Here is a 57671-nt window from a genome sequence, read left to right as displayed (position 1 = left end):
ATGACGAGCAGGCCGACGAGCTGGACGACGGGGACGCCGATGTTGCCGCCGCCGGCGTTGAGGCCGAGGGCCCAGCCCTTCTTCCGCAGCGGGAAGAAGGCGTTGATGTTGGTCATGGAGGAGGCGAAGTTGCCACCGCCGACGCCGGTGAGCGCGGCCACCAGCAGGAAGGTGCTGTACGAGGTGCCCGGCTCCATCACCGCGTAGGCCAGCCCGGTCGGCAGGAGGAGCAGCAGCGCGCTGACGATCGTCCAGTTCCGGCCGCCGAACCGGGCGACGACGAAGGTGTACGGGATCCGGATGAGCGCGCCGACGAAGGTGGCGGTCGCGATCAGGAAGAACTTCCCCGCCGGGTCGATGCCGTACTGCGGTCCCATGAACAGGACCATGACCGACCACAGGCTCCAGATGGAGAAGCCGATGTGCTCGGAGAACACGGAGAAGAGAAGATTCCGCCGGGCGATCCGCTCTCCTTGTTCACGCCAGAAGGTCTCGTCCTCCGGCTCCCACCGTTCGATCCACCGGCCGCCCATCACGTACCTCCACGGTGTCGGGTCCCGAGCGTCCAGATGCTCTGGACCTCTTGCCGGAGACGCTAGAGCGGCAGCGTTTCAGGCCGGTGGCGGGAAGTGACACGTACGGAACCTTGCTCTCACCCGGCGCACCCGCCCGGTGTGAGCGCCGGGGGCGCGGGAGGCACTCGGGCCGCCGGGCCGGACGGATTCATGTCCGCCGGGCGGGGCGGATTCAGGGCCGCCGACGGGGCGGACGGAGGGCCGCCGGGCCGGGCGGGCCCGGGGCCGCCGGCTCAGGCGGGCGGCAGGCCCGGCTCTCCCTCGGGCAGCCAGGCTCCCTCGGGGCGCCGCAGCCAGCCCTCCCGTGCGCCGATCTCCGTCGCCGCCGCGCGCAGCGCGTCCAGGCCGGGGTGACGCAGGCCCTTGCGCCACACCATGCTGACCGGGGAGAGCGGCACGGGGTCGACGAGGGGCCGCAGCACGCTGCCTGGCATCGGCGGGAAGTCGACGGCCGCGAGGACCGGGGTGCCGAGTTTGGCCATGATCCGGTGGAACTCCTCCTTCCCCACCGCCATGGGCGCCGGCGGTGCGACCGCGATGCCCCGCCCGGCGAAGAGCCGGGTGGCCAGGTCGGTCCACTCCCCCGTGCGCTCGTTGCCCGCGCCCGCGTAGACGGTCTCGCCCGCGAGCGCGGCCAGCGGGACGGAGGGCAGCCCCGCCAGCGGATGGCCCTCGGGCAGCAGCACCGCCATCGGCTCGTACCGTACGAACTGCGTGTCCAGCCGTGCCCGCGTGCCCGGCGGGAGCCCGCCGTACCGGCCGAAGGAGACGTCCAGCGTGCCGGCGAGGATCTGCGCGGCGGCCCCGGTCAGCCCGCTCTCGAAGCGGGCCATCAGCTCCGGTTCGGGAACGAGTTCGCGCGCCCGCTCCAGGACGCGGCAGTGGAAGAGACCCACGCTGTTGAGGTCGACGAGCAGCGGCCGGTGGTTCGTCCGGAACGCGTCGGTGAGCTCGTCGCAGGCGGCCAGGACCCGGCGCGCGTAAGGGAGGAGGCGTTCGCCGTCCGGGGTGAGCGTCACCTGCCGGGTGGTCCGCACGAACAGGTCCGCGCCGAGCTCGCGCTCCAGGCGGCGGACGTCGCGGCTGAGCGCCTGCTGCGCCACGTAGAGCCGGGCGGCGGCGCGGGTGAAGTGCAGTTCCTCGGCGACGGCGGTGAAGGCGCGCAGGAGCCGTGGGTCGATGTCGTACGAAGTGGCCACCCCGCATTCAACAACGCAGACGCGTGAATGGCCATGGAGTAGGTGTTGGACCACTCGGGGCCGCTCCCCCGAGGCTTTCCCCATGCCGCACCACGATCTGACGCTCACCCCCGCGGGCCCGGCGCTCGCCCCGCGCTACCGCGACCCCCGCACCCCGGTCTCCGCTCCCGCCAACCCCTACCTGCGGCTCTTCGCCATACCGGGCACCCGGGCCTTCACCCTCGGCAACCTGCTGGCCCGGCTGCCCATGGGCATGTTCAGCGTCAGCGCGGTGATCATGATCGCCGGGGCGTACGGCTCGTACGCCCTCGCCGGCGCCGTCACCGCCACGGGCCTGGCGGCCATGGCGGTCGTCGGGCCGTGGACGGCGCGGCTCGTCGACCGGTACGGGCAGGCGCGGGTCGCCGTCCCCGCCACCGCGGTCGCCGCGCTCGGGTCGCTGGCGGTCCTGCTGTGCGTCCACCACCGGGCACCGGCCTGGACGCTCTTCGTCGCCTACGCCGCGACGTCCACCTGCCCCAACACCGGAGGCATGTCCCGCGCCCGCTGGGCCCACCTCTTCCGCGACGACCCGGAGTCCCTGCACACCGCCAACGCTTTCGAGCAGGCCGCCGACGAGCTCTGCTTCATGCTCGGCCCGGTCCTCGCCGCGTTCCTCTGCTCGGCGCTGTTCCCCGAGGCCGGCACCCTCGTCGGGGCGATCCTGCTGCTCACCGGCGTTCTCCTCTTCGCGGCCCAGCGCTCCACCGAACCGCCGGTCGCGCCCCGCTCCACCGCCTCGGCGGGCTCGCTGCTGCGCCTCACCGGCCTGGCTCCTCTGCTCGGGGTGTTCCTGGCCACGGGCGCGGTCTTCGGCGCGATGGAGGTCGTCACGCTGGCGCACGTGGACGGCCCGGTGGCGGGCCCGGTCCTCGCCCTCCAGGCCGCGGGCTCCTGCGCGGCGGGCCTGCTCTACGGCCGCGCCCGGCGCACGGCCCGGCTGCGCACCTGTCTGGCGGCCATGACCGTCCTGATGTGCCTGCCTCTGATCGGCGCCTCGACCGGCTCGCTCCTCGCCCTCGCGGGCGGGCTGCTGGCGGCGGGCGTGGCGACCGCCCCGACGATGGTCACGGGCATGGCGCTGATCCAGGGCGTGACCCCGGCGGGCCGGCTCAACGAGGGCATGACGCTGGCGGTGACCGCGCTCCTCGGCGGTGTCGCGGCCGGCTCGGCCGCGGGCGGCTGGACGGTCGAGCACGCCCCGACGACGACGTACGGCTTTCTGATACCGGTCATGGCGGCGGGTCTGGCCTTCGCCCTGTGCGCGGCGGCCCGGCCGGACCGCCGGACCGCCAGCCGGGTCCTGCGCAGCGGCTCGCAGGCGCCCTCCCGGCGTGCGGCATGACGAAGGCCCGGCAGTCGTGACGACTACCGGGCCTTCGCCCACATGGGATGAGGTGTCCGGGCGGGGCATGCCCCCTCGGACGCTCGGTGGAGATGGCGGGAATCGAACCCGCGTCCAACGGTGCAGAATCAGGGCTTCTCCGTGTGCAGTCCGCTACGAGTTTCTCAGCCCCGGAGATCACGCGGACAAGTCTCCGACGGGCTCAGTCACTGTTTGATTTCCCTCAGGCCCCCGTGACCGGGGCTAGAGGTTTAGATCCCTTGATGACGCCAGGATCCGGGTCGGGACCATCCCCGGGCTGACGCTCCTCACAGAGGCTTCTGCTCGTTACCTAAAATTAGGCAGCGAGGGCGAAGCGGGAGTTATCGCTCTTGGAGTTGGCGATTATTGGTTGCGACATATGGTTTACGAGATCATTGCCGCTTCCTCGACACGCTTCCCCTGCTTCGACATCCGCTGTCGAAACCGATCATCCCCATGTTGATTTTTCAAAGACGCACCCGCTGTCGAGGTGCGGGGCCCATCGTACGTGAACAACGGGTGCCGTTGCCAGCGTATTCCCGCGGGCCCGGCCGGCCCGGGAGGCCGGTCAGACCTGAGCGGCCCGCTGGCGCCGCTTCGCCGCCGCGATCGCGCGGTTCGTCTCCCGCGTGTCCTGCTTCTCGCGCAGCGTCTGCCGCTTGTCGTACTCCTTCTTGCCCTTGGCGAGCGCGATCTCGACCTTGACGCGGCCGTTCAGGAAGTACAGGGCGAGAGGCACGATCGTGTGCCCCGTCTCCTGCGACTTGGCCTCCAGCTTGTCGATCTCCTCGCGGTGCAGCAGCAGCTTCCGCTTCCGCTTCGCCGCGTGGTTGGTCCAGCTGCCCTGGAAGTACTCCGGGACGTGGATGTTGTGCAGCCACGCCTCGTGCCCGTCGATCTGGACGAAGCCGTCGACGAGCGACGCCCGGCCCATCCGGAGCGACTTCACCTCGGTGCCCATGAGCACCACACCGCACTCGTAGGTGTCGACGATGTGGTAGTCGTGGCGCGCCTTCTTGTTCTGCGCGATGATCTTGCGCTCAGGACCCTTCTCGGCGTCCTTCTTCTTGGCAGGCTTGCCCTGCACGTTCACGAGTCCCTTTGCCATAGTGCGGCCATTTTCGCACTACGAGCCCCCTCCGAGGCCACTCAATACCGTTCTCGCCCGCTCCTCGGCCCGCTCGCCCCTGTCACCGACGACCAGGTCCGGGGTGATGCCCCGGCCGTCGACGCCGTGCCCGGAGGGCGTGCGGTAGTGGCCGACGGTGAGCTCGGCGACGGAGCCGTCGGGCAGGGTGCTCGGCATCTGCACCGCGCCCTTGCCGAAGGTGCGGGACCCGACGGTGATCGCCCGGCCGCGGTCCTGCAGGGCGCCGGTGAGCAGCTCGGCGGCGCTCATGGTGCCGCCGTCGACCAGCGCGACGACGGGCCGGTCGGTGTCCCCGCCGCTCTGGGCGTACAGGGCGCGCTGCTCGCCGTCGACGTCGTACGTGGCGACCAGACCGCCGTCGAGGAAGGCGGAGGCGGCGACGGCGGCCTCGGAGACCAGGCCCCCGGCGTTGCCCCGCAGGTCCAGCAGGACGCCGGCACCGGCCGGGGCGTCCCGTACCGCCCCGCGGACCCGCTCGCCCACGCCCTTGGTGAAGGCGCTCACCTTGATCAGTACCGTCCGGTCGTCGAGGCGGCGCACCGTGACGTCCTCGGTGGCGAGCCGGGCCCGGCACAGGGTCTCGGTCCAGGCGGTCCCTCCGCGCTCCACGCGGAGGGCGACGGTGGAGCCCGCCCGGGCGTGGCCGTCGCCGCGCAGCAGGGCGACGACGCGCGACACGGAGAGCCCGTCGACGGAACGCCCGTCGACGCCGAGCAGGCGGTCGCCGGCCCGCAGCCCGGCCTTCGCGGCGGGTCCGCCGGCCTGGACGCGGGAGATCTCGATGCGCCCCCGCGCCGCCTTCCGGGCGGAGAGCCCGACGCCGGTGTACGAGCCGTCCAGCGCCTGCTCGAACTCCGCGTACTCGGCCGGGCCGTAGACGGCGCCCCAGCGGTCGCCGCTGCGGCTGACGAACTCCTCGGCGGCCTGCTTGCCGGACTTGCCGTCGGCCATGGCGTCGGCGGCGGCGCGGGCGAGGGCGCCCCGGTCGACCGTGTCGCGCCGCGGGCTCGGCTGTTCGCGCTTCACGGCGGCGCTCTCCTGCCGGGGCAGGGCCCCGGTGGCGGCGGCGGTGGCGAGCACTCCGGCGAAGACCAACGTCAAAGCGGCCCCACGGAGGACTCCGCGGGGCCGGAGACAGAGGTCGGGTCGGGACCCGGGGCCCACCGGCATGGCGCCCACTCTAGGACAAGCGAAAGGCGCCGTACGGTGGTTGACCGCACGGCGCCTGGAGCACTCGAAGGGCTCTTCTCACACCTTGAGGTACTTGCGCAGCGCCACGAAGGCGGCAAGCGCCGGCATCAGCAGGCCGATGACCAGGACGAGCGGCAGCACGGAGAAGACCGCGTCCCAGCCGATGAAGTTGACGAGTTCCATCTTGTCGGCGAGGGCGATGCCGTGGTCGATCAGGAAGTACCGGCCGACCAGGAGCATCACGCAGGCGACGGCGCCGCCGAGGAGACCGGCGAAGGCGGCCTCCATGATGAACGGCATCTGGATGTAGAAGCTGGAGGCGCCGACCAGCCGCATGATGCCCGTCTCACGCCGTCGGCTGAAGGCCGAGACGCGCACCGTGTTGACGATCAGCATCAGCGCGATGATCAGCATCAGCCCCATGATGCCGAGGGCGGCGATGTTCATGCCGTTCATCAGGTCGAAGAGGTTCTGCAGGATGCCGCGCTGGTCCTGGACGGACTCCACCCCGTCCCGTCCGGCGAAGGCGGTGGCGACGACCTTGTACTTCTCCGGGTCGTCGAGCTTGACCCGGAACGACTCCTGCATCTGGTCGGGCGTGATGACCGACGCGATGGCGGTGTCGCTGTACTGCTCCTTGTAGTGCTTGTAGGCCTCGTCGGTCGACTCGTGGTGCACGGTCTCGACGATGTCCATCTTCTTCAGATCGGCCTCGATCTGCTCCTTCTGCTGCGCGGTGACCGCGCCCTTGGCGCACTTGGGAGACGTGGCCGCGTCGTTCTTGTTGCAGAGGAAGATGGAGACGTTGACCTTGTCGTACCAGTAGTCCTTCATCGTGCTGACCTGCTCGCGCATGAGCAGCGCGCCGCCGAAGAGGGCGAGCGAGAGGGCCACGGAGACGATGACGGCGAAGGTCATCGTGAGATTGCGCCGGAGTCCGACGCCGATCTCGGAGAGCACGAACTGAGCGCGCATGGTGTTCTATCCCCTACCTGCTCAGTGCTGGTATCCGTAGACGCCGCGCGCCTGGTCGCGGACGAGGCGGCCCTTTTCGAGCTCGATGACGCGCTTGCGCATCTGGTCGACGATGTTCTGGTCGTGGGTCGCCATGACGACGGTGGTCCCTGTCCTGTTGATGCGGTCGAGCAGCTTCATGATGCCGACGGAGGTCTGCGGGTCGAGGTTGCCGGTGGGCTCGTCGGCGATCAGCAGCATGGGCCGGTTGACGAAGGCCCGGGCGATGGCGACGCGCTGCTGCTCACCGCCGGAGAGCTCGCCCGGCATGCGGTCCTCCTTGCCGCCGAGGCCGACGAGGTCGAGGACCTGGGGCACGGCCTTGCGGATCTCTCCGCGCGGCTTGCCGATGACCTCCTGCGCGAAGGCCACGTTCTCGGCGACGGTCTTGTTCGGCAGCAGCCGGAAGTCCTGGAAGACGGTCCCGAGCTGGCGCCGCATCTGCGGCACCTTCCAGTTGGAGAGCCGGGCGAGGTCCTTGCCGAGGACGTGCACCTGGCCCTGGCTGCAGCGCTCCTCGCGCAGGATCAGCCGCAGGAAGGTCGACTTGCCGGAGCCGGAGGATCCGACGAGGAAGACGAACTCCCCCTTCTCGATCTCCAGGGAGACATCCCGAAGCGCGGGGCGGTTCTGCTTCGGATAGGACTTGGACACATTGTCGAATCGGATCACGGATGCACCACGGTCGGCCGGGAGTAGGTGTGCGCGACCTTACGCGACCGGGGATGCGCCGCGCAGTCGCGGTCCCGGCTTGCGTCCTTTATCCTTTTCGCCCCTCCGGGCGGAACGGATGCGATCCGGGTGTAATCCGACGGGGCGCGCCGAAACGCCCGAGAGCTGGCACAGTGGTAGGGGGAACGCTCGGGTACGGCCGGGCGTTGTCCTCGGTATGGACCCGTGTGGACCCCCCGCGGGAGAGGAGAGCGCATGACCTACGACCGATTGGTGTGCGCCAACTGCGCGGCCCCCGTCGCAGAGGGCCGCTGCCCTGTCTGCCGCGCTAACCGGGAACGTCTCGACCCCTCGACGGGCCTGACGCCGGCGATGCTGCTGACACTGGTGATCGCCCTGGTGGCGATGGTGGCGCTGCTCGCGGCGCTGCAGACCGCGTAGACCTTCCGCGAACGGGCTGGACACGAGAGAGGGCCGGGGGTCGCCCCCCGGCCCTCTCCGCGTGCTTCAGCTGCCTCAGACGGCCGTGCGGCCACCCGCGACGAGACGCGGGAGCATCCGGAAGCCGATGCCTCCGGCGATCATCGTGGCGGCACCGATGATCAGGAACGAGGTCTCGGCGGCGCCGGTCTCGGCCAGCTCCTCCTTGGCCTTGCCCTGCTCGACGGGCTGCGAACCGGCGTTGTTCGGGCCCGGGTTGTTGTCGACGCACTCGGCGCCGTCGAGGTCGACGGTGCAGGTGTTGGCGTCGTCGCCACCGGTGGAGCCACCGTCGGTGGACGAGCCACCGTTGTTGCCACCACCGTTGTCGCCACCGCCGTTGTTACCGCCGGCGTTGTTGCCGCCACCGTTGTTGCCGCCACCGTTGTTGCCGCCACCGTTGTTACCGGTGCCGGTCGAGGTGCCGGTGGAGGTACCCGCGGAGGTACCCGTCGACGTGCCGGTGGACGTACCCGTGGAGGTGCCGGTCGACGTACCCGTCGACGTGCCGGTGGAGGTACCCGTGGAGGTACCGGTGGACGTGCCGGTGGACGTGCCCGTGGAGGTACCGGTCGAGGTACCCGTGGACGTGCCGGTCGACGTACCCGTGGAGGTACCGGTCGAGGTACCCGTGGACGTGCCGGTCGACGTACCCGTGGAGGTACCGGTCGAGGTACCCGTCGACGTACCGGTCGAGGTGCCCGTCGACGTACCCGTGGAGGTACCGGTCGACGTGCCCTCCGTGGTGCCGGTGGACGTGCCGGTCGAGGTACCCGTGGAGGTACCGGTCGACGTGCCGGTGGACGTGCCCGTCGACGTACCCGTGGAGGTACCCGTCGACGTGCCCTCCGTGGTTCCGATGGTCGTGTTGCCGGTGTCCCCTTCGCCGGCCGTGATTCCGGCCTCGACCTCGACGGTGCCGTCGTTCACCTCGGCGCCGAAGGTCACCCCCACGGCCTGCGCGGCACCCGCCGCCGTCAGGGACGCGCCGGCGGCGATCACCGCGCCGGCCGCTATGCGCGCAACGCGGACCCGCGTCTTCTTCGTCATGTGCGTGCTACCCCCAGTAGCTCATCTCGTCATGGAGCTGCGTTCGGGGCCACGGGCATCGGGAGCGGCGTGATCACTCAACCGGCCCCCGTTCACACACGCCCCAGAGATACGCATGCCATGCGCCACCCTCCCCAGTTTCCGCATACGCGTCAAGGTCGTTGCGCGTGCGATGCCGGAAAGATCACGAGTTGCCCGCCATGCGGGGATGCAACTGTGACGTAAACGCGGAAGTTCCGGCCCGGCCACGCCAGTTCCCTTGTCGACAAAGCGCCCCGACAAGCCCGATTCCGCTTGCGCCCGCGAATCACTCCCCGCCGTACAACCGCGCCAGATCGAGCGCCGCCCACAGGTTCACAACACAGCGTCAGCCGGCAGCCGTGGGTGACAGCCGCCCACGGTCAGCTCCATGTGATCCGAGTTCGCCACGGCGCCTGCCCGCAGCTGCACCGGCGGTGCGGTCCGACAGGTGGTGCCTCCAGGCACCCGACGTGAAGCCCGTGCCGATCACCAAGTCGCTCGTGCCGACCTGGGCGGTGTACGCCGTCGCGCCGAGCACTTCGACCGCCGTGACCTGACCGACCTGCGGCGCGTGCAGGTTGGGACGGCCGAGGCCGCCGCTCTCCTCGCCATGAGAAGTGATCTTCCCCCGACTCGGACTCTGCCCAAGGACATGTCTGCCCTTTTCCCCCCCCCGCGGAGTTGATATGAGTAAGGGGTGGGCCGCGGTCATGACCGCGGCCCACCCCTGTTTCGACTCAGTCCCCGATGTGTGTGCTGATCTGCTCCGGTCCGGCGGCGGCGCCTGCGAACAGGCGCACCTCGCCGACCCTGGCCGGCAGGTAGTGGTCCCACGACCAGTCCGCATACCTCTTGCCGACGGTGAATTCGTAGTCGGCGAGCACGGTCGTGAACGCCTTGGCGTCACCGTTCTGGTTGTGACCCAGGTAGAGGCTGATGGTCCCGGAGACGGCGTCGTGCACCCCGGTCAGCCGCACCGGGCTGTCCAGAGTGGCGACTTCGTCGGAGACCACGGAGCTGAATGTGCCGTCCGCGCTACGGGTGCCGAAGTGCCAGATGCCCACGGGGACCGTGCGCTCTTCGAGGGTTTCCTCGTCGAGCACCGTGTTCTTGCCCGTCACCTCGTACCAGAACCCCCAGGACATGCCGTCGGAGGCGTTCTGGCTGAGCACCGCGCCGGTGTAGCCGATGGGCTTCGACACCAGCTTCGCCGACCCCAGCGCCACGGTCGTGGTCACCGTGAACGCGCCCGTGTCGTCCACCAGCGGACCGTCCGCACTCGCCGCGTCGTCGACACCGTCCAGGACGATCTCGTCGCCGTTCAGCGAGGCCCCTCCTTCCAGCGTCAGGCTCTTGCCGTAGCCGGACGTGGTGTCCGCGACGGTGGTGCCGCTGCCCTGCGAAGCCTGCCAGTCCGCGATCAGCTCCAGGCCCGCGTAGCCCTCGGACGTCAGCAGCTTCGCCTCGTCACGGATCTCCTTGTCCGTCAGGGCGCGTTGCCAGACGGCCACTTCGTCAATGGAGCCGTTGAAGTTGTCCACGTAGTTGTCGGCGAGGATCGTCCGGCCGATTTCCATGTTGCCGTCGGCGGACCAGGTCGTACCGGCGCCCACCGACGCCTGCAGGACGCCGTTCACGTACAGGTGGACCTTCTTGGCGGTCACGTCGTGCACGCCCGCCACATGAGTCCACGTGCCCTTGGGGTAGTAGTTGGGCGTTTCGGCCTCCCGGGACCAGGTGCCCTCCGTGGAGAAGACACGCAGGCTCCACTTGCCGCCTTCATAGGAAAGGATGAACGGGCTGTACTTGGTGGTGTACGGGCTGGTCGTGTTCGCGGTCTGGGACAGGATGGTTTCCGTCTTGTTCGAGGACGGGTCCACCCACGCCCACGCCGAGACCGTGTACGACGACCGTGTCTCCAGGACCGGACCGGCGGTGGAGGCGTAGCCGGTGGTTCCGTTCAGCCTCATGCCCTTGTCGGTGATCGGAGTGGCCAGCGGCACCCCTGCGGCGTCATGCGTGATCAGTCCGCGCCGACCCCGGTCGTTGCGCACCGCGCTCGTCGCGAGGGTCGCATTGTGCCGCGTCGTTCCGGCCGTGGCCGAGTCGACCGCCACGCCGCTTGCCTCGTTGAAGTGGTACCGGGCCACCGGGCCCGAGCCCGCGGAGACCAGGAAGTCCACCGCGTTCCACGCGCCGTAACGGCCCACGCTGTCCTTGGCACGCGCCCAGAGCGTGTACGTCCCCGAACGGTCGGGGATGAGCGAGACGGTCGCGCTCGAGCCGGTCACCGTCGGCCAGGTGGTCATGCCGGTCAGCGTGTACTGGTACGACACGATGTTGGTGTCGCCGGTGGCGGGCTTGAAGGAGAACGTGCCCTTCAGTCCCGGCCCGCCCTTGGCCTCGCACAGGTTCGGCGTGCAGTTGGTGTAGGGAGTGCCGAACGTGATCACCGGTGCCTTGGGCGCGGTGGAGTCGACCTTGAAGTAGCACCAGCCGGTCGTCGAGGCGTTCGACGGCCCCGACAGGTGGCTGGCGCCGCCGTTGTAGAACGACTGCGTCCAGGCCCGGTACCGGTACAGCTTGCCGTCGGTCAGGGTCGACCAGGACAGGGTCTGCTTGACGCCGTCTCCCGCGTATCCGGTGGACGGGCGGACGTCGCCGTTCCCGGCGGTGGTGTCCGACCAGGTGGCGTCGGCGTTCTTGTGGTCGACGTCGAAACCGATGCGCAACTGGGCACCGCTCTCGCCGCCCGGCTTGGTCTGCGGCGTCGCCGTCAGCGCGGGAGTGGGGTCGGAGACGACCGACGGGTTGGACTCGGTCGTCGAGCACACCGTGCCCGAGCCGGTCACCAGGCCGATCCCCGTCGGCTTGTCGGGCAGGCCGACGAAGTCCACGGCCAGCACCGCGTCGTTCTTGAAGCGCTTCCAGGCCGAGGTGTCGGACTCGTCTTGCGCCCGGATCTCCAGCGTGAGCCGGGAGAACTTGCCCGCCGCGAAGTCCCGCACCGTCGGGGTGAGGTTCTCGTTGGTCTCCTCCGGGTTGTCGTTGAACTCGATCGGCGCGTCCGGGGAGTCCGGGTCACAGAGCGAGCCCCGCCCGGCCGAGACGTGCCGGTCGACCATCCAGTCCAGCTCCGCGGGCCGCGAGGTCCAGGTGGTGGAGGAGGAGATGTTGTTCGTACGAACCAGGTCGACCCAGCGCGGGTCGCACTGGAACGCCCACGGCTCGGTCACCCGGAACGTGGCGTCCAGGACCTGCTTGCCCTTCAGGCTCTCGGGCGAAAACTCGAAGTACAGCCGCTGCACATAACCCGGGCCGCAGTAGTAGCCGTTCCAGGTACCGCACTTACCCATACCCTTGCCGAGGCCGTCGGAGCCGTTGTCCCAGCCGTACGACTCGTAGCCGTCGGAGCGCAGCAGCGTCCGCTCCGACTCGCCCCACGTCACCGTCGGATCGATGAACAGCGGGAACGCGGAGGCGGGGGTGGAGGTCAGCATCGTGGCGTCCGGCACGACCGACAGAGCGTTCTTGGAGACGCGTACGTCCATCAGGGCGACCTTGTCGCCCTGCCCCGGCTCACGGCCCGAGCCGGACGGCGCGGCTTCGGAGATCTCCCCCGGCACCGTCGACGCCTGCGACGGGGCCAGTGGTACGGCACCGGTCTGCGGCGACTTCACCAGTACGGGCGGCTCCGCCGTCGCCTTGTTCTGCCTTTCCTGCCGCTCGGCGGCAACCTTCTTCCCGGCCGAGTCCCACATCTGTGCTGGCGGCGCGCGGAAGACGGTCTGTCCGGTGGCGTCGACCGCCGCGAGGGCGCCTGCCTCGTTCTTACGGACCGACAGCCCATTCGTCTTCATCCCGAACGTCAGCCGCTTCAGCTTCGCGTTCGCGGCCGCTTTCGGGGTCTTCACCACCAGGACGTGCTGGAAGCCCTCGACCGTCGCCGTGACCTTCAGGTCGACGCCGGCCAGGACCTCTCGGTACAGCGCGCTCGTACCTTCAAGCTCGGGCGCGGGCAGCTTGCCCGACCAGGCCAGTTCGAGGGAGCGTCCCTTGTCGGCTATCGACACCAGCGGATCGGCTTCCCCACCACGCGAGAACGACATCTGCGCCGCGGCCGCCCTCGGCCCGACGGATCCGTCCGACCGCCGGACCAGCGTCGCGTCCGGCGCCTGCCAGCCACCACCCGGCTTCGCCACCCGAACCGGAACCGACGACTCCTCCAACGTGAAGGAGAACCCGTCCGGGTTGGCGAAGACCGTCGTCCGTTCCGAACGCTCCCCGGTCACCTCGACTCGCTGGCCGGATTCTTTCGCGACTGCCAGGGCCTTCTGCCCCTGTGTAGGCTCCGCGGAATCCGCTGCCGCCGTAGCGGCCTCAACGCTCTGGACAGGGCCTACCAACGTGGCTATCAGCGCCATCAGCGCGATCCCTGTCGCGCCTGTACCGCCGCGTCCACGTCTCGCGCGTACGCGGGCAGCAGAGCTCCCCAACCTTATCAAAAACCCCACCCCAAGAGATCGACTTCCGCATAAACGGTGGTGAGTTAACGCGTCATCCAGCCGTTGCGTCAACCGGTAACAGCGCCCGGCGCGGTGCGGGATCGCGCGAATCGAGGGGGAAAAGATGATCGCGGGAACCGTCGCACCCCCCTTGGTCGGCGACGGGTTCGCCGGGGCCCACCTGGGGCAGCGGGGAGCTCATACGCTTCTCCAGCGGGTCGTGGAGGGAGGCCCGCCGGGTGAACAGCGCGTCCAGCAGCTCGCCTTCGACGACCGAGCCGATGGCCTCAGGGCATGGCGCCTTCCTTGCGCTTGAGGACGTCACCGACTCTGGCGGACGGGCCGGCGTCCTCCAAAATGCCGTCGTCGGCCATCCACTCGTCGTCGAAGACCGGGGCGCACTACTCGGGGCTCGGCCTCGACCTCGCCGACGCGGTCAACGTGGCGCTTGCCGCCGACTACGACACCGACGCGATCCTCACCCTGGAACCGTCGCGGCTTCCGCGCCGTGCGTCCTCTCGGGCGTCACAAAGCGTTCCGGGCCCTCCCGGACGATCCCCCCTGTGACGAGAACGCCGGGCCCGTCGCACGCGTACGTGCGAAGAGCCCGGCGCCGTTAAAAAGCCGTAGAACCGAAGTCCGTTACTTCTCGCCCTGCTTGCGCCAGCGGATGCCCGCCTCCAGGAAGCCGTCGATCTCGCCGTCCAGGACCGCCTGGGGGTTGCCGACCTCGAAGTCCGTCCGGAGGTCCTTGACCATCTGGTACGGGTGCAGGACGTACGAGCGCATCTGGTTGCCCCAGGAGCTGCCGCCGTCGCCCTTCAGGGCGTCCATCTTGGCGCGCTCCTCCTGCCGCTGACGCTCCAGCAGCTTCGCCTGGAGGACGTTCATGGCGCTCGCCTTGTTCTGGATCTGGGAGCGCTCGTTCTGGCAGGAGACCACGATGCCGGTCGGAAGGTGCGTGATGCGCACCGCGGAGTCGGTGGTGTTGACGCCCTGTCCGCCCGGGCCCGACGCGCGGTAGACGTCCACGCGCAGTTCGGACTCGTCGATCTCGACGTGGTCGGAGGACTCGACGACCGGGAGGATCTCGACGCCGGCGAACGAGGTCTGGCGGCGGCCCTGGTTGTCGAAGGGGGAGATGCGCACCAGGCGGTGCGTGCCCTGCTCGACCGAGAGGGTGCCGTAGGCGTACGGAGCCTTGACCACGAAGGTGGTCGACTTGATGCCGGCCTCTTCCGCGTACGAGGTCTCGTAGACCTCCGTGCCGTAGCCGTGCCGCTCGGCCCAGCGCAGGTACATGCGCTGGAGCTGCTCGGCGAAGTCGGCGGCGTCGACGCCGCCCGCCTCGGCGCGGATGTTGACCAGCGCCTCACGCTCGTCGTACTCGCCGGAGAGGAGCGTACGGACTTCCATCTCGTCCAGCGCCTTGCGGACGGTGACGAGCTCCGCCTCGGCCTCGGCGCGGGTGTCCGAGTCGTCCATCTCCTCGGCGAGCTCGAAGAGCACCGCCAGGTCGTCGATCCGGCTCCGCAGCGCCTCCGCCTTGCGGACCTCGGCCTGGAGGTGCGAAAGCTTGCTGGTGATCTTCTGCGCCGCCTCCGGGTCGTCCCAGAGGGACGGGGCCGCGGCCTGCTCTTCGAGCACGGCGATGTCTGCCCTCATCTTTTCGAGGTCCAGGACGGCCTCGATCGACCCCATGGTCGAGGAGAGGGACTTCAGCTCTTCGGATACATCGACGACTGCCACGCGTCCAGCGTAACGGCTCCCCGCAAATGCCAGGTCCTCCGCCGGGTCCTCGCCCGCCTCACGGCTGGGTGGACCGCTGGGAGTCCTGCGGCGGTACGTCGGAGTCCCCGGCGGTCGCCAGGTACCCGCCCACCCCGAGGCCGCCGAGCAGCGCGACCGCCGCGATCGAGAGGGTGATGCGGCGCTTGCGGACCGCCTCCGCCTTGTGCCGCGCCGAGCCGGGGCGCCGGGCGCCTGCCGGGCGGGGGGCCCGGGCGGTGCCCAGGGGGCCGCCCGCCAGCTCGTCGGGGGCGGGGACGCGCATGGAGGTGTGGGTGTCCCGGTTCGAGTCGGGCGAGGCGCCGGGGACCAGCGGGACGGCGGCCCGGCGCGGCGGCCCGTCACCCGAAGCCGAGCCCGGACCGTGGCCGGAGCCCTGGCCGGAACGGCTCGCGTAGGACTCCTCCTCGTACGTCTCCGTCTGCTGCTCCGCGTCGTCCGGCTCGTCCACGTCCAGCGGCGGCAGCCCGGCCAGCAGCGGCAGGCACTCCCGCAGCCGGCTGCCCAGCTCCGAGGCGCGCAGCCGCGAGGCGGGGGCCTTGGCCAGGCACTGGACGATCAGCTGCCACAGCTCCTCGGGGATGCCCGGCAGCGGGACGACCGTCTCGGTGACGTGGCGGCGCAGCACCGCGCCGGGGTGGCCGCCGCCGAAGGGCGTGAAGCCGGCCAGGAGCTCGTACAGGACGGTCGCGAGGGCGTAGATGTCGACGGCCGCGCGCGGAGGCAGGCCCTCGACGATCTCGGGGGCCAGGTAGTCGGGCGTGCCGATGATCCGGGTCGCCTTGGTGCGGCCGGGGGTGTCGATGAGCTTGGCGACGCCGAAGTCGGTGAGGAGCGCCGGGTGGGCCCCGCCGGGGCCCAGCGGGCCCTCCATGTCGAGCAGGATGTTCTCCGGCTTGACGTCGCGGTGGACGACTCCGGCGGCGTGCGCGGCGGCGAGGCCGTCGGCGACGTCGGCGATGATCGCGACGGCCGCCTCGGGGGCGAGTCTGCGTTCCCGGTCGAGGCGGGTGCGCAGGTCGGTGCCGCGGACCAGGTCCATGACGAGCGCGAGGTCGTTGCCGTCGACGACGAGATCGCGGACGGCGACCACGCGGGGGTGGTCGAGACCGAGCAGGGCGGTGCGCTCCTGGACGAAGCGTCCGACGAGCTCCTGGTCCGAGGCCAGGTCCTCGCGCAGCAGTTTGATGGCGACGGGGCCCTCGGGGCCCTCGCCGAGCCACACCGTGCCGGCGCTGCCCCGGCCGAGGATCTGGTGGGCCGTGTAGCGGCTGCCGATATTCCGTGCCAAGACTGCTCCCTCAGCGGCTGGCGGTCGCGACAAAGTTACGCGTCCCCAGCCGCTGGTCGTCACTTCCGAGGGGAAATCACCCCCCGGAAGTCGATAAATCGGCAGTACTACTGCCCCGTACCGCCGGTAGTACCACTCGTGGTGCCGGTGTCGGAGCTCGTCAGCTCGGAGATCCAGTCGCTGACGGTCGTGATCCCGTCGCCGATGGCCTCCCAGTAGCCCTTGCCCTGCGCCACCCAGTCCTGGAGCGGGGTCAGCTCCCAGATGAGCCAGCCCGCGACCACGAACAGCACGATCGTGAAGAGGCAGCCCTTCAGACAGCCCAGACCCGGGATCCGCATCGGGTTGGCGCTGCGCTGTCGCGGCGGCCGCGGCTCGCGCGGGGCCGGCGCCTGGGGCGGCGGCTGCGGGGGCGCGTACTGCTGCTGTTGCGGCGCGTACTGCTGCTGCGGTTGCGGGGCGTACTGCTGGCGCTGCGGCGGCCGCTGGGGCTGCTGCCGCTGGTACGGCTGCGGCTGCGGAGGCTGCTGGTACGGCTGCGGCTGATGCTGCGGCGGCTGGGGCTGGCGCTGCGGACGGCGGCGCAGCGGGTCCTGGCTCGGGTCCAGGTACTGCACCTGCGTCTGCTCGTTGCGGTCGCGCGCCGCGCGCAGCTGGTTCTGCCAGGGGTGCGGGTCCTCCCCCGCGGCGCCCTGCGGCGGCTGCGGCGGTACCGGAGGCATGACCGCGGTCGGGTCGGCGCCGCCGCCCGGGCCGCTGGTCGGCAGGACGCTGGTCGCGGCGGCGGGGTCGAACCGGTCGCCCGCACCGCTGGGCAGCACCTGGGTCGGGTCGGCGGCGCCGGGGGTCTCCGGGACCGGCGCAGGCGCCGGGTCGGGGGCGAGCAGGGCGCCGACGCCGTCGGCCGCCTCGATCTGCGCGGGCGTCGAGTGGACGCCGATGCCCGCGGCGACCGCGCGCAGCCCGCGGGCCAGGTTCTCGGCACTGGGCCGGTGGTCCGGGTTCTTGCTGAGGCAGCGCTCTATGACCGTCCACAGCGGGCCGGGAACGGTCGAGGGACGGCGCGGCTCCTCGCTGAGGTGCCGGTGCAGGACCTCCAGGGCCGAGCCGCCCGCGAACGGAGGGCGGCCCGTGACCAGCTCGTAGAGCAGGATGCCGGCGCCGTAGATGTCGACGGCGGAGGTCTGGGGGCGGCCCTCGGCGGACTCCGGCGCGACGTACGCGGGCGTGCCGACGAATTCGTGCGTACGGGTCAGGCCCGGGGAGTCCGCGAGACGCGCGATGCCGAAGTCCGTGAGCATCGGGTGCATCTGGCCGTCGCGCTCGGCGAGCAGGACGTTGGCGGGCTTGAGGTCGCGGTGGACCACGCCGTCGGCGTGGCTCGCGGCGAGGGCGTCGGCGATCTGCGCGGTGAGCAGGGCGGCGGCGACCGGGGTGAGGGGGCCGTTGTCCCGGATGTAGCGGTGCAGGTCCGGGCCCTCGACGAGGTCCATGACCAGGGCGAGGACATCACCCTCGACGACCAGGTCGCGGGTGCGCACGATGTTGGGGTGGGTGAGCCGGAGCAGGACGGACCGCTCGCGCAGGAAGCGCATCACGATGTCCGCGTCGTTGGCCAGCTCCTCCTTCAGGACCTTGATCGCCACGGTCTCGCCGGGCTGGCCCGGCACGGCCGCCTCGGCGCCGGCCGTCTCTCGCTGGCGGGCTCGCCAGACGGTGCCCGTGGCGCCGCGTCCGAGCGGCTCCTCGAGCAGGTACTTGCTGCCGATTGGCCGCACGTCACGCGCTCCCTGCTGATCGTGGTCCTGGGGTTCCCGGGGTCTCTGTCATGTGTTGTGACCCGGCCGGGTGTCCGACCCACTTTAGTGCCGCCGAACGGGTCAACGGTCGACCCCGAGGCGGCTGATTCCGGCTGTCGACTTGTCCGAAAACAAGACGCGTTTGTCCTGCCGGCGGTTGCCGGGTGGGTCGGAAGGTGGACCCAACCAGGCACTTTTAGGTCCACAGCCGACCATTCAAGATCACTTGGAGGCGACCCGCGGGCGGGTTGTCAGTGGCAGGTGCGAGGATGCACACAGCACGTCGTATCGAGGGGTCGGGAGCCCCCACGCCGTGCCGACCTGTACCGGACGACGCGTCCGTGCCGGGTGGGGGGAGAGACAGGGCGGTTCCCCTGCCGGCGCCACGCGCAGAAGGGACCGCTGACGGCGATGCAGATCCGGCTGACCGTCCTCGCGCCGCACGCCGGCCACGGCGCCGGGCGCGCCTGCGACGTGCTTGTCACCGCCCCGGCGGGGACGGCGCTGGCCGCCGTGGCCTCCGGTCTGGCCGCGGCCGTCTCCGGCCCGGACACCTCCACCTCGGGCACGACCGTGCTCTACGCGGGCCGGGAGCGGCTCGACTCCCGGCGCTGTGCGCTGGGCGAGCCCCCGCTCGTCGACGGCGCGGTCCTCACGCTCCAGGTCCCCGGCGAGGACGAGAACCTCGGCGAGGGCGCCTCGGCCACGCTCCACGTGGTCGCCGGACCGGACGCGGGAGGGGTGCATCTGCTGCACGGCGGTCCGATCAGGATCGGCCGCTCCATGGACGCGGACGTCCCGCTCGACGACCCGGACGTCTCCCGGGTGCACTGCACGGTGACGGTCGGGGCCGACGGACGCGTCACGGTCGCGGACCTCGGTTCCACGAACGGCACGACGCTGGACGGCGCGGCGGTCGGCGACCGCCCCGTCCGGCTGCTGCCCGGGGCCCTGCTGCGCCTGGGCGAGTCCGCCCTCCGGCTGGCGGGACCGGGCGACCGCGACACGGACTCCCTGCCGACCGCCCCGGACGGCGAGGGACACCTCCGGGTGGACCCGTACGGCTCGGGCCGGGCCCCCGAGGCCGGCACCGGCTCGCGCTCCTCCGGTCCGGTCTCCGGGCCGTACGGGGAGAGCAGGGGTACGGGCGCCGAAACGGGGACGGGCAGCGGCGCCGCTGCCGGGTCCGGGGCTCCCGGAGCGGGCGGGACCGGCGGCCCGTACGGGCACGGGCGGGGGCGTGACGCCCGGCCGTACGCCTCTCTGTCCCCGGACGCGACCCACGGCGGCGTCCCCTCCCCCACGCACGCGCGCGCCGCGGAGCCCCTGGACGGCGAGGGCTCCGGCGAGGCGCACAGCAGGACCCGGCAGACTTCCCGTCAGGCGCCGCCCTCACGCGCGAGACGGGGTCTCGGGGCCTGGGCCCGTCGGCTCGCCGGCCCCCGCGAGGACCTGCCGGCCCCCGGGGCCGAGGCCGGCGCGGAGCCCGGGACCGCCGCCCCGTCCGGTACGGACGTGACCGCCGGTCGCCCGCAGGCGGCCGAGACCTGGCCCGATCCGGCCGCCGTGCTGCTCACCGCCCTGGGCCCCGGCCCGCGGCTCTGGGAGCGGGGCCCGGACCATCCCGAGTCCCTCGTCGTCCGGCTCGGCACGACCGACCGGGCCGACCTGTCCGGGGTGCCCGTCACCGTCGGTCTGCGCGAGGCCGGATCGCTCGGGCTCGCGGGCCCGGGGAAGCGGCTGGCCGGGCTCGCCCGCTCGGTGGTCGCCCAGCTCGCCGTCCTGCACGCCCCCTCCGAACTGGAGATCGTGCTGATCAGCGCCGACCGGAGCCGCCCGCTGGAGGAGCGGCGCCGGGCCTGGAGCTGGCTCGGCTGGCTCCCCCATCTGCGTCCGGCGCACGGCCAGGACTGCCGGCTCCTCCTCGCGTACGACCGTGAGCAGGCCCACGCCCGTACGGCCGAGCTCACCCGCCGGCTGGACGACGGGACGCTCGGGCCCGGCTGGCCGAGCGCCGACCGCGCGGCCGTCGCCGAGGCCGCGGCGCGTCACGAGGGCCCGGCCACGGTCGTGATCGTGGACGGCGACCCCGGTTCCGCGGCGTTGCGCGAGACCACCGCGCGGCTCGCCGGGGCGGGGGCGGCCGCGGGCATCCATCTCCTGTGCCTGGCCGAGGCCCCGGCCGCCTCGCCGGTCTCCCCGGTCGCCGCGACGTACGAGAGCGCCTGCGCGGCCTCCCTCGCCTTCCGCGAGTGCGGGGCCGTGGGCTTGTTGAGCGGCGACGTGGCGACGGCGCTGCGCCTGCTGCGTACGGCGGGAGGCCGGGCCGCGGGTCACGGGACCGTCGGTGTGGTGGACGCGGTCTCCGTCGCCTGGGCCGAGCGTCTCGCGCGGGCGGTGGCTCCGCTGCGCACCGACGCCCCGGCCGTGCACGGGCGCACGGCGGCGACGGCGCTGCCCCGGTCCTCCCGGCTGCTGGACGAGCTCGGTCTCGCCCGGGCCACACCCGCTTCGCTGATGGCCCGCTGGGCCGCCGCCGCGGAGGGGACGGCCGTCCTGGGCGCCGGACCGCGCGGGCCGGTGTCGGTCGATCTGACCGCCGAGGGCCCGCACCTGCTGATCGAGGGGCCCGCGGGAAGCGGGCGCACGGAGCTGCTGCGATCGATCGCCGCGTCCCTGGCGGCCGGTGGCCGCCCCGACCGGCTGGGCCTGCTTCTGGTCGACGGCGCGGGCGGTGAGCGCGGCGAGGGCCTGGCCGCGTGTACGGAGCTGCCGCACGTCACCGAGCACCTGGTCGCCTCCGACCCGGTCCGGATGAGGGAGTTCGCCCAGGCGCTGGGCGCCGAGCTGAAGCGTCGCGCGGAGATCCTGGGCGACGGCCACTTCTCCGAGCGCCGGACCGTGGGGCGTCTGATCGGCCAGCGGCCCCCGAGCGCGGCGGAGACGGTGCAGCCCGGGCCCCGGGCGACGGCCCGCGTCCCCGACGCCCGAGCCGGGGACGGTTCCCTGCCCGAGGCGCCGAGCGGCCGGACCGCGCGGAGCGGTGACGGCGGCCTCTCCGACCGCCCGAGCGGCCGGACGCTCCGCACGGGAGACGGCGCGGTGGGCGACCGCCCCGACGCCCGCGACCCCCGGGCGGGCGCCGACGACCTCCGGGCGCGTCCGAGCTCCCGCACCCCGCACCCCGGCGCCGACGACCTCCGGGCCCGTCCGAGCTCCCGCACCCCGCACCCGGGCGCCGCACGCGACGACCGCCCCGGCACCGACGACCGCTCCAGCACCAGGACGCCCCGTACGGGCGCCGAGGACCTGACGTATCACCCCAGCGGCCGCGCGATCCGCAGCGGCGAGGGCACGACCGACGACCGGCCCAGCACCAGGACGCCCCGTACGGGCGCCGAGGACCTCACCTACCACCCCAGCGGCCGCACGACCCGCGCCGGTGACCCCGGTGGGCGCGACCCCAGGTTCGGGGGCGACGAGCTCGGGGACCGGCCGAGCGGGCGGCTGCCGCGCCGGAGCGACGGCGAGCTCACCGACCGTCCGAGCGGGCGGGTTCAGCGGGCCGGGGCAGGTGCCGCCGATCCCGGGGACCGGCCGTCCGGCCGCGTGCCCCGGCCCGGCGGGGAGCCGGACGCGTACGCCGCCCCGGTTCCGCCCCTGCGGACCGAGGCGGCCGGCACGGTCGTCCTCCCCCGGCTCGTCGTGCTCGTCGACGACTTCGACGCGCTCGTGGCCCCCGCGCTCGGATCACCCGGACGGCCCGCCGCCGGGTCGGTCGTACGGGCGCTCGAAGCCGTGGCCCGTTCGGGCGAGCGGCTCGGGGTGCACCTGGTCGCGACCTCCTCGCGCCCGGACCGTACGGCGGACACGGAGCTGGCCCACGGCGCCCGGCTGCGGGTCGTGCTCGACCCGGCCCCCGTGGCCGCCGGCCCCGACGAGCCCGCGCCCGGCCGGGGGCGGCTCGGGCATCCCGACGGCCGGGTGACACCGTTCCAGTCCGGCCGGGTCACCGGCCGGATCCCGCGCACGGCGACGCTGCGGCCGACCGTCGTCCCGCTGGAGTGGGAGCGGATGGGCGACCCGCCCACCCGCCGGCCCGTCCGCGAGCTGGGCAACGGCCCGACCGATCTGGCGCTCCTGGCGAGCGCTCTCGACCGCGCGGCCCGCTCGGTCGACGCCGCACCCGTGCCACCGCTCACCCCCGCGACCCGCGCCTGACGGGACGTCACGAGCCGATCACGATCGCCCGTTCGACACGGAAGGCGGTATTGCGGGGCCCGATTCCCCGGCGTAGACCTGTCGTCACTGGCACGAGCACGGGACGAACACCCACGCAGGGACGAGCACGCGCACAGGAGAGACGGGGCAGTAATGCGTACAACTCTTCGTACGGGCAGGGCCGCAACGGCGATCACCGCCCTCACCACAGTCACCGCACTCGCCCTCGCCGGCTGCGGCGGCGAGAGCAAGAAGGACCCGGGCGCGCTGGCCGCGACCGGCAGTTCCTCCGGGCTCACCCTTCCCTCCCTCAAGGGCGAGAAGATCCAGGTCGCGGCTGTCTGGACGGGCCCGGAGCAGGAGAACTTCACCAAGGTCCTGAAGGAGTTCGAGAAGCGCACCGGCGCCACCGTCACCTTCGTGCCCGCGCAGGACCCGATCGTGAACTTCCTCGGTACGAAGATCGCCGGTGGCGCCCCGCCGGACGTGGCGATGCTTCCGCAGGTCGGCGCGATCCAGCAGGCAGCCGCCCAGAAGTGGCTCAAGCCGGTCGGCCCCGAGGCCGAGGCGCAGCTCGCCAAGAACTACTCCAAGGGCTGGCGGGACCTCGGCGCCGTCGACGGCAAGCAGTACGGCGTGTACTTCAAGGCCGCCAACAAGTCCCTGATCTGGTACAACAACGCCGCCTTCGAGAACGCGGGGGCCACCGAGCCGAAGACGTGGAAGGAGTTCCTCTCGACCGCCGAGACGATCTCCGCCTCCGGCGTCACCCCCGTCTCCGTCGGCGGTGCGGACGGCTGGACCCTGACCGACTGGTTCGAGAACATCTACCTCTCCCAGGCCGGCCCGGTGAAGTACGACCAGCTGGCCAAGCACGAGATCAAGTGGACGGACCCGTCCGTCACCCAGGCGCTCACCACGCTCGCCGAGCTGTTCGGCAAGCCGAACCTGATCGCGGGCGGCGCGGACGGGGCGCTGCAGACGGAGTTCCCCGCGTCGGTCACCCAGACCTTCACGGGCGGCGACCAGCCCAAGGGGGCGATGGTCTTCGAGGGCGACTTCGTCGCCGTCAACATCGGGCAGACCGACGCGAAGATCGGTACGGACGCGAAGGTCTTCCCGTTCCCCGCGGTGGGCGCGGAGTCCCCGGTCGTCACCGCCGGAGACGCGGCGGTGGCCCTGAAGGACACGAAGGGCGCCCAGGCGCTGCTGACCTTCCTCGCCTCCCCGGACGCGGCCGCCATCTGGGCCGGCGCCGGCGGCTTCCTCTCCCCCAACAAGAACCTGGACCTGGCCGCGTACCCGAACGACGTCCAGTGCGAGATCGCCAAGGCGCTGATGGAGTCCGGGGACGACTTCCGCTTCGACATGTCGGACCAGATGCCGCAGTCCTTCGGCGGCACGCCCGGCAAGGGCGAGTGGAAGGCGCTCCAGGACTTCCTGAAGAACCCCAAGGACATCGCGGGCACCCAGGCGAGGCTGGAGGCCGACGCGGCCAAGGCGTACAAGAGCTGACGCCGTGTCGACCACGCCCAGGGTCACCGGCACGCGCAGGACCGTCGCGGTGGGGTTCCTCCTGCCCGCGCTGGTCCTGCTCGGCGCGCTCGTCGTCTACCCGATCGGGTACTCCGTCCACCGCTCGTTCTTCGACAAGTCCGGTGACTCCTTCGCCGGACTGGCGAACTACATCGAGCTCTTCACGGACGACACCATCCTCACCGCCGTCAAGAACAACGCGATATGGGTGGTCCTCGCCCCGACCGTCGCCACCGCGCTCGGCCTGATATTCGCCGTGCTCACCGAACGGGTGCGCTGGGGCACGGCGTTCAAGCTGGTCGTCTTCATGCCGATGGCGATCTCGATGCTGGCCGCCGGGATCATCTTCCGGCTCGTCTACGAGCAGGATCCGGACCGGGGGGTCGCGAACGCCGTCTGGGTCGGTGTGCACGACACGTTCGCCGAGTCGTCCGTCTTCCCACGGGCGCGTCCGCTGCCCGTCCACCCGCTCACGGCGGCGGGCGGCGGCGCGTACGTCACCGAGAGCCCGGTCCGCGCGGGAGAGACCGCTCGGCTTCCGCTGATCGGTGTCGCTCCGGCGCAGATGCCGGAGGGCGCCCGGCCGGCGGTCGAACCGCCCCGCCAGGAAGGCCGGATCACCGGAACCGCCTGGCTGGACTTCACCCGGGGCGGCGGCGGGAAACCGAACGCCGTCGACCCGAAGGAGCTCGGCCTGAAGGGGCTGCGGGTGGAAGCGGTGAAGGACGGGAAGGTGGTGGCGGCCACGACGGTGGCCGCGGACGGCACGTTCAGCCTTCCGGCCGCCGCCGACGGCTCCCTGCTGCGGCTGCCCGCGAGCAACTTCCGCGAGCAGTACAGCGGGGTGGAGTGGCTGGGCCCCTCGCTCGTCACCCCGGCGGTCATCGGCAGTTACGTGTGGATGTGGGCCGGGTTCGCGATGGTCCTGATCGCGGCCGGACTGGCGGGGATGCCCCGCGAACTCCTCGAGGCGGCCCGGGTCGACGGGGCGAACGAGTGGCAGGTGTTCCGCCGCATCACGGTCCCCCTCCTCGCGCCGGTCCTCGCCGTCGTCCTGGTCACCTTGATGATCAACGTCCTGAAGGTCTTCGACCTGGTCTTCATCATCGCCCCCGGCTCGGCCCAGGACGACGCGAACGTGCTGGCGCTCCAGCTGTACCGCTCGTCCTTCGGCACGGACGCGGACCTCGGGATCGGCTCCGCGATCGCCGTGCTGCTGCTGCTCCTGGTGATTCCGGTGATGGCGTTCAACATCCGGCGGATGCGAAGGGAGGCTCGTCGATGAGCAGTCCGGCCTCACGGATCGCCGCCCGTGCCGCGGGTGGCGCGATGCGGGTCTTCCTCATCCTCGTCGGTCTGTTCTGGCTGATGCCGGCGGTCGGCCTGCTGCTGTCCTCGCTCCGCTCGCCGTCCGACATCAGTGAGAGCGGCTGGTGGCAGGTCTTCACGTCACCCGCGCAGCTGACGGTGGAGAACTACTCCGCGATCCTCGCCAACGACACGATCACCGGCTCGCTGGTGTCCACCGTCCTGATCACCGTGCCGGCCACCGTCCTGGTCGTCGTGATCGGCTCGCTCGCCGGGTACGCCTTCGCGTGGCTGGACTTCCCCGGCCGTGACTGGTGGTTCCTGGTGATCGTCGGGCTCCTGGTGGTTCCGGTGCAGGTGGCGCTCGTACCCGTCTCGAAGCTCTTCGGCACGATCGGCATCTTCGAGACCACCCTCGGGGTCGTCCTCTTCCACACCGCGTTCGGGCTGCCCTTCGCGATCTTCCTGTTGCGGAACTTCTTCGCGGAGATCCCCAAGGAGCTGCTGGAGGCGGCACGCCTGGACGGGGCGGGCGAGATCCGGCTCTTCACCCGGGTCGTCCTGCCGCTGGGCGGGCCGGCGATCGCCTCGCTCGGCATCTTCCAGTTCCTGTGGGTGTGGAACGACATGCTGGTCGCGCTGATCTTCGCGGACTCGGAGTCCCCGCCGATCACGGTGGCGCTGCAGCAGCAGGTCCGGCAGTTCGGGAACAACATCGACGTGCTGGCGCCGGGCGCGTTCGTGTCCATGGTGATTCCGCTGGCGGTCTTCTTCGCCTTCCAGCGCCAGTTCGTCTCGGGGGTGATGGCGGGCGCGGTGAAGTAGCGGCCCCGCACAGGGTTACGGCAGCGGGTGCGGGTACACGCGCGTACGGGTACGGAGGCGGTGGCGCCTCCGTACCCGTACCGCTTTCCCGGCTCAGGCGCGCAGCGCCGCGACCGCCGAGCGCGCGAGGTCGTCCAGGTACCCCGTCGGCAGGTCGCCGCGCACGACCACGAGCCGCCAGTAGAGCGGCCCGACGACCACGTCGAGGGCCCGGTCGGGGTCCGCGTCCTCGGTCAGTTCGCCGCGCCCCACGGCCTCGCGCACGATCCGGGCGACGACCCCCTGCTGGCCGTCGAGCAGGGCCGCCTTGATCGCCTGGGCGATCTCCGGCTGCCTGGCGGCCTCCACCAGCAGGTCCGGGATGACCCGGGAGGCCACGGGGTGGCGCAGGGCGTGCGAGGCGACCTCCAGGAGCGCGCGGACGTCGCCGTGGAGCGAACCGGTCGACGGCGCCGGCAGGCCCTGAGCGGCGAAGGCGCCGACGAGGTCGAGGACGAGGGAGAGCTTGGACTTCCAGCGGCGGTAGACGGCTGTCTTGCCGACGCCCGCGCGGCGCGCGATGCCCTCGATGGACATGCGGGCGAATCCGACGGCGGCCAGCTCCTCGAAGACGGCCGTGCGAATGGCCTCCGTGACGTCCTCGCGGAGCACGGCGGCTCCCGCGGGGGCGCGGCGGGGGGATCCGGAGGGTGTCGTCATGGGCGCGATCCTAGCCAACGCCGCACGAGGACGTCACGACGATACGGTTGCGTTGCGACGCTCATCCCCCCTACCCTCCCCGTAGCGACGATACGGACCCGTTCCATCGCCAGCGCTGCCCTGCACCCTCGTCGAAAGCGACCTCGTGACCCCCGAGACGCTCACGAAACCCGCCCCGCCCGCCACGGACTCGCCGGGCACCGCCCCCGGCGCCCCGGATTCTCCGGGCGCCCCGCACGCGCCCGCCGCCGCACAGGACCTGCGGGCCCTCGCCCTGCGCCACGGCCTGTCCGTCAGCGGCGCCCGCCCCGGCCTTCCCGCGTACGTCCGGCAGCTCTGGTCCCGGCGCGACTTCATCGCGGCGTTCGCGACCGCCCGGCTCACCGCCCAGTACAGCCAGGCGAAGCTCGGCCAGGTCTGGCAGGTGATGACCCCGCTGCTGAACGCGGCGGTCTACTACCTGATCTTCGGCGTCCTGATGAACGTCCAGCAGGGCGTTCCGGACTACGTCCCGTTCCTGATCACGGGCGTCTTCGTCTGGACCTTCACCTCCCAGTCGATCGCGACCGGCACCCGGGCGATCAGCGGGAACCTCGGCCTCGTCCGCGCCTTGCACTTCCCCCGCGCGAGCCTCCCCCTCGCCCTGGCTCTCCAGCAGCTCCAGCAGCTGGCCCTGTCGCTCTGCGCCCTGGTCGCGATCCTCTTCTGCTTCGGCGAGTTCCCCCGCTGGAGCTGGCTCCTGGCCGTCCCGGCGCTGCTCCTCCAGCTGCTCTTCAACTCCGGCGTCGCGCTGGTCATGGCGCGCCTGGCCGCCCGCACCCCGGACATCGCCCAGCTGATGCCCTTTCTGTTGCGTACCTGGATGTACGTCTCCGGCGCCATGTGGTCCATCCAGCACCTGGCGGCGAGCGGCCGGCTCCCCGACGCGGTGATCACGGCCCTGCAGAGCAACCCGGCGGCCGTGTACATCGACCTGATGCGCTTCGCGCTCATCGAGAGCTTCACAGCCGAGCAGCTGCCCCCGCACGTCTGGGCGCTGGCCGCCGGCTGGGCGCTCGCGGCCTTCGCGGGCGGATTCATCTACTTCTGGAAGGCAGAGGAGACCTACGGCCGTGGCTGAACAGACCCTGACACCCGCTCCACCGGACCCCGCCCGGGCAGCCGCTCCACAGACCCCCGCCCCGGCGCCGGCCCCCGAGCGCACCCCGACCGTCGTCGCCGACGGCGTCCACATCACGTACACCGTCAACGGCGCCCGCACCGGCAAGGGAAGCGCGACCGCCGCGCTCAACCGGATCGTCTCCCGGCGCGCCACCCCCGGCGCCCGCAGGGTCCACGCGGTCAAGGGCGTCAGCTTCGTGGCGTACCGAGGCGAGGCAATTGGCCTGATCGGTTCGAACGGATCGGGGAAATCCACCCTCCTCAAGGCCGTGGCGGGCCTCCTGCCGGTGAACGAGGGCGGGATCTACACCAGCGGCGCGCCCTCCCTCCTGGGGGTCCACGCGGCCTTGATGAACGACCTCACCGGGGAGCGCAACGTGATCCTCGGCGGGCTCGCGATGGGCATGTCCCGCGCGGACGTCACCGACCGCTACGACGACATCGTCGACTTCTCCGGAATCAACGAGAAGGGCGACTTCATCTCGCTGCCCATGCGGACGTACTCCTCCGGCATGGCCGCCCGCCTCCGCTTCTCCATCGCGGCGGCGAAGAGCCATGACGTCCTGCTCATCGACGAGGCGCTCTCCACCGGCGACGCGTCGTTCCGCCGCCGCAGCGCACGGCGGATCGAGGAGCTGCGCGCCGAGGCGGGCACCGTCTTCCTCGTCTCCCACTCCAACGCCACGATCACCGAGACCTGTGACCGCGCGCTGTGGCTGGAGGCGGGCACCCTGCGGATGGACGGACCGGCCCGGGAGGTCGTGGCGGCGTACGAGGCGTTCACCAAGACGGGCTGACAAAACACCCGTAAAGCACCCAAACCGCAATAGAGTGCGGTTTCGATGACGACGCCTCGTGACCACACCACCCAGCCGCAGCCCGAGCCCGGCGACAAGCGGACGTGCGCCCCCGCGCCGCCCGCCCTCACCGGCTCACCCTTCGACTCGGACACCTTCACCTCGGCCACCTTCGTCTGGGTCGGCCGGGGCCCCGCCCTCGCCCTCGCCGTCGTCTGGACCCTCACGCGCGCCGGCATGCTGCTGCTCCTGCTGCGCGACAGCCTGGGCGTGGGCGGTGTCGGCCGTGAGGTGTACGTCCTCTACCAGCACTGGTACGGCCAGTTCGCCCAGGGCACGTTCCCGGTGGACGACGTCACCTGGCAGTACCCGCCCGGCGCGGGCCTGGTGATCATGTCCCCCGGGGTGCTGCCCTGGCTCACGTACTTCCAGGGCTTCGTCGCCCTCGCCCTCCTCGCCGACGCCGCCGTCGCCCTCGCCCTCGCCCGGGCCGACAGCGACCGGGTCACGCACGGCGCGTGGATCTGGGTCGGCGGGCTCCCCCTGCTCCTTCACCTCCCGCTGGCCCGGTACGACGTCCAGGTCACCGCCCTCGCCGTACTCGCCCTGCTCGCGCTGAAGGCCCGCCCGACCGCCGCTCACCGGCTCGGCGGGGCGCTCGCCGCTCTGGGCGCGCTGGTGAAGGTGTGGCCCGTACTGACCTTGATCGGCACTCCCCGGGGCCGTACCACCCGCGACGCCTGGATCTCCGCCGCCGTGACCGCCGCGGCACTCCTCGCCACCCTCGGTCTCCTCTTCTCGCACTCGCTCGGCTTCCTGCGCCAGCAGGGCAGTCGCGGGATCCAGATCGAGTCGCTGGGCGGCACCGTGCTCGCGCTGGGCCGGGCGACGGGTGTCTGGCCGGGCACCGTCCAGTACCGCTACGGCGCCTTCGAGTACATCGGCCCGTACGTCTCCAGCGTGGGCCGCCTCGCGCTGCTGCTGACGGTTCTCGCCTTCGTCTGGCTGGTGCTGTGGCGGCTGCGCGCCCGCGGCTGGAACGAGGCGACGCCGCTGGACGCGGCGCTGGCCGCCGTGCTGCTCTTCACCGTGACCAGCCGGGTGATCAGTCCCCAGTACATGATCTGGCTGCTCGGTCTCACCGCCGTCTGTCTGACCTCGCGGCGGACCGTGATGCGCCCGGTGGCGCTGCTGCTCCTGCCGGCGGCGGCGCTGAGCTCCCTCGCGTACCCGGTCCTGTACGACGAGGTGGTGGCCGCCACCTGGCCCGGCGTGGCCGTCATGGTGGCCCGCAACGGGCTGTTGCTGGCGGCGGCGCTGCTGGCCGCCCGGCGCCTGTGGACCTCGACCGTCCCCGTCCCCACCCCCGCACCCGCCGCCCCGCCCGCTCCCCCGGCATGACGAAGGGCCCCGCCGGTACGGAACCGGCGGGGCCCTTCGCACGGTGGCGGCCGGCCGGGGCGAACTGCCCGGCGGGCCGGGCCGACCGTGCCTAGCTGTGCGCGCGCAGCAGCTGGCGCATCGTCCTCATCGCCACCGACAGGTTCGCCAGGTCGAAGGTCTCCGAGCCCTGGATCTCCTCCAGCGTGGTGCGCGCCCGGCCGAGGATCGCCGCGTTCTTCTGCTCCCAGGCCTTGAACCGCTCCTCCGGCGTCGAGGTCCCGTTCCCAGCCGACAGCACGTCCGCGGTGAGGGCGGCGTGCGCGGCGAACAGGTCCTCGCGGATGGAGGCGCGGGCCATCGACTGCCACCGGTCCTCACGCGGAAGCTCGATGATCCGGTCCATGAGCTGGGTGATCCGCAGCCGGTCGGCCAGGTCGTAGTAGACCTCCGCGACCGCCATGGGGTCCTTGGCGGTGCGGTCCGCGATCGCGACGATGTCGAGCGTCGGGAAGGCGGAGGAGAAGCCGGCGACCCGCAGCGCGAGCTCCTCCGGCACGCCGACCGAGGTCAGCTCCTCCAGGATCTGCTGGTACCACTCCAGGTCCGCACCGCGCAGCAGCTGCGGCAGTTCGGCCCAGACCTGCTCCACACGGTCGCCGAAGAAGTCGACGGTCTCGGCCAGCTCGAGCGGCTGCGGGCGGTTGCCGAGCAGCCAGCGCGTGCCGCGCTCGACCAGGCGCCGCGAGTGCAGCCGCATCCGGGTCTGGAACTCGGCCGGAACCTGGTTGTCCAGCGCCTCGACGGCGTCCCAGACCTCGCTCAGCCGGAAGATGGCGCGGGCGGCGGTCTGCGCGCGGACGATCTCCTCGATCGACGCGCCGGTCTCCTCGCGGAGGCGGTGCAGGAAGGTCGAGCCACCGCTGTTGACGGTGTCGTTGACCAGGATCGTGGTGATGATCTCCCGGCGCAGCGGGTGGCCGTCGATCGCGTCGGCGAACGTCTCGCGCAGCTGCGTCGGGAAGTAGGCGTGCAGCAGACGGCGCAGGTAGGGGTCGTCCGGCAGACCGGTGCCGATCAGCTCGTCGGCCACCGTGATCTTGGTGTACGCGAGCAGGACGGCGAGCTCCGGCTGGCTCAGGCCCTTGTCGTTGTTGAGCAGCTCGCGGATCTGCCGGTCGTTGGGCAGGAACTCCAGCGAGCGGTCGAGCGCGCCGTCCCGGCCCAGGCGGCGCATGAACCGCTGGTGGGCGTGGAGGAGGGAGGGCGACTGCGCGACCGCGTTGGCCAGGGCCACGTTCTGCGCGTAGTTGTTGCGCAGGACCAGCGCGCCGACCTCGTCGGTCATCTCGGCGAGGATCTTGTTGCGCTGCTTGACGGTCATGTCGCCTTCGGTGACGAGCCCGTTGAGCAGGATCTTGATGTTGACCTCGTGGTCCGAGGTGTCCACGCCGGCGCTGTTGTCGATGGCGTCGGTGTTGACCTTGCCGCCCTCGCCGTCGGGGCCGCCCTTGCGGGCGAACTCGATGCGGCCGAGCTGAGTCAGACCCAGGTTGCCGCCCTCGCCGACGACCTTGACCCGCAGGTCCTCGCCGTTGACGCGGATGGCGTCGTTCGCCTTGTCGCCGACGTCCGCGTTCGACTCGGCGGAGGACTTGACGTACGTACCGATGCCGCCGTTCCACAGCAGGTCGACGGGCGAGTGGAGGATCGCCTGCATCAGCTCGGCCGGGGTCATCTTGGTGACGCCATCCTCGATGCCGAGGGCCGCGCGCATCTGCGCGTTGACCGGGATCGACTTGGCGGTACGGGGGTGGATGCCGCCGCCCGCGGAGAGCAGCTCCACCTTGTAGTCGGCCCAGGAGCTGCGGGGCAGCTCGAAGAGACGGCGCCGCTCGGCGTACGAGACGGCCGCGTCCGGGGTCGGGTCGATGAAGATGTGGCGGTGGTCGAACGCGGCCACCAGGCGAATGTGCTCGGAGAGCAGCATGCCGTTGCCGAAGACGTCGCCGGACATGTCGCCGACGCCGACGACGGTGAAGTCCTCGGTCTGGGTGTCGTGGCCCAGCTCGCGGAAGTGCCGCTTCACGGACTCCCAGGCGCCGCGGGCGGTGATGCCCATGCCCTTGTGGTCGTAGCCGGCCGAGCCGCCCGAGGCGAAGGCGTCGCCGAGCCAGAAGCCGTAGTCGACGGCGACCTCGTTGGCGATGTCGGAGAAGGTGGCGGTGCCCTTGTCCGCGGCGACGACGAGGTAGGTGTCGTCCTCGTCGTGGCGGACCACGTCGACCGGGGGCACGACCTCGCCGGCGACCAGGTTGTCGGTGATGTCGAGCAGCGCCGAGATGAAGGTCTTGTAGCTCGCGATGCCCTCGGCCAGCCAGGCGTCGCGGTCCACGGACGGGTCCGGGAGCTGCTTGGCGACGAAGCCGCCCTTGGCGCCGACGGGGACGATGACGGTGTTCTTCACCATCTGCGCCTTGACCAGGCCGAGGATCTCGGTGCGGAAGTCCTCACGGCGGTCGGACCAGCGCAGGCCGCCTCGGGCGACCTTGCCGAAGCGCAGGTGCACGCCCTCGACGCGCGGCGAGTACACCCAGATCTCGTACGCCGGACGGGGCGCGGGGAGGTCGGGCATGGCCTGCGGGTCGAACTTCATCGAGACGTACGCGTGCGGCCGCTCGCCGCCGTCCGCCATCTGGAAGAAGTTGGTCCGCAGCGTGGCCTTGATGACGGTGAGGAAGGAGCGCAGGATGCGGTCCTCGTCCAGGCTCGCGACCTGGTCGAGGGCGCCGTCCAGCTCCTCCAGGAGCCCGTCGATGAGCTCGGTGCCGGCGCGCTGGCGCTCCGGGGACATCCGGGCCTCGAAGAGCGAGACGAGCAGCCGGGTGGTGTGGACGTTGTTGCGGAGGGTGTCCTCCATGTAGTCCTGGCTGAACGTCGAACCGGCCTGGCGCAGGTACTTCGCGTAGGCGCGCAGCACCATCGCCTGACGCCAGTTCAGCCCCGCGCTGAGCACCAGCGAGTTGAAGCCGTCGTTCTCGGCCTCGCCGGTCCAGGTGGCGGCGAACGCCTCCTGGAACCGCTCACGGGCGTCGTCGCTGAAGGACGCGCCGTTGGCGGTCGGGGTGGGCATCCGCAGACCGAAGTCGTAGATCCACGCGTGCGCGCGGTCGGCGCAGCGCAGCTCGTACGGACGCTCGTCGATGACCTCGACGCCGAGCCGGTTGAGCACCGGGAGCACGGCCGAGAGGGAGATCTGGGCGCCGGATTTGTAGATCTTGAAGCGGCGCTCGCCGGGCCCGGTGCCGACCGGCTCGTACAGCGAGAGCGCGAACTCCTGGCCGGAGCGGTTCAGCTGCTCCAGGTGGACCAGGTCGGCCACGGCCGCGCGCGGGCTGTGGTCGGCCTTGTAGCCCTCGGGGAAGGCGTTGCCGTAACGGCGCAGCAGCTCGGCGGCGCGCTCCTCGCCGCACTCGGCGTTGAGCGCCTCGGCGAAGCCGTCGGCCCAGGAGCGGGCGGCCTCGACGAGCCGGGCCTCGATGCGGTCCTTGTCGGCGTCGGAGAGCTGCGGCAGTTCGGTGCCGGGCTCGACGCGGACGACGAAGTGGAGCCGGGAGAGGATCGACTCGGTGTTCCACGCGGTGAAGTCGACGCTCGTGCCGTTGAGCTCCTCCTTGAGGATGTCGATGATCCTCAGCCGGACGCCGGTGGTGTACCGGTCGCGCGGCAGGTAGACGAGCGCGGAGTAGTAGCGCCCGTACTCGTCCTGACGCAGGTAGAGCCGCAGCCGGCGGCGTTCCTGCAGGTAGAGCACAGAGGTGACGATGGAGCGCAGCTCGTCGACCGGGGTCTGGAAGAGCTCGTCGCGCGGGTACGTCTCCAGGATCTGGAGCAGGTCACGGCCGTCGTGGCTGTTGGGCGAGAAGCCGGCGCCGTCCAGGACCTCCTGGACCTTGCGCTTGATGACGGGCACGCGGCGGACGGACTCGGTGTACGCCGCGGAGGAGAACAGGCCGAGGAAGCGGCGCTCGCCGACGACGTTGCCCTCGGCGTCGAACTTCTTGACGCCCACGTAGTCGAGGTACGAGGGGCGGTGCACGGTGGCGCGGCTGTTGGCCTTGGTGAGGATGAGCAGCTTGTGCTCGCGCGCCTTGGCGCGGGCGTCGTCCGGCAGCCGGCTGAACGACGGCGACACGGGGTGCGCGTGGTGGTCGTCCTCGCCGCTGTGGCGCGGGTCGGAGCGCAGGATGCCGAGACCGGTGCCCGGGACGGCGGCCAGCGCGTCCCCGTCGACCAGCTCGTACTCGCGGTAGCCCAGGAAGGTGAAGTGGTCGTCCGCGAGCCAGCGCAGCAGCTCGCGTGCCTCCTCCACCTCGGTGGGACGCAGGTCGTCGGCGGTGGGCTCGGCGGGCAGGTTCTCGGCGATGCGCAGCGCGGCGTCGCGCATCTTCTCCCAGTCCTCGACCGTCTCGCGGACGTCGGACAGGACGCGCAGCAGGTCCGTGGTGATCTGCTTGAGGTCGGCGCGGTCGGTCTCGCGGTCGATCTCGACGTGGATCCAGGACTCGGTGAGCACGTCGTGGGCCTGCTCGGCCGTCGGCCCGTTCGTCAGGACCTCGATGAGCTTGCCGGTCACGTCGCGGCGGACGCGGACGAGCGGGTGGATCACGACGTGGATGCCGCGGCCCTGGCGGGAAAGCTCGTTGGTGACCGAGTCGACCAGGAAGGGCATGTCGTCGGTGACGACCTCGACGACGGAGTGGCTGCAGGTCCAGCCGTTCTCCTCGACCGTCGGGGTGTGGACGCGGACGTTCGCGGTGCCCTGGGGGCGGTTCTCCGCGAGCCGATAGTGCGAGAGAGCGGCGCCGAAGACGTCCACCGGATCGCGATCGGTGAGGTCCTCGGGCGCGGTGTGCAGGTAGTAGCGCTGGAGGTAGTCGAGCAGGGTGTCCCCGTCCGGACGCTTCCCCGTCTCGGGCCCTGTCGGAAGTTGCCCCCCGACCGGGCCGGTCTCAGCTACCCGGGCGGCCCGTGCGAGCAGCTCGGCCTTGGCTTCGTCCAGCTTGGTCTGCATGTCCTCTGGCTCCTGTCGCGCGCCGTTGCGTGACGTCGGTGGAAGAAAGGGCGCAACGCCACGACGCGGGGTTACCGGTCGACCTCGACGTTATGCCTGGATGAGAGATGTCCGAGCCGATATCGGCCAATCTCGGCGCGGGGCCCGGACGGAAGGGATCAGCGAACGCCGTGTCGGCCCGGCCGCGGTAGCGGACCGGGCGAGAGCCGGGGGCTTCGCTGCCCCCTCGGCGTATCGCGATCACGGGAAAAGCCTATCGCTCTCCACCCCGGGCCCGTCATGGTCCGTATGTGTACAAAAGAGGGGGTGGAAGTTTGACGTTATGGACAGCGACAGATGACCTCTAGGCAAAGTGACCCACGGCGGGCAGCGTGGTGGGTACACCACTGGATCCGGGAGTCGGCATGGCGAAGATCTTGATCGTGACCGGGGACGCGGCGGAGTCGCTGGAGGTCATGTACCCCTACCAGCGTCTCCTCGAAGAGGGGTACGAAGTCCATATCGCCGCTCCGGCGCGCAAGCAGCTGCGGTTCGTCGTGCACGACTTCGAGCCGGGCTACGACACGTACACCGAGAAGCCGGGCTACACCTGGCCCGCGGACCTGGCGTTCTCGGAGGTGGACCCGGGTGACTACGTGGCGGTGGTGATCCCCGGGGGCCGCGCGCCGGAGTACCTCCGCAACGACCCGGAGCTGCGCAAGATCCTCAAGTCGTTCTTCGACGCGGACAAGCCGGTGGCCCAGATCTGCCACGGCCCGCTCCTGACGGCGGCGATCGGCAGCCTGGAGGGCCGCCGGGTCACGGCCTACCCGGCGCTGGAACTGGACATGCAGGCGGCGGGCGCGAGCTTCCAGGACACGGAGGCGGTCGTGGACGGCACCCTGGTCTCCTCCAGGGCCTGGCCCGACCACCCGACCTGGATGCGCGAGTTCCTGAAGGTCCTGCGCAGCAAGGCATGACGGGGCGCGGGCGGGCGCGCCGGCCTTCGGCCGCTTCCGCCCGCGCCGCTCACTCACCGCCGGACGTTCACGGTCACGCGCAGCCCGCCGTGCCCGGCGACGGCGACACCGACCGCACCCACGGCCACGGCCACCTCTCCATGACCGCCCACCGCCAGAGCGGTCGCCACGACCATCGCGATCAGACCCACACAGGCCGTGAACCAGGGCAGAGCACGACTGCCGCCATCGGGCTTGTCTGAGATACCGTCGAGGGACGCCAAGGGAATCACTCTCCTCGCAACAGGGGACCCCGTCGGCACGCGAGGGAGATCCGGAAAAGAACGAGGCCCGCCGCCAAGCAAGAGCCTCGCCCGGGTCTCCCTTCGCCACGTCCGGGGGCATCGGATGCGCTGTCGGCCGCTTATGTCAACGCTCCCTGGGCGTAGGCCCGTTGAGGCGATTGACCGTCCGTCAGCGCATGACGAGCCTACCGCCCGCCCCCACCGAGCCGTCACGGTCCGTATGTGTATAAACGGGGGTGTGGAAGTTTGACGTTATGGACAACGACGGGCTCCGGTTTGGCAGAACGTGAGGCTTGACGACACGCGCCATGGCTCTCCTGCCGGTCCACCGGGCGGCGGTCCCCGACGTCGAGCGAGGGCCGGCGAGGCGGACCGCGTCATCCCGCCTAGACCAGCTCCTCCGCGACGGCGACCGCGTCCGCCAGGGAGTCCACCACCGGCACCCCCACCGCCTCCAGCGACGCCCGGCTGTGCGACCCCCCGGTGTACAGCACCGCCCGCGCCCCCACGTGCGCCGCCGCCACCGCGTCGTCCGCCGCGTCGCCGATGACGACGATCCGCGAGGGGTCGACACCCTCCAGGGCGGCCAGGTGGCGCACCATGTGCGCCGACTTCCCCTCCGTGGAGGACCCGACCCGCCCGTCCACCCGGACGAACCGCTCCTCGATCCCGTGCTGCCGCACCAGCGGCACCAGCTGGGCGTGCGGGGCCAGCGAGAGCAGCGACTGCGTGAACCCGGACTCCTGCCGCGCGGCCAGCAGCTCCGCCGCCCCGACCGTGAGCCCGCACGACTCCGCCCGCTGCCAGTAGTGCTTGTGGAAGACGCCGTCCATCAGCACCCACTCGGCGTCCGTGGGCAGCCGCCCCATCAACCGTTCGTAGAACTTCGGCACCGGCACCATGTACAGATCGCGGTAGCGCGCGAGCGTGATCGGCTCCAGGCCCAGCTCGGCGAACGCCGCGTTCGTCGCCCCGATGACCGCTTCGATGTCGTCGAGCAGCGTGCCGTTCCAGTCCCAGACCAGATGCTTTCCGCTCTTCCCGTGCTTCCCCATGCGAAGACGGTACCGGCCCGCTCCGACAAACGGCCCGGACCGGCCGTTCCTCAGGCCAGCAGCCCGGGGATCTCCTGCACCCCGAACCACAGCAGCTCGTGGTCCTCCGCCCCGTCCACCGTGAACTGCGCGTCGTCGTCGCCCTGGTCCGCCGCGCCCAGCGCGTCCGCCGCCGCCGAGACGTCCGCCTCGGCGTCGTCCGCGTCGGCGTGCACGGCCGCTGCCTTGGCCAGCGGTACGGATCCGGCGATACGGACCTCGCCCAGGGCGCCGGGGTCCAGGCCCCGGTCGGGGTCGACGACCGCGTCCTTGTCCGGCACGTCCACGGCGACGACGATCCGGCGCCGCGCGGCCGCGGGGTCTCCGGCGAGCAGTCGCAGGGAGGCGGAGGCGGCGCGGTTGAGCGCCGCGTACTCCAGCTCCTCGATGTCGTCGGAGACGTACCACTCGCGCAGGGCGGGGGTCACGGCGTACGCGGTCAGCGGGCCGGGCCCCAGTTCGCCCGCCTTGTGCGCCTGTGCGAGACCGGGGAGGGTCAGAGGGACGTACACGCGCATGGCTGGCCGCTTTCGTAGTCGGAAACGCCCTCAGGATACGTGGGGAGTCCCCCTTCGGAGTCTCCCGGCGGTCGTCTCCCCGGTCCACCCGAGGCATCCCCCGCCCCCGCGCCGGCAGACCCGGAGGACCGCCTCCTCACTCTGATAGGTGAACCGGTCGTCCTGCCTCGAGAGCGCCCACGGTGCCTTGCGAGGGCGCCGAGCCCGCCCGTACAAGATCCCCAACAGAAGTTACCGCCCGGTAGAACGCTGGGCCGTACGGAACGGGGACCCTCCATGAGCACCGCCGCCACGAGCCCGAGGCCCGCCCGCACCCCCGCGCCGCGTGGGCCGGGTGGCCCGGCCGGCACCGGCCCGCGCGGTCGCGCCGGAACCCGCCCGGCAACCGCCTCACGCGGCGCCGTACCGGCCCGCGCCCTCCCGCCGCACGCTCTCTTCGCCGAACGCCTCCTCGCCGTCCTGAGCGGCGAGCGGCCGGTCCACTGGATGCTGGGGCAGACGGTCGGAGAGGCGTACGAGCAGCTCGTCCAGCTCGCCCCGGACACGCCCTTCCGTTCCCTGGGGGTGCGCCCCGTCCTGCGCACCTGCCGTTTCCACCCGCCGCGGACGGACGCCGTCGAGGTCTGCGCGACCGTCGCCACCGGGGAGCGGGTCAGGGCCATGGCCTTCCGTCTGGAGCGCGGCGCCGACCGCCGCTGGCGCTGCGCCGCCGTCGAACTGGACGGCCTCCACGGGCACGCCCCCGCCCACCGACAGGAACACCGGCCGGGACACCGGCCGGGACACCGACCGGAGCAGCCCCAGGAGCAGCTCCAGGAGCGGCTTCAGGAGCGGCGAGCGGAACGCCGGCAGGAGCACGGCCACGCGCGCGTGCCTGCCCAGTCGCGTGCGGCCCGGACATGACGGAACGGCTCGGACATCACGCAGGGGCGCGGGCCTGATCCACGGGCTCGGACATGGCCCACGGGCCCGGACATGACGAAGGGGCCGGCCACCTCGGCGGTGACCGGCCCCTCCTCCCCTCAGGGGATCACTTCTTGCGGCGACGACCGCCCGTGCTCTTCTGCGCCTTGCGACGCTCGGCGCGCGTCAGACCGTCCCCGCCCGCGGAGACCTCGTCGCTGACGAAGTCGCCCTCGACGATGCTGCCCTCGCCGTCCACCTTGGGCGCGGTGAAGTGCAGCCGGTCCGGCCGCTGCGGGGCGTCCAGCCCCTTGGCGCGGATCTCCGGACGCCCGGTGCCGGCCGGCACGGCGTCCTCCTTGCTGAGCGAGGTGGTCACCGGAACCTCCTCGACCTGCTGCTCGACCTGGACCTCCAGGTTGAACAGGTAACCGACGGACTCCTCCTTGATGCCCTCCATCATGGCGGTGAACATGTCGAAGCCCTCGCGCTGGTACTCGACCAGCGGGTCCTTCTGCGCCATCGCGCGCAGGCCGATGCCCTCCTGGAGGTAGTCCATCTCGTAGAGGTGCTCGCGCCACTTGCGGTCGAGCACCGAGAGGACCACGCGGCGCTCCAGCTCGCGCATGATGTCCGAGCCGAGCGACTTCTCACGGGCGTCGTACTGCTCGTGGATGTCGTCCTTGACGGACTCGGCGATGAACTCGGCCGTGATGCCCGCGCGGTCGCCTGCCGCCTCCTCCAGCTCCTCCACGGTGACCTTCACCGGGTAGAGCTGCTTGAACGCGTTCCACAGCCGGTCGAGGTCCCACTCCTCCGCGAAGCCCTCGGCGGTCTCCTGGCGGATGTAGTCGTCGATCGTGTCGTCCATGAAGTGGCGGATCTGCTCGTGCAGGTCCTCGCCCTCCAGGACGCGGCGGCGCTCGCCGTAGATCACCTCGCGCTGCCGGTTGAGGACCTCGTCGTACTTCAGGACGTTCTTACGCGTCTCGAAGTTCTGGGTCTCGACCTGGGACTGGGCGGAGGCGATGGCGCGCGTGACCATCTTGTTCTCGATCGGCACGTCGTCCGGCACGTTGGCCATGGCCATGACGCGCTCGACCATCTGCGCCTTGAACAGCCGCATCAGGTCGTCGCCGAGGGAGAGGTAGAAGCGGGACTCGCCCGGGTCGCCCTGACGGCCGGAACGACCGCGCAGCTGGTTGTCGATACGGCGCGACTCGTGGCGCTCCGTGCCCAGCACGTACAGCCCGCCGAGCGCCTTGACCTCCTCGAACTCCGCCTTCACGGCCTTCTCGGCGCGCTCCAGGGCGGCGGGGAGGGCCGCGGCCCACTCCTCGACGTGCTCGACCGGGTCCAGGCCCATCTGGCGCAGCTCGGCCTCGGCGAGGTCGTCCGGGTTGCCGCCGAGCTTGATGTCGGTGCCTCGGCCGGCCATGTTCGTCGCGACCGTGACGGCGCCCTTGCGGCCGGCCTGGGCGACGATCGTCGCCTCCCGGTCGTGCTGCTTGGCGTTGAGGACCTCGTGCTGGATGCCGCGCTTGGACAGCTGCTGCGAGAGGTACTCGGACTTCTCGACCGACGTCGTACCGACGAGGATCGGCTGGCCCTTCTCGTGCTTCTCCGCGATGTCGTCGACGACGGCGGCGAACTTGGCGACCTCGGTCCGGTAGATGAGGTCCGACTGGTCCTTGCGGACCATGGGCTTGTTCGTCGGGATCGGGACGACGCCGAGCTTGTAGATCTGGTGGAACTCGGCCGCCTCGGTCATCGCCGTACCGGTCATGCCCGAGAGCTTGTCGTAGAGGCGGAAGAAGTTCTGCAGGGTGATCGTGGCGAGGGTCTGGTTCTCGTCCTTGATGTCCACCCCTTCCTTCGCCTCGATCGCCTGGTGCATGCCCTCGTTGTAGCGGCGGCCGGCGAGGATACGGCCGGTGTGCTCGTCGACGATCATGACTTCGCCGTCGATGACGACGTAGTCCTTGTCCTTCTTGAACAGTTCCTTGGCCTTGATGGCGTTGTTCAGGTACCCGACGAGCGGGGTGTTCACCGACTCGTAGAGGTTGTCGATGCCCAGCCAGTCCTCGACCTTGGCGACACCGGACTCGTGGATGCCGACGGTGCGCTTCTTCTCGTCGACCTCGTAGTCGCCGGTCTCCTCGATGCCCTTGAGGGTGTTCCCGGCCTCGCCCCTGGTGAGGCGGGTGACCAGCTTGGCGAAGTCGCCGTACCACTTCGTGGCCTGGTCGGCCGGGCCGGAGATGATCAGCGGCGTACGGGCCTCGTCCACGAGGATGGAGTCGACCTCGTCGACACAGGCGAAGTTGTGGCCGCGCTGGACGAGCTCGTCCTTGGACCACGCCATGTTGTCGCGCAGGTAGTCGAAGCCGAACTCGTTGTTCGTGCCGTAGGTGATGTCGCAGTTGTACTGCTCGCGGCGCTGGGCGGGCGTCATGTTGGCGAGGATGCAGCCCACGGAAAGACCGAGGAACTTGTGCACCCGGCCCATGAGCTCGGAGTCGCGCTCGGCCAGGTAGTCGTTCACCGTGATCAGGTGCACGCCCTTGCCGGACAGCGCGTTCAGGTACGCCGGGAGCGTGCCGACGAGGGTCTTGCCCTCACCGGTCTTCATCTCGGCCACGTAGCCGAGGTGCAGGGCGGCGCCGCCCATCAGCTGCACGTCGTAGTGACGCTGGCCGAGGACGCGCTTGGCGGCCTCACGGACGGTCGCGAAGGCCTCGGGGAGCAGGTCGTCGAGGCTCTCACCGTCGGCGTACCGCTGCTTGTACTCCTCGGTGAGCCCCCGCAACTCGGCGTCGGAGAGGTTGACGAAGTCCTCTTCGATGGAGTTGACCTGGTCCGCGATGCGGTGCAGTTTGCGCAGGATCTTGCCTTCGCCTGCACGCATGAGCTTGTTGAAGACGGACACTGAGGCTGGTCTCCTTGCCGGTCGGGCCTGGCACTGGGTCGTGTGAAGGACTCGGGCGCGGGCACGGCAGGTGGTCCCCACCGCAACGGCCATCGTAAGCGAGACCGCCGCCGCGCCGGGAGGCCCGCAGTGCCGGAGTGCCACTACCGCCCGCAAAGAGAACGCGCGAGACGCACCGAAGGTGCCGCCGGGCCCGAAAAGTGTTCGCCTCCCGTCGCTCCGATCACCAGAATTCCGTCATGAAGCCGACGACACTGACCACGGAACGGCTGACCCTCGGCACGTTCACCCCGGAGGACGCCGACGAGGTCTACACGATCTGCCAGGACCCCGACATCCAGCGCTGGACGGTCGTCCCCTCGCCCTACGGACGTCAGGACGCGGAGTTCTTCCTGAACCGCGTCGTCCCCCACGGCTGGCGCGACGACACCGACTACAGCTTCGCCGTACGGCTCCGGGAGGGCGGTCCGATCCTCGCCGCCGCCGGGCTCCACCACCCGAACTCGGGGACGTGGGAGGTCGGGTTCTGGACGGCCAAGGAGCACCGCGGCCGGGGCTACATGACGGAGACCGTCCTCGCCCTGGCGCGCTGGGCGTTCACGGAGCTCGGCTGCACGCGCCTGGAGTGGCGCGCCGAGGTCGGCAACCAGGCGTCCCGCGCGACCGCCGAGAAGGCCGGCTTCACGATCGAGGGCACGCTGCGGGCCGCGCTGGCGAACAAGGGGGTGCTGCGGGACGCCTGGGTCGGCGCGCTGCTCCCCTCCGACCTCGGCCTGCCGGGGTCGCTGCCCTATCTGCCGGATCCCCGGTCCGAAGTCCGAGCGCCGGATCCCCGGTCAGGGGCGTGAGGCCGGATTTCCGGTCCGGGGCCTGAGTGTCAGTGCCGCCCTCTAGGGTGCGGACCATGACGACTGCGCCGCCTCCCGCCGCCGAACTGTCCGCGGACGAAGCCCGCCGGATCGCCCTGCGCGCCCAGGGATTCCTGGGCGCTCCCGACCGCCGCGCGGGGGTGCGGGGCGTTCTGCGTCACCTGGGGCAGGTGCAGCTCGACACGATCTCCGTCCTGGCGCGCTCGCACGAGCTGATCCCGTACGCGCGGCTGGGCGCGGTGGGCCGTACGACGGTCGAGGACGCGTACTGGACCGAGCGGCACGCCTTCGAGTACTGGTCGCACGCCGCCTGCATCCTCCCCATCGAGGAGTGGCCGCTGTTCGCCTTCCGCCGCCGCTCCTACCGTGAGCGTCCGCAGTGGCACCACGACCTGCCGGACGGGGCGTACGACGCCGTGATCAAGCAGCTGCGGGCCGAGGGCCCGCAGACGGCGACGGAGCTCGGCGGCGCGAAGAACAAGGGCGAGTGGTGGGACTGGTCCGAGTCGAAGATCGCCGTCGAGCGGGCGCTGATGTACGGCGAGGTGGTGTGCACCGAGCGGCGCGGCTGGAAGCGGGTCTACGACCTGGCCGAGCGGGCGATCCCGGGCAACCTGCTCCACGACGACCTGGACGACGCCGAGTGCCTGCGGCGGCTGGTACGGCAGGCGGGCGAGGCGCTGGGCGTGGGCACGCGCGCCGACATCGCCGACTACCACCGGATCAAGGGCGAGGCGTTCGACGCGGTGGTCGAGGACTCCGGGCTCGTCCCGGTCGTCGTGGAGGGCTGGGGGAAGCCGGCCTGGGCCGACCCTGCGGCTCTGGCGACGGAGCCGCGCGGCCGGCACCGCACGACGCTTCTGTCGCCCTTCGACTCGCTGATCTGGGAGCGGGCGCGCACCGAGCGGATCTTCGGTTTCACGCACCGCCTGGAGGCGTACGTGCCGAAGCAGAAGCGGGTGCACGGCTATTTCGCCATGCCGTTGCTGGCGGGCGGAAAGCTTCTGGGCCGCGTCGACCCGGCACGCGAGGGCAGCACGCTGGTGGCCCGGCAGGTGTCACTGGACTCCCCCAAGGCGGTCGGTCCGATGGCACAGGCGCTGCGCGAGGCGGCCGAGTGGGTGGGCTGCGACACGGTGCGGATCGAGCGGGCGGACCGTCCGGAACTGATCGCCCCGCTGACGGCCGCCCTCACCTGATCTCGAGGATCTTCTCCCGCATCGCGTAGACCACGGCCTCCATCCGGGAGTGCAGCTGGAGCTTCTCCAGAATGTTGCGCACGTGGTTCTTCACGGTGTTCTCGGAGATGAACAGCTCCTTGGCGATGTCCCTGTTGTTCATGCCGGTCGCGACGAGCTTGAGGACTTCCAGCTCGCGGTCGGTCAGCCGGGGCGCCGGCACCAGCCGGCGCTCGTCCGTCCGCTGGATCATCGACTTGAACTCGGTGAGGAGTTTCGACGCCATCGAGGGACTGATCTGCGACTGCCCGTCGGCGACCGCGCGAATCGCGGTGGCCACCTCGTCGGTGGAGATCTCCTTCAGGAGATAACCGGTCGCGCCCGCCTTGATCGCGTCGTAGAGATCGGCCTCCTCGTCGCTGATCGTCAACATGATGATCTTCGCGCTGGGGGCCACCTCCTTGATGGAGGTACAGGCCTCGATCCCGCCGCGCTTGGGCATCCGGACGTCCATCAGCACGATGTCGGGCAGCAGATCGGCCGCCTTGTCGACGGCCTCCGCCCCGTCCCCCGCCTCGCCGACGACCTGAATGTCCTCCTCCTGGGCGAGGACGATCTCCAGGCCCCTGCGGAAAAGGGCGTGATCGTCCACGACGAGGACCCGGATCGGCTCCTTGCGGGACTCCCCGCTGTCCGAATCCGATCCCTCGGCGGCGGCTGCGCCATCGGGCTCCCGCCCGCTGTGCACCGGCCCGAAGCTGTCCGCCATCGTTCCTCCCCCTGAAGGCCGTGGCCTGAATTCGTGTTCGGTCCTCCAACCACTGCGCTCAAAGCACGGGTTGGCGTGCACGCCATGATTTCATGCCCGGACGTCGGCGCGGTGATCCCGTGCACTTCATGGGGTCGCACGGGGGTGCCCCTGGGGGCGCAAGGGGCGCTCCAGGGGCACCGTGACGGACAACAAGGTGTGCTGCTCCGGCCGGCGGGTCAGCCGCCGAGGGCACCACCGGCACCGCCGCCCTCGGCGAGCGGGTCGTTCTCCAGATGGATGACGCCGTAGTCGTACGCATGCCGCCGGTAGACGACACTCGGCTGCTTGGTGTCGGCGTCGACGAACAGGTAGAAGTCGTGACCGACGAGCTCCATCTCGTAGAGCGCCTGGTCGAGGCTCATCGGCGCGGCGCTGTGGGTCTTCTCGCGGACCACCAGCGGGCCTTCGCCCTGTACTTCGATCGAGCCCATCATCGTGGTGGGCACCCCGCCGGCCTCTTCGGCTACCAGCTGGCCGTTTCCGTTGAGCTGCGCGACGCCCGGCACCACGTCGGCGACCTCGGCGGCCGACAGCCTGCCGGTGCCACGGCGGGTGTAGCGCTTGTCGTGCTGCTTGCGCAGTCGCGCCTCCAGCTTGTCGCTGGCGAGGTCGAGCGCTGCGTACGGGTCGCCCGCTGCCGCTTCCGCCCGGATGACCGGGCCTCGGGAGTGGAGGGTGATCTCCACGCGGTCGGACCTGTCTGCCTGCCGCGGGTTGTGTTCCTTGGACACCTCGACGTCGAGGCTGATCACCTTGCCGTCGAGCTTCTGGATCTTCTCCAGCTTCAGCTTCTCGGCCACGTGCTTGCGGAACCGCTCGGGCACCTCGGTCTTGCGGCCCTTGACGACGATGTCCACGCAGAACTCCGTTCCCGGATCGCTCAGGACGGCACCTGGGCCGCTGAGCATCTCCCTTTGCACCAGACTCCGGTGAATGCCGGAGTCTCGGACTTGGCGACTTTCACCTCCTCCTCCCCCATCGGCAAGATCCCCACCCCACCGATCCGAGGTTAATTCGCCCTGAACTCCTGTCCTCTAGGCGCACCCGTGCATTCGCTGAGGCGTAGCATTCGGCATTCCTCACAACCGAACATAGCTCGTTCGGACGGATGTCGGCACCCGCTGCAGCCACATACCTCCGTTCGGGTGTTTTCACCTCTCACCACCTGCAACGATGCAAGTTCTCGCCCAGTTCCGGTTTAGATCGAACGATGAGGGAGAACAGGCCACCACGGCCGCCGTCGGCCGTACGAATCCGTTTTCCGTCCCGTCGTTTTCGGCTGTGGTGCCACCCTGCCCGGGATCGAACGGAAGATGTACGGCACTCAGTGCCCGCGCCGCCTCCGCCAACGAGGCACCGGTGGTCATCAGATCGTCCACGAGCACCACCCGCCCGCCCTCCAGGAGCCGTGCGGCGCCGGAGACGGTCTCCAGGGCCCCGGCCAGATTGGCGAACCGCCCACGGGCACCGAGCCCCGACTGGTCCGCCACGTCCCGCCGCTGGCGCAGTACCGGAATCACCCGGGCGGCCCGCCCCCGTCGGCGCAGCCTGCCCGCCGCGGCCAGCGCGATCCGCCGGGTGGGGTCGTGGCCACGTGCCCGCACCGAGCGACGCGAGGAGGGCACCGGTACGAGGAGAAGGGGGCCGGCCCCCGAGGCGCCAGAGCGCCCGGCAGCGGCCTCCACGGCACTCGCGAGGGCGGAACCGAGGGGTCCGGCGAGGGACAGCGCGCCGCGCTCCTTGTGGGCGAGGAGCACGGACCGTACGGCATCGGCATAGGGCGCCGCGGCATGAACGGCCGGCAGCCCGGCCGGTTCCGGCCGGGGCCGCACCCTGCGCGGTCCGGGGCCTGCCAGCTCCTCCCGGCACCGCGGGCACAACTCCGTACGGGGCCTGCCGCAGCCTCCGCAGGCGACCGGCAGCACCAGTCCGGCGATCTCACGCCACCACCCCCGCATGGCTCCACTGTCCTCCTGCCGGTCACCTCCGGCCACCCCTGTGGACAACGGGAGGCGGCCAGGGGCGAACAGGGAGCCGAGCGGGACGGGAAGGCTGTCCGATCGGGTCGGGAGCAGGGGGCCGGGCGGGTGACGGCCGGCTGTCGGCGGTTACCCGGGATAGACCGGCGCGGAGCCGGCGACCTTGATCATCCGCTGCCAGTTCGCACCCGGCATCAGACGCACGATGCCGTCGTTGCCCGAGTCGGCGACCACCGGAGCGCGCTCGTCGTTCGGCGCGGCGACCGCCGTCACCCCGTTCAGGCCCGGCAGCAAAGACGCCGTGGAGGTCGCACCGTCCGTCTGGACGTAGCGGACCTGCTGAACGCCGCCCGCCTCCTTGCCGACCACGACGAGCCTGCTCGGACCGGCCCAGGACACGGCGGTGACGGCCTCCATCCGCGGCGCCGCGGGCTGGAGGTCCACCACCGACACGGTGGGCTGCGACCCGCCGCCCTCCCGCTCCACCCGGCCGATCTTCAGGGTGGAGCGGCCGTTCTTGTCCTTGAGCAGCAGAGCGATCCGCACGCCGTCCGCGGACACCCGCAGCGACGCGACGCGGGCACCGTCCGCGAGCCAGGGCGCCCGGACCTCGACGGGCTCGCCGTCACCGCCCGGGACCATCCACAGCCGTGGCTTCACCGGATCGCGGTCCGCCACCCACAGATCGCCGCGTCCGTCCCAGCTCGGCGTGGACAACCGGTCCTCGGGCCGTGCCGCGCCGCTCGTCACCAGCGCGGGAGGCAGCTCGCCGTCGGACAGGATCGACGCCACGCGCAGCTCACGCCCGTCCTTGCGGACCCCGGCCGCCCGGCTCTCCTCACGGTCCACCGCGACCGACAGCAGGGGCATCTCGCCCTTGCCGAACGGCCCCAGCGTCGCGTCCGCCTCCGCGTCCTCCTTGCCGCCGACCGGCAGCGTCTTCAACATGCCGTGCTCGTCGACGAAGAACGGGTTCTCGGCCCTGCCCGAGTCGTGCACCGGGGCGAAGTCCTCCGCCTGCGCCTTGGACAGCACACACAGCCGGCCACCGTCGGAACCTCGCTGGAGCTCCACCTGCTCGACCCGTACGGACGTCAGATCGCCGAGCGTGAACAGCAACTGAGCGGCCATCCGGCGGCAGACCTCCCCACCCACCCGGTCGGCCTTCGCGTTGAGCGGCACCTTCAGCGTGGACTGGTCGTCCGTCGCGAGCGAGGTGACGCCCTCCTTCAGTTCCGTACCGGAGGGGAAACGTGAATCCACGGCCGGCTTCAACCAGTTAGTCGGGCCCTCCAGCAGCGCCTTGACGGTCTGGGTCACCGGATCCATCCGGGTCACCGGGTCCTGCCGCTGCCGGATGTAGACCGGGTCGGCGACGACCCACTCCTGGCCCGAGGCAAAGTAGTACTTGTTGACGGAGCGATAGTTGCGCTGGAAGTCGGCCTCGCTGAGCACCAGCCCCGGCGGCAGGTGGTCGATGCGCCACTCCTTGCCCTTGCCGTCCGCGGCGGGCTGCTGCACCACGTGGATGAAGTCCTTGTAATCGGTGGGGCTCATCGGCTGGTACGCGTGCCGGGCGTCCACCGTGGCGATCTGCCGGCCGCGGATCGGGTACGACCGCCCCTGGCTCTCCGGGTCCGCCAGCCGGTCGGCCTGCTCGCGGTCCGGCGCCGTGGTGAGCACGGTGATGCTCTGTTCCGGCTTCCAGCTGCGCGCGGCCTGCTTCGTCAGATACTTCTTCGCGGTCGCGAAACCGGGATCGTCACTGGTCATGGCCTCAAGGAAGCCGTCGACGATCTCATCGGGCTCCGCGTTCTCCCGCGGCTGCACGGCGTACACCCGGACCTGCGAGTCACCCGGGTTGGACGCCTTCACACTCCGTACGTCCCCGCTGTCCGGCATCGTCGCGCAGCCCGTCGCCAGCAGACCGCCGCAGGCGAACAGCACACCTGCCCGCAGGGCACCGGACGACCGCTGTCCTCGGGAGTCAGCGCTCACCTGTTCTGTCCTCCCCCTCGGCGTTCGCCGACGCCATCGCCTCACCGTTGTCGGCCTCGGCCGACGGCCGTGCGACCACCCGCGCGCCACTGCCGGGCAGGGCCGTCGGATCCGCCGTGGCCCTCGGCGCCGCGGGCATCCGCGGCGGTACGGACAGCGCCGGTCGGCCCCCAGCGGCCTGTACCGGAACGGTCGCCCGGCGGGCCCCGCTCTCGGGTCCCCGCCCGACGGCCGCCTCGGCCGCCGCCTGCTCGCGGTTACGCCGCGAATCCTCCGGCTCCAGCGGGATCGGGGATCCGCGCAGCGGCTCGTCCGCCGTCCGCGGCAGGGTGAGCCGGAACTGCGAGCCGCCGCCGGGCTCGCCCCACGCCTGGAGCCAGCCGCCGTGCAGCCGGGCGTCCTCCACCGCGATCGACAGGCCCAGGCCCGTACCTCCGGTGGTACGCGCGCGTGCCGGGTCCGCCCGCCAGAAGCGGTTGAAGACCCGGGTCGCCTCGCCCGGCTTCAGTCCCACGCCGTAGTCCCGCACGGCGACCGCGACGGCGCCGCCCGCTGCGGCCAGTTTCACGATCACGTCCTTGCCCTCACCGTGCTCCACGGCGTTGACGACGAGGTTGCGCAGCACCCGCTCGACACGGCGGGCGTCCGCCTCGGCCACGACCGGCTGCTCGTCGCCGACGACCACGATCCTGCCGCCCTTGCGCTCGGCCAGCGGCTCCGCGCCGCCGATGACCCGCCGGACGACCTGACGCAGGTCTATCGGCTCGGCCTCCAGCGCCGCGGCCCCCGCGTCGAACCGACTGATCTCCAGCAGATCGGAGAGCAGCGACTCGAAGCGGTCGAGCTGATCGCCCAGCAGCTCGGCGGAGCGCGCGGTGACCGGGTCGAAGTCCACGCGCGCCTCATGGATGACGTCCGCCGCCATCCGTACGGTCGTCAGCGGTGTCCGCAGCTCGTGCGACACGTCCGAGACGAACCGCCGCTGCATCCGCGACAGCTCCTCCAGCTGCTGGATCTTCAGCTGCAGGTTCTGCGCCATCTTGTTGAAGGCCTCACCGAGCCGGGCGATGTCGTCCTCGCCGGTGACCTTCATCCGCTCCTGGAGGCGGCCCGCCGAGAGCCGCTCCGCGATCCCGGCCGCCATCCGCACGGGCGTGACGATCTGGCGCACCACCAGCCAGGCGATGGCGCCGAGCAGCACGACCACGAACAGACCGGCCGTCGCCAGCGTGCCCTTCACCAGCGCGAGGGAGTCCTCCTCGTGCGTCAGCGGGAAGAGGTAGTACAGCTCGTACTGCGTGCCCTCGGCGTCGTTGAGCCGCTTGCCCACCACGAGCCCCGCCTCGGACTCCTTGCCGTTGGTGTAGTGGATCCGGGTGTAGGTCTGGAAGGTGCCGGCGCCCTGCGCCACATAACGCCGCAGGTCGTCGGGGATGCTCGTGGCCGGGTCGACCTCACCGGACGCACGCGCGCCCCGGCTCGCCGGCCCGTCCGAGTCCTCCAGCGAGAGCGCGACCACGTTGAACGCGCTCTGGCCGCCACTGGCGAGCTGTTCCACCAGCGTGGAGCGCCAGGTCAGCGAGGCACCGGCACGACCGCCGTCCTGCCCGCCTGGCACGTACGGCGTGGTCGCCGCCTTGTCCTGGGCGGCGGAGAATCCACCGGCGGCCTGGCTCTGGGCAGCCTGCTCCTTGGCGTCGCGCAGACCGTTACGGACCTGGCCTATGACGACCAGGCCGAGCAGCAGCACGACACCGAGCGACATCAGCAGGGTGCCCGCGACGACCCGCAGCTGGATGTTGCGCCGCCACAGCCGTACGGCGGGCAGCAGCGGACGGCGCACCCAGCGGGCGAAGAGCCGGAGCACCGGTCCACCCGGCGCCCCGTCCTCGAGCAGCCGTCCACCACGGAGCAGACGGCCGAATCGCGAGCCCCCCCGCCTCGGTCCGGCAGTCCGCCCCGACCGGACTCCCGGCTCGCCGGGCTTCGGAGCAGTACTGCCTGCGCTCATGTCAGCTCGGCCCCGCCTTGTAACCGACACCACGGACGGTCACCACGATCTCCGGGCGCTCCGGGTCCTTCTCGACCTTGGAGCGCAGCCGCTGGACATGCACGTTCACCAGCCGGGTGTCGGCCGCGTGCCGGTAGCCCCAGACCTGCTCGAGCAGGACCTCACGGGTGAACACCTGCCACGGCTTGCGGGCCAGCGCGACGAGCAGGTCGAACTCGAGCGGCGTCAGGGCGATGGACTGCCCGTCCCGCTTCACCGAGTGACCGGCCACGTCGATGACCAGATCGCCGATGGAGAGCTGCTCCGGCGCGGGCTCCTCTGACCTCCGCAGCCGCGCCCGGATACGGGCGACGAGCTCCTTCGGCTTGAACGGCTTGACGATGTAGTCGTCGGCCCCGGACTCGAGTCCCACCACCACGTCGACGGTGTCGCTCTTGGCCGTCAGCATGACGATGGGCACGCCGGACTCGGCCCTGATGAGCCGGCACACCTCGATGCCGTCCCTTCCGGGCAGCATGAGGTCCAGCAGCACCAGGTCCGGCTTGGCCTCACGAAAAGCGGCAAGCGCCTTGTCGCCGTCCGCTACGAACGACGGCTCGAACCCTTCACCCCGCAGCACAATCCCGAGCATCTCGGCCAGTGCGGTGTCGTCGTCGACGACAAGAACGCGTCCCTTCATATCGACATCATCCCATTTCCGTATCAGTCTCAAGGCGGCTGGTGAGATACCTCACTGACCTGCGGTGACGTTCGTGATTGCGCGCCGTTAACCGCCGGTGTCTGTGGGTGGTGATGTCAGACATGGATGTCACGCCCGTGGCCTCGATGTGGTCGCCCAGAACCGTACCCCGCGCGGTCGGCTGCGGCCCATGCCCCAGAAGAACTCCTCAGCCGGCCGCACACGCGCCTGTGAGGTGGTCCAGCTCGCGGTCGTGCCGCCCGGCGCGCAGGAACTCATCCGGCGTGCTGTACCGCTCCAGGCGGACGACATTCGGTTCCGATGGAGACATCCGCTGCTGGTGGGGCGCGCCTCCCGAACCTTATGCCCGGGAATCAGCGGTCGCACGTCACTCACAGTGCCCTGGCCGGCGGAAACGAGCACCAGGACCGACCTCACGGCTCCTCGTGTCACCCGTCCTCCACCGCGGTTCCCCGGCCTGTCCGGCACGGAAGGACACGCGACCGACGCCCGCCACCGCTGCGGTTTGTGCGCACTGATCAGCCATCCGCCCAGTCTGCCCCCTGGACCTCCCCCGACTGAGGCCGGAATGGAGATACCGGCCCCCGCCCACCGGCGGGTCCCTCGTGGCACGATGGCTCACGGCCCGCCGCCCGGACAGGCGATCGGCCCCTGTGACCGTGCCGGCTCGCCGAGCCGGCCCCGCGACCATTCCTCGAGGTGGACGACCGTGAACGACACTCCGGGCTGGACCTCGCCCGGATCTGCTCCCTCCGACGGCCAGGACGGTTCCGGGGTTCCCCGGCCCGCGACGCCCGGTGACGCGAACGGCTCCGCCCCCCAGTGGTCCAAGGACCAGCCGCCGGCCGGACAGTGGTCCCCCCCGACGGCTCCGGTCCCCGGCCAGGCGCCCGCGCCTCAGGCCGGCCGGGGCTGGGGCGGTCCGCCCCAGAACGGGAACTGGGGCAAGCCGCCGGCCGCCAAGCCCGGCGTGATCCCGTTGCGCCCCCTGAGCATGGGCGAGATCCTCGACGGCGCCGTGTCGACGATGCGTACCTACTGGCGCACGGTCCTGACCATCACCGTCACCGTCGCCGTCATCTCTCAGGTCGCCGACATCCTCGTCCAGCGCTTCCTGGTGCCGACACCGCCCGAGATCAACCCGGACGCCTCCCCGGACGAGGCGGTGGCCCAGCTCGGCGAGTCCCTGCAGGCGACCCTGATCGGCTCGATCCCCGCGATCCTGATCCTTCTGATGGCCACCCTGGTGAGCGCCGCTCTCCTCACCGTGGTCATCAGCCGCGCGATCCTGGGCCGGCCCGTGTCGCTGGGCGCCGCCTGGCAGGAAGCCCGGCCGCGCCTGTCGCGGCTGCTGGGCCTGACCCTGCTGCTCTCGGCGATGAGCGCGGCCATCGTGTTCGTCGCCATGGTGCCCGGACTCCTCATCGGTGACGAGGCCGGCGGCGCGCTCGTGGCCCTCGGCGCTCTCGCCGGCGTGGTCGTGGTCGTCTGGCTGATGGTCCGCTTCAGCCTGTCCTCGCCGGCCCTGATGCTGGAGCGGCAGGGGGTCGTCCAGTCGATGAAGCGCTCGGCCAAGCTCGTCCAGGGCTCCTGGTGGCGCATCTTCGGCATCACGCTGCTGACGCAGCTGCTGCTCTTCCTCGTGGCAATGATCATCGCGGTCCCGTTCGCGATCGTCGCGATCGGTGTCGACGGCGACGGCTTCAGTGGCCTGGTCTCCGGCTCCACCCCCGATTTCGGCTGGTCGTTCCTGATCATCACGGGCATCGGCGGTGTCATCACCAACGCCATCACCTACCCGATCTCCGCCGGCGTGACCGTCCTGCTCTACGTGGACCAGCGCATCCGCCGCGAGGCGCTGGACCTCGAACTCGCCCGTGCCGCTGGCCTCCCCGGCTACGGCCCCGCTCCCGGCGACCAGGCCACCGGGAGCTGACAGGGTGCGGACCACGGGGGGTACGACCACGGCGCAGCTGCCGGTCCGGGACGTGGACGACGTCCCGGTGGACATCCCCCGCGTCCCCGCCCGTGAGGCGGCGGAGCGGGAACTGTCCAAGCCGATGTACCACGAGAACGACCCCAGCCTGCTGGAGCGCGGCCTCGACCGCTTCTGGGAGTGGGTCGGTGACCTCTTCGACACTGCCTCCGGGGCGACCCCCGGCGGCCTGCTCGGGCTTCTCGTGATCGTCGTGGTCGTACTCGCCCTGATCGGCGCCATCTGGTGGCGCCTCGGCACTCCGCGACGAACCCCCGGCACAGGGGACTCGCTGTTCGAGGACGGGCCCCACACCGCCGACCAGCACCGTGCCGCCGCCGCCCGGCACGCCTCCGCCGGCCGCTGGAACCAAGCGGTCCAGGAGCGAATGCGGGCGATCGTCCGCTCCCTCGAGGAGCGCACCCTTCTCGACCCGCGCCCCGGACGCACCGCCGACGAGGCCGCCGCCGAGGCAGCCCGTTCCCTGCCCTCCCACAGGGACGAACTCCGGGCCGCCGCCCGCTCCTTCGACGACGTCACATACGGCGGCCGCACGGCCGACGAACCCGCATATCGCCGCATCGAGGAGCTGGACGCTTCCCTGGAGCGGTCCAAGCCCACCCTCGACACCACCCCCGCCGGGGCACCCGAATGAGCCGGACGCGCACCAGCACCACCTCGGCCTCTCTGACCCCGCGCCAGATCTGGACCCGGGCCCGCGGGGTGCTCCTCATCCTCGGCCTGGTCCTGATCGGCGGCATCGTCCTGGCGACCGTGCGCTCCACCGACCACCACGGCCGCCTGGACCCCCGCTCCGCGGACCCCAACGGCAGCCGGGCCGTCGCCGAGCTCCTCAAGGCCCAGGGCGTCACCGTGCGGGTGGTCACCACCCTCGACGAGGTCACCGCCGCCACCGGAGCCGACAGCACGCTCCTCGTCACCACCCCGGATCTGCTGGCGGACCACCAACAGCCCTTGCTCCGTGGAGCGATGACGGAGTCCTCCGGCCGGACCGTCCTCGTCGGCGCGGGCAGCGCCTCCCTCGGCACCCTCGCCCCCGGCGTCACCTCCGCCACCGGCACCTCGGTGACGGCCCGCGAACCCCAGTGCACCCTGCCCGAAGCGGCCCGCGCCGGCAGCGTCGACATCGGCGGCGAGCGGTACACCACCGCGATCGACACGGCCGACGCCTGCTACCCCAGCGGCGGTCGACCGACCCTTCTCCGGCTCCCGGCGTCCGGCGGCGGCGGCGGCGGCGGCGACACCGTGCTCCTCGGCTCCGCCGACATCCTCTACAACGAGCGTCTCGACCAGCAGGGCAATGCCTCCCTGGCGCTGCAACTCCTCGGCTCTCGTCCCCATCTCGTCTGGTACCTCCCCTCCCTCTCCGACACATCCCTGACCGAGAGCGACCCTGAGGGCGAGTCCTCCGACAGCGCCGCCGACAGCTTCCTCTCGCTCATCCCCTCCGGATGGCTGTGGGGCACTCTGCAACTCGCCCTCGCCGCCGTCCTCGCCGCCATCTGGCGAGCCCGGCGCCTCGGCCCTCTCGTGACCGAACGACTTCCGGTCGCCGTCCGGGCCTCCGAAGCCACGGAGGGCCGTGCCCGCCTCTACCGCAAGTCGAACGCGCGAGACCGCGCGGCCGCCGTGCTGCGCGGCGCGACCCGGGGCCGTATCGCCCCGCTCCTGGGCGTCGCCGCCCAGGACGCCCACTCCCCCGAGACCCTGCTCCCCGCGCTGTCGGCCCGCCTCCCGGCGACCGCCACAGCCCCCCGGGACCTGCTCTTCGGCCCGGCTCCCGCCGACGACGCCGCCCTCATCCGCCTGGCAGACCACCTCGACGCCCTCGAAAGAGAGGTACGCACCTCATGAGCGCCCCGACCCCCGAGACCGCTACGAACTCGGACAGCGCCCGCGCCTCCCTGGAGGCCCTGCGCACCGAGATCGCGAAGGCGGTGGTCGGCCAGGACCCCGCCGTCACCGGACTCGTCGTCGCCCTGCTCTGCCGGGGGCACGTACTCCTCGAGGGAGTCCCTGGCGTCGCCAAGACCCTGCTCGTCCGTGCGCTCGCCGCCACCCTCGAACTCGACACCAAGCGCGTCCAGTTCACCCCCGACCTGATGCCGAGCGACGTCACCGGCTCGCTGGTCTACGACGCCCGTACCGCGGAGTTCTCCTTCCAGCCCGGTCCCGTCTTCACCAACCTGCTGCTCGCCGACGAGATCAACCGCACCCCTCCCAAGACCCAGTCCTCGCTCCTCGAAGCGATGGAGGAGCGCCAGGTCACCGTCGACGGCACGCCCCGCCCTCTGCCCGATCCGTTCATGGTCGCCGCGACGCAGAACCCGGTCGAGTACGAGGGCACCTACCCCCTCCCCGAGGCCCAGCTCGACCGCTTCCTGCTGAAGCTGACCGTCCCGCTGCCCTCCCGCGAGGACGAGGTCAGCGTGCTGACCCGCCACGCCGACGGCTTCAACCCCCGGGACCTCCGGGCCGCCGGAGTCCGTCCGGTCGCCGGCCCCGCCGACCTCGAGGCAGCCCGCGCCGCTGTCGCCAAGACCTCGGTCTCCCCCGAGATCGCCGGCTATGTCGTCGATATCTGTCGTGCCACCCGTCATTCCCCCTCGCTCACCCTCGGCGTCTCTCCCCGAGGCGCCACCGCCCTGCTCTCCACCGCCCGCGCCTGGGCCTGGCTCACCGGCCGGGACTACGTCACCCCGGACGATGTGAAGGCCCTGGCACTGCCCACCCTGCGCCATCGCATCCAGCTGCGGCCCGAGGCCGAGATGGAAGGAGTCACCCCCGACTCCGTCATCAACTCGATCCTCGCCCACGTCCCCGTACCCCGCTGAGAACGGCGCCCCATGGCCCTCACCGGACGAACCGCGCTGCTCGCCGCCCTCGGATCGCTCCCCGTAGGCATCCTCGCCCCCAGTTGGACGGGGATGCTCGCGGTGAACGCGCCCCTCTCACTCGCAATTCTGTGCGACTACGCGATGGCCGCGCCAGTGCGAACGCTGCAGTTCACCCGAAGCGGTGACACAACCGTTCGACTGGGTGACGGGGCGAACGTACAGCTCACCGTCACCAACACCTCGCGGCGCCGTCTGCGCGCCCAGCTCCGGGACGCCTGGCCGCCCAGCAGTTGGCTGCCGGGTACCGATCAGGCGGCCTCCCGGCACAAGCTGACCGTGCCCGCCGGGGAACGCCGCCGGATCACGACGTCCTTGCGGCCCACCCGCCGCGGCGACCGCCAGGCCGAGCGCATCACGGTCCGCTCCTTCGGCCCCCTCGGTCTGGCCGCCCGACAGGGCAACCACCACGTTCCGTGGACAGTCCGGGTGCTGCCGCCCTTCACGAGCCGAAAGCACCTCCCCTCACGCCTGGCGCGCCTGCGCGAACTGGACGGCCGCACCAGCGTCCTGACGCGCGGTGAGGGCACCGAGTTCGACAGCCTCCGCGAGTACGTCCCGGGTGACGACACCCGCTCCATCGACTGGCGGGCCACCGCTCGCCAGACCGCGGTCGCCGTTCGCACCTGGCGCCCCGAGCGCGACCGCCACATCCTGATCGTGCTCGACACCGGCCGCACCTCAGCGGGACGGGTGGGAGACGTTCCGCGCCTCGACGCCGCCATGGACGCGGCTCTGCTGCTGACGGCATTGGCTTCTCGCGCCGGCGATCGCGTCGACCTCCTTGCCTATGACCGCCGCCTACGGGCGCAGGTGCAAGGCCGCTCGGCGTCGGATGTTCTGCCCGCGGTGGTCAACGCGCTGGCCACGGTCGAGCCGGAGCTCGTCGAGACGGACGCTCGATCCCTGGCGGCCACGGCCCTGGCCCGGGCTCCCCGCCGCTCGCTGCTGGTGCTGCTGACGAGCCTGGACGCGGCTCCGGTCGAGGAGGGCCTCCTCCCGGTCCTTCCTCAGCTCACGCAGCGCCATACGGTCCTTCTCGCATCCGTCGCGGACCCGTACACGGCCGATATGGCGGAGGCTCGGGGCACGATCGACGGCGTCTACGAAGCGGCCGCAGCCACTCAGGCTCAGGCACAGCGTGACCGCACGGCAGAACAGCTCCGCCGCCACGGCGTCACCGTCGTGGACACCACTCCAGAAAACCTGGCACCGGCCCTGGCGGACGCCTACCTCGCGCTGAAGGCGGCCGGCCGCCTCTGAAAACGCCTGTGGGCTTCCGGCGAGGAAGCCCACAGGTTTCGTACTGCTCCTGAACGCAGAAAAGCCCCGCACCATAAGGTGCGGGGCTTTCCCACAATGATTGTTCGGCGGCGTCCTACTCTCCCACAGGGTCCCCCCTGCAGT

The 57671-nt window shown here is 71.3% G+C and carries 41 protein-coding genes, 1 other RNA gene and 2 pseudogenes (1 of these 44 running past the window's edge); 19 read left to right on the top strand and 25 right to left on the bottom strand.

Going from position 1 to position 57671, the window contains the following annotated elements; genetic code table 11:
* Together ACZ4VW_RS30130 and ACZ4VW_RS30125 are read right to left on the bottom strand one after the other, a co-directional pair.
* On the bottom strand, positions 1 to 533 hold the 5' portion of the coding sequence (locus ACZ4VW_RS30130; RefSeq protein WP_467967879.1) for a nitrate/nitrite transporter. The gene continues 835 nt to the left of window position 1, outside the view; only the first 533 of its 1368 coding nucleotides appear in the window; its start codon is at positions 531 to 533; its stop codon lies beyond the left edge, outside the window.
* Between the two features lie 275 nt (positions 534 to 808).
* The gene (locus ACZ4VW_RS30125; protein ID WP_467967877.1) at positions 809 to 1774 is read right to left on the bottom strand and encodes a LysR family transcriptional regulator; all 966 of its coding nucleotides are present in this window, start codon (positions 1772 to 1774) and stop codon (positions 809 to 811) included.
* A gap of 82 nt (positions 1775 to 1856) precedes the next feature.
* On the opposite strand from ACZ4VW_RS30125, the gene ACZ4VW_RS30120 reads away from it, so the two are divergent.
* Positions 1857 to 3158, top strand: coding sequence for an MFS transporter (locus tag ACZ4VW_RS30120; protein ID WP_467967875.1), 1302 nt, complete (start codon positions 1857 to 1859; stop codon positions 3156 to 3158).
* A gap of 84 nt (positions 3159 to 3242) precedes the next feature.
* Here ACZ4VW_RS30120 and ssrA read toward each other — a convergent pair.
* The 5 genes from ssrA to ftsE form a co-directional block, all read right to left on the bottom strand.
* Positions 3243 to 3635, bottom strand: a transfer-messenger RNA (tmRNA) gene (gene ssrA / locus ACZ4VW_RS30115).
* A 112-nt stretch (positions 3636 to 3747) separates the two neighbouring features.
* Entirely contained in the window at positions 3748 to 4287 is a 540-nt protein-coding gene (smpB, locus tag ACZ4VW_RS30110; protein WP_467967873.1) for an SsrA-binding protein SmpB, read from the bottom strand.
* 18 nt (positions 4288 to 4305) lie between these two features.
* Positions 4306 to 5499, bottom strand: coding sequence for a S41 family peptidase (locus ACZ4VW_RS30105; RefSeq protein ID WP_467967871.1), 1194 nt, complete (start codon positions 5497 to 5499; stop codon positions 4306 to 4308).
* Between the two features lie 78 nt (positions 5500 to 5577).
* Positions 5578 to 6495, bottom strand: a complete 918-nt coding sequence (gene ftsX / locus ACZ4VW_RS30100; RefSeq protein ID WP_467967869.1) for a permease-like cell division protein FtsX — start codon at positions 6493 to 6495, stop codon at positions 5578 to 5580.
* A gap of 21 nt (positions 6496 to 6516) precedes the next feature.
* Positions 6517 to 7206, bottom strand: a complete 690-nt coding sequence (gene ftsE, locus ACZ4VW_RS30095; protein WP_355112516.1) for a cell division ATP-binding protein FtsE — start codon at positions 7204 to 7206, stop codon at positions 6517 to 6519.
* Between the two features lie 255 nt (positions 7207 to 7461).
* On the opposite strand from ftsE, the gene ACZ4VW_RS30090 reads away from it, so the two are divergent.
* Entirely contained in the window at positions 7462 to 7647 is a 186-nt protein-coding gene (locus tag ACZ4VW_RS30090; RefSeq protein WP_329119977.1) for a hypothetical protein, read from the top strand.
* A 75-nt stretch (positions 7648 to 7722) separates the two neighbouring features.
* On the opposite strand, the gene ACZ4VW_RS30085 is transcribed toward ACZ4VW_RS30090, so the two are convergent.
* From ACZ4VW_RS30085 to ACZ4VW_RS30075, 3 genes and pseudogenes are all read right to left on the bottom strand, one after another.
* Entirely contained in the window at positions 7723 to 8736 is a 1014-nt protein-coding gene (locus ACZ4VW_RS30085; protein ID WP_467967867.1) for a hypothetical protein, read from the bottom strand.
* Positions 8737 to 9494: 758 nt separating this feature from the next.
* Entirely contained in the window at positions 9495 to 13181 is a 3687-nt protein-coding gene (locus tag ACZ4VW_RS30080) for a laminin G domain-containing protein (protein ID WP_467967865.1), read from the bottom strand.
* A 133-nt stretch (positions 13182 to 13314) separates the two neighbouring features.
* Positions 13315 to 13654, bottom strand: a pseudogene (locus ACZ4VW_RS30075) (CBS domain-containing protein); the annotation flags it as partial.
* 10 nt (positions 13655 to 13664) lie between these two features.
* Here ACZ4VW_RS30075 and ACZ4VW_RS30070 point away from each other — a divergent pair.
* Positions 13665 to 13824 (top strand): annotated as a pseudogene (locus ACZ4VW_RS30070) (VapC toxin family PIN domain ribonuclease); the annotation flags it as partial.
* 80 nt (positions 13825 to 13904) lie between these two features.
* Here ACZ4VW_RS30070 and prfB read toward each other — a convergent pair.
* From prfB to ACZ4VW_RS30055, 3 genes are all read right to left on the bottom strand, one after another.
* Positions 13905 to 15011 carry a peptide chain release factor 2 gene (gene prfB, locus ACZ4VW_RS30065; protein ID WP_355112521.1) on the bottom strand — a complete coding sequence of 369 codons (1107 nt, stop codon included), beginning with the start codon at positions 15009 to 15011 and terminating at the stop codon, positions 13905 to 13907.
* A 58-nt stretch (positions 15012 to 15069) separates the two neighbouring features.
* A complete protein-coding gene (locus tag ACZ4VW_RS30060) occupies positions 15070 to 16341 on the bottom strand; it encodes a serine/threonine-protein kinase (protein ID WP_467967862.1) in 1272 nt (423 codons plus the stop codon).
* Positions 16342 to 16448: 107 nt separating this feature from the next.
* Entirely contained in the window at positions 16449 to 18119 is a 1671-nt protein-coding gene (locus tag ACZ4VW_RS30055; protein ID WP_467967860.1) for a serine/threonine-protein kinase, read from the bottom strand.
* 432 nt (positions 18120 to 18551) lie between these two features.
* On the opposite strand from ACZ4VW_RS30055, the gene ACZ4VW_RS30050 reads away from it, so the two are divergent.
* The 4 genes from ACZ4VW_RS30050 (at position 18552) to ACZ4VW_RS30035 (ending at position 26030) form a co-directional block, all read left to right on the top strand.
* Positions 18552 to 22361, top strand: a complete 3810-nt coding sequence (locus tag ACZ4VW_RS30050; protein ID WP_467967858.1) for an FHA domain-containing protein — start codon at positions 18552 to 18554, stop codon at positions 22359 to 22361.
* A gap of 153 nt (positions 22362 to 22514) precedes the next feature.
* Positions 22515 to 23876 (top strand): ABC transporter substrate-binding protein, encoded by a 1362-nt coding sequence (locus tag ACZ4VW_RS30045; RefSeq protein ID WP_467967856.1) that lies wholly within the window; start codon positions 22515 to 22517, stop codon positions 23874 to 23876.
* 4 nt (positions 23877 to 23880) lie between these two features.
* The gene (locus ACZ4VW_RS30040) at positions 23881 to 25182 is read left to right on the top strand and encodes a carbohydrate ABC transporter permease (protein ID WP_467967854.1); all 1302 of its coding nucleotides are present in this window, start codon (positions 23881 to 23883) and stop codon (positions 25180 to 25182) included.
* Positions 25179 to 26030 carry a carbohydrate ABC transporter permease gene (locus ACZ4VW_RS30035; protein ID WP_467967852.1) on the top strand — a complete coding sequence of 284 codons (852 nt, stop codon included), beginning with the start codon at positions 25179 to 25181 and terminating at the stop codon, positions 26028 to 26030. The genes ACZ4VW_RS30040 and ACZ4VW_RS30035 overlap by 4 nt, the downstream gene beginning before the upstream one ends.
* A gap of 93 nt (positions 26031 to 26123) precedes the next feature.
* Here ACZ4VW_RS30035 and ACZ4VW_RS30030 read toward each other — a convergent pair whose 3' ends face one another.
* Positions 26124 to 26729: a TetR/AcrR family transcriptional regulator gene (locus ACZ4VW_RS30030; RefSeq protein ID WP_467967850.1), complete on the bottom strand. Its 606-nt coding sequence runs from the start codon at positions 26727 to 26729 to the stop codon at positions 26124 to 26126.
* Between the two features lie 145 nt (positions 26730 to 26874).
* On the opposite strand from ACZ4VW_RS30030, the gene ACZ4VW_RS30025 reads away from it, so the two are divergent.
* From ACZ4VW_RS30025 to ACZ4VW_RS30015, 3 genes are all read left to right on the top strand, one after another.
* Positions 26875 to 27849 (top strand): ABC transporter permease, encoded by a 975-nt coding sequence (locus ACZ4VW_RS30025; RefSeq protein WP_467967848.1) that lies wholly within the window; start codon positions 26875 to 26877, stop codon positions 27847 to 27849.
* A 112-nt stretch (positions 27850 to 27961) separates the two neighbouring features.
* Positions 27962 to 28687 carry an ABC transporter ATP-binding protein gene (locus ACZ4VW_RS30020; RefSeq protein ID WP_467967943.1) on the top strand — a complete coding sequence of 242 codons (726 nt, stop codon included), beginning with the start codon at positions 27962 to 27964 and terminating at the stop codon, positions 28685 to 28687.
* Between the two features lie 45 nt (positions 28688 to 28732).
* Positions 28733 to 30088: a glycosyltransferase 87 family protein gene (locus tag ACZ4VW_RS30015; protein ID WP_467967846.1), complete on the top strand. Its 1356-nt coding sequence runs from the start codon at positions 28733 to 28735 to the stop codon at positions 30086 to 30088.
* A gap of 91 nt (positions 30089 to 30179) precedes the next feature.
* On the opposite strand, the gene ACZ4VW_RS30010 is transcribed toward ACZ4VW_RS30015, so the two are convergent.
* A complete protein-coding gene (locus ACZ4VW_RS30010; RefSeq protein WP_467967844.1) occupies positions 30180 to 35141 on the bottom strand; it encodes an NAD-glutamate dehydrogenase in 4962 nt (1653 codons plus the stop codon).
* A gap of 404 nt (positions 35142 to 35545) precedes the next feature.
* Between ACZ4VW_RS30010 and ACZ4VW_RS30005 the strand changes: the two genes are divergently transcribed.
* Positions 35546 to 36100 carry a DJ-1/PfpI family protein gene (locus ACZ4VW_RS30005; RefSeq protein ID WP_467967842.1) on the top strand — a complete coding sequence of 185 codons (555 nt, stop codon included), beginning with the start codon at positions 35546 to 35548 and terminating at the stop codon, positions 36098 to 36100.
* A gap of 53 nt (positions 36101 to 36153) precedes the next feature.
* Here ACZ4VW_RS30005 and ACZ4VW_RS30000 read toward each other — a convergent pair whose 3' ends face one another.
* The 3 genes from ACZ4VW_RS30000 to ACZ4VW_RS29990 form a co-directional block, all read right to left on the bottom strand.
* Positions 36154 to 36363, bottom strand: coding sequence for a hypothetical protein (locus ACZ4VW_RS30000; RefSeq protein WP_467967840.1), 210 nt, complete (start codon positions 36361 to 36363; stop codon positions 36154 to 36156).
* Between the two features lie 407 nt (positions 36364 to 36770).
* Entirely contained in the window at positions 36771 to 37439 is a 669-nt protein-coding gene (locus ACZ4VW_RS29995) for an HAD family hydrolase (protein WP_467967838.1), read from the bottom strand.
* A gap of 50 nt (positions 37440 to 37489) precedes the next feature.
* Positions 37490 to 37996: a DUF6912 family protein gene (locus ACZ4VW_RS29990; protein WP_467967836.1), complete on the bottom strand. Its 507-nt coding sequence runs from the start codon at positions 37994 to 37996 to the stop codon at positions 37490 to 37492.
* A gap of 276 nt (positions 37997 to 38272) precedes the next feature.
* Between ACZ4VW_RS29990 and ACZ4VW_RS29985 the strand changes: the two genes are divergently transcribed.
* Positions 38273 to 38899, top strand: a complete 627-nt coding sequence (locus ACZ4VW_RS29985) for an Rv3235 family protein (protein ID WP_467967834.1) — start codon at positions 38273 to 38275, stop codon at positions 38897 to 38899.
* A 127-nt stretch (positions 38900 to 39026) separates the two neighbouring features.
* On the opposite strand, the gene secA is transcribed toward ACZ4VW_RS29985, so the two are convergent.
* Positions 39027 to 41828: a preprotein translocase subunit SecA gene (gene secA / locus ACZ4VW_RS29980; protein ID WP_467967832.1), complete on the bottom strand. Its 2802-nt coding sequence runs from the start codon at positions 41826 to 41828 to the stop codon at positions 39027 to 39029.
* A gap of 239 nt (positions 41829 to 42067) precedes the next feature.
* Here secA and ACZ4VW_RS29975 point away from each other — a divergent pair, with 239 nt between their 5' ends.
* Together ACZ4VW_RS29975 and ACZ4VW_RS29970 are read left to right on the top strand one after the other, a co-directional pair.
* Positions 42068 to 42676, top strand: a complete 609-nt coding sequence (locus ACZ4VW_RS29975; protein WP_467967830.1) for a GNAT family N-acetyltransferase — start codon at positions 42068 to 42070, stop codon at positions 42674 to 42676.
* A 56-nt stretch (positions 42677 to 42732) separates the two neighbouring features.
* The gene (locus ACZ4VW_RS29970) at positions 42733 to 43896 is read left to right on the top strand and encodes a winged helix-turn-helix domain-containing protein (protein ID WP_467967828.1); all 1164 of its coding nucleotides are present in this window, start codon (positions 42733 to 42735) and stop codon (positions 43894 to 43896) included.
* Here ACZ4VW_RS29970 and ACZ4VW_RS29965 read toward each other — a convergent pair.
* The 6 genes from ACZ4VW_RS29965 to mtrA form a co-directional block, all read right to left on the bottom strand.
* Positions 43889 to 44644, bottom strand: a complete 756-nt coding sequence (locus ACZ4VW_RS29965) for a response regulator transcription factor (protein ID WP_355112557.1) — start codon at positions 44642 to 44644, stop codon at positions 43889 to 43891. The genes ACZ4VW_RS29970 and ACZ4VW_RS29965 overlap by 8 nt on opposite strands.
* Before the next feature lie 218 nt (positions 44645 to 44862).
* The gene (hpf, locus tag ACZ4VW_RS29960; protein WP_467967826.1) at positions 44863 to 45543 is read right to left on the bottom strand and encodes a ribosome hibernation-promoting factor, HPF/YfiA family; all 681 of its coding nucleotides are present in this window, start codon (positions 45541 to 45543) and stop codon (positions 44863 to 44865) included.
* Between the two features lie 294 nt (positions 45544 to 45837).
* Positions 45838 to 46644 (bottom strand): ComF family protein, encoded by an 807-nt coding sequence (locus ACZ4VW_RS29955; RefSeq protein WP_467967824.1) that lies wholly within the window; start codon positions 46642 to 46644, stop codon positions 45838 to 45840.
* 150 nt (positions 46645 to 46794) lie between these two features.
* On the bottom strand, positions 46795 to 48663 hold the full coding sequence (locus ACZ4VW_RS29950; RefSeq protein WP_467967822.1) for an LpqB family beta-propeller domain-containing protein: 1869 nt from the start codon (positions 48661 to 48663) through the stop codon (positions 46795 to 46797).
* Entirely contained in the window at positions 48653 to 50674 is a 2022-nt protein-coding gene (gene mtrB, locus ACZ4VW_RS29945; RefSeq protein WP_467967820.1) for an MtrAB system histidine kinase MtrB, read from the bottom strand. Before mtrB ends, ACZ4VW_RS29950 begins: the two co-directional genes overlap by 11 nt.
* 1 nt (position 50675) lies before the next feature.
* Entirely contained in the window at positions 50676 to 51353 is a 678-nt protein-coding gene (gene mtrA, locus ACZ4VW_RS29940; protein ID WP_356889901.1) for a two-component system response regulator MtrA, read from the bottom strand.
* Between the two features lie 730 nt (positions 51354 to 52083).
* On the opposite strand from mtrA, the gene ACZ4VW_RS29935 reads away from it, so the two are divergent.
* The 5 genes from ACZ4VW_RS29935 to ACZ4VW_RS29915 are packed head-to-tail and all read left to right on the top strand — an operon-like array spanning position 52084 to position 57527.
* Entirely contained in the window at positions 52084 to 53310 is a 1227-nt protein-coding gene (locus ACZ4VW_RS29935; protein ID WP_467967818.1) for a proline-rich domain-containing protein, read from the top strand.
* 4 nt (positions 53311 to 53314) lie between these two features.
* The gene (locus ACZ4VW_RS29930; RefSeq protein ID WP_467967816.1) at positions 53315 to 54004 is read left to right on the top strand and encodes a DUF4129 domain-containing protein; all 690 of its coding nucleotides are present in this window, start codon (positions 53315 to 53317) and stop codon (positions 54002 to 54004) included.
* Entirely contained in the window at positions 54001 to 55224 is a 1224-nt protein-coding gene (locus ACZ4VW_RS29925) for a DUF4350 domain-containing protein (protein ID WP_467967814.1), read from the top strand. Before ACZ4VW_RS29930 ends, ACZ4VW_RS29925 begins: the two co-directional genes overlap by 4 nt.
* Entirely contained in the window at positions 55221 to 56204 is a 984-nt protein-coding gene (locus ACZ4VW_RS29920; RefSeq protein WP_467967812.1) for an AAA family ATPase, read from the top strand. The genes ACZ4VW_RS29925 and ACZ4VW_RS29920 overlap by 4 nt, the downstream gene beginning before the upstream one ends.
* A 12-nt stretch (positions 56205 to 56216) precedes the next feature.
* Complete coding sequence (locus tag ACZ4VW_RS29915) at positions 56217 to 57527, top strand: DUF58 domain-containing protein (protein WP_467967810.1); 1311 nt, start codon at positions 56217 to 56219, stop codon at positions 57525 to 57527.
* Positions 57528 to 57671 lie beyond the last annotated feature (144 nt).

This window comes from Streptomyces sp. NPDC029139 (assembly GCF_055564335.1).
The sequence above is the reverse complement of the archived record's forward strand: the minus strand, read 5'-3'. Positions and strand labels throughout refer to the sequence as shown.

Bases quoted from the DNA above. Each gene is read 5' to 3' on its own strand.
- ACZ4VW_RS30120 (WP_467967875.1), top strand. From the start codon at position 1,857: ATGCCGCACCACGATCTGACGCTCACCCCCGCGGGCCCGGCGCTCGCC.
- smpB (WP_467967873.1), bottom strand. From the start codon at position 4,287: ATGGCAAAGGGACTCGTGAACGTGCAGGGCAAGCCTGCCAAGAAGAAG.
- ACZ4VW_RS30105 (WP_467967871.1), bottom strand. From the start codon at position 5,499: ATGCCGGTGGGCCCCGGGTCCCGACCCGACCTCTGTCTCCGGCCCCGC.
- ftsX (WP_467967869.1), bottom strand. From the start codon at position 6,495: ATGCGCGCTCAGTTCGTGCTCTCCGAGATCGGCGTCGGACTCCGGCGC.
- ACZ4VW_RS30090 (WP_329119977.1), top strand. From the start codon at position 7,462: ATGACCTACGACCGATTGGTGTGCGCCAACTGCGCGGCCCCCGTCGCA.
- ACZ4VW_RS30085 (WP_467967867.1), bottom strand. From the start codon at position 8,736: ATGACGAAGAAGACGCGGGTCCGCGTTGCGCGCATAGCGGCCGGCGCG.
- ACZ4VW_RS30080 (WP_467967865.1), bottom strand. From the start codon at position 13,181: ATGGCGCTGATAGCCACGTTGGTAGGCCCTGTCCAGAGCGTTGAGGCC.
- ACZ4VW_RS30050 (WP_467967858.1), top strand. From the start codon at position 18,552: ATGCAGATCCGGCTGACCGTCCTCGCGCCGCACGCCGGCCACGGCGCC.
- ACZ4VW_RS30045 (WP_467967856.1), top strand. From the start codon at position 22,515: ATGCGTACAACTCTTCGTACGGGCAGGGCCGCAACGGCGATCACCGCC.
- ACZ4VW_RS30035 (WP_467967852.1), top strand. From the start codon at position 25,179: ATGAGCAGTCCGGCCTCACGGATCGCCGCCCGTGCCGCGGGTGGCGCG.
- ACZ4VW_RS30030 (WP_467967850.1), bottom strand. From the start codon at position 26,729: ATGACGACACCCTCCGGATCCCCCCGCCGCGCCCCCGCGGGAGCCGCC.
- ACZ4VW_RS30015 (WP_467967846.1), top strand. From the start codon at position 28,733: ATGACGACGCCTCGTGACCACACCACCCAGCCGCAGCCCGAGCCCGGC.
- ACZ4VW_RS30010 (WP_467967844.1), bottom strand. From the start codon at position 35,141: ATGCAGACCAAGCTGGACGAAGCCAAGGCCGAGCTGCTCGCACGGGCC.
- ACZ4VW_RS30005 (WP_467967842.1), top strand. From the start codon at position 35,546: ATGGCGAAGATCTTGATCGTGACCGGGGACGCGGCGGAGTCGCTGGAG.
- ACZ4VW_RS29995 (WP_467967838.1), bottom strand. From the start codon at position 37,439: ATGGGGAAGCACGGGAAGAGCGGAAAGCATCTGGTCTGGGACTGGAAC.
- ACZ4VW_RS29990 (WP_467967836.1), bottom strand. From the start codon at position 37,996: ATGCGCGTGTACGTCCCTCTGACCCTCCCCGGTCTCGCACAGGCGCAC.
- ACZ4VW_RS29985 (WP_467967834.1), top strand. From the start codon at position 38,273: ATGAGCACCGCCGCCACGAGCCCGAGGCCCGCCCGCACCCCCGCGCCG.
- ACZ4VW_RS29975 (WP_467967830.1), top strand. From the start codon at position 42,068: ATGAAGCCGACGACACTGACCACGGAACGGCTGACCCTCGGCACGTTC.
- ACZ4VW_RS29970 (WP_467967828.1), top strand. From the start codon at position 42,733: ATGACGACTGCGCCGCCTCCCGCCGCCGAACTGTCCGCGGACGAAGCC.
- ACZ4VW_RS29965 (WP_355112557.1), bottom strand. From the start codon at position 44,644: ATGGCGGACAGCTTCGGGCCGGTGCACAGCGGGCGGGAGCCCGATGGC.
- ACZ4VW_RS29955 (WP_467967824.1), bottom strand. From the start codon at position 46,644: ATGCGGGGGTGGTGGCGTGAGATCGCCGGACTGGTGCTGCCGGTCGCC.
- mtrB (WP_467967820.1), bottom strand. From the start codon at position 50,674: ATGAGCGCAGGCAGTACTGCTCCGAAGCCCGGCGAGCCGGGAGTCCGG.
- mtrA (WP_356889901.1), bottom strand. From the start codon at position 51,353: ATGAAGGGACGCGTTCTTGTCGTCGACGACGACACCGCACTGGCCGAG.
- ACZ4VW_RS29925 (WP_467967814.1), top strand. From the start codon at position 54,001: ATGAGCCGGACGCGCACCAGCACCACCTCGGCCTCTCTGACCCCGCGC.
- ACZ4VW_RS29920 (WP_467967812.1), top strand. From the start codon at position 55,221: ATGAGCGCCCCGACCCCCGAGACCGCTACGAACTCGGACAGCGCCCGC.
- ACZ4VW_RS29915 (WP_467967810.1), top strand. From the start codon at position 56,217: ATGGCCCTCACCGGACGAACCGCGCTGCTCGCCGCCCTCGGATCGCTC.